A 57,671-nucleotide genomic window follows, 5' to 3' on the forward strand; every position below is an offset into this window, starting at 1 on the left:
CCTGTGGACGAACGAAGCCGTCCCCAGGTTTTCCACACTCTGTCCACAGCTTCGTCCACAGGTTTTCCCCAGGTTCTCCACAAGGATCGGTGGTTCAGTCATCGGATGACCCACCGCCGTGTCCACAGGGACAGGGGTGGTTACCCACAGGCTCGGCGCACTTTTCCACAGGTTGTCCACAGGGTTGTCCACAGATTTGACCCTCCTCCTGTGGATAACTTGGGCGAGAGGACGCCAAAATTTTTTTCTGAGCCCCTCCACAGACCACCCGAACACCGACAAAGGGTCTGTGCACAGGTTTGTCCACAGGGGGGCTCGCCGTTCTGTGCGCCGAACACCGGCACGAGCACCTCCGACCAGGTGTGGGAAGGGCAACAGCGGTCGCGGAACACCCGGGAAACAGGGAGAACAGGGCGTGCCGGGCACGAACCGCCCCGGACGTCGGCAGAGGCGGCGAACCCCTCCAGAGGCGGGTGTTCGTACACACAAGCCTGTGGATAACTCGGCCGGAGGTGTGGCGGAGCCCTGTGGATAACGTGTGCCGTCTTGTGGCTGTGCCGTCTTGTGGACGTGTCGACACGTAGCCGTGTCCACGGGCCGGCACACCGCCGCGGAGCGCGGGCCGCACGCCGCGGGGCGGCCCCCGTCCCGGAGGCCGCCCCGCGGCTCGTGCACAGTCCGTGGATCAGGTCAGCGAGGGCTGGTCCTTGATCCGGCTGGTGAGCTCGTGCACCTGGTTGTAGATGGACCGGCGCTCGGCCATCAGCCCGCGGACCTTGCGCTCGGCGTGCATGACCGTGGTGTGGTCGCGGCCGAACTGCTGCCCGATCTTGGGCAGGGACAGCTCGGTCAGCTCCCGGCACAGGTACATGGCGATCTGCCGGGCGGTCACCAGCACCCGGGAGCGCGAGGTCCCGCACAGGTCCTCGACCGTCAGGCCGAAGTAGGCGGCCGTCTGGGACATGATCGCCCCCGCCGTGACCTCGGGGACCTCGGTGCTGGGCACCAGGTCCCGCAGCACCTGGCTGGTCAGGTCCAGGTCCACCGACTGCCGGTTCAGGCTGGCGAAGGCGGTCACGCGGATCAGCGCGCCCTCCAGCTCCCGGATGTTGGTGGAGATCTTGCTCGCGATGAACTCCAGCACCTCGGGTGGGGCCGCCAGCCCCTCCTGCGCGGCCTTCTTGCGCAGGATGGCGATCCGGGTCTCCAGCTCGGGAGGCTGGACGTCGGTGAGCAGGCCCCACTCGAACCGGCTGCGCATCCGGTCCTCCAGCGTGGTCAGCTGCTTGGGCGGCCGGTCGCTGGAGATGACGATCTGCTTGTCGGAGTTGTGCAGCGTGTTGAAGGTGTGGAAGAACTCCTCCTGCGTCTGCTCCTTGTTCTCCAGGAACTGGATGTCGTCCACCAGGAGCACGTCGATGTCGCGGTACCGGCGGCGGAACCCGTCCGCCTTGCCGTCCCGGATCGAGTTGATGAACTCGTTGGTGAACTCCTCCGAACTGACGTACCGCACCCGCGACCCCTCGTAGAGGCGGTGCGTGTAGTGCCCGATGGCGTGCAGCAGGTGGGTCTTGCCCAGCCCGGAGCCGCCGTGGATGAACAGCGGGTTGTAGGCCTTGGCCGGAGCCTCGGCGGCCGCCACGGACGCCGCGTGCGCGAAGCGGTTGCTGGAGCCGATGACGAAGGTGTCGAAGGTGTACTTCGGGTTCAGGCGCGCGTGCTCGCCCGGCGGGACCTCCTGCGAGCGCCCCGGGGGAGAGGGGAGGGGCCTCGGCGGGGCCTCGTCCTCCACGGGGGCCTCCACCGCCTCCGGAGCGGGCGGGGCCTCCTCGGCCGCCTCCGGCCCCGGGGCGGGCGCGGGGGCCTCCTCCCGAGGGGTCTCCCAGCGGTTGGGCCGGTCCCACTCCGGGTCCGTCCAGGCCTGCTGCTGCCACCGCCCGGGCTCCCGCGGCCGCTCCAGGGCCGAGGGCTGCTCCCACAGGGGGGGCGCGGTGGGCGTCTCCTGGGGGGAGGCGAAGGTCTGCTGGACCCAGGGCGCGGGCGCGTCGCGGACCGTGTGCGGCTCCTCGTCGGTGGGCGAGGGGGCCGCCGGGGGCGTGGGGCCCAGCAGGTCGGCCTGGTCCGGCGCCGACGGCGGGGCCGAGGGCCACGGGGCGGACGGCTCGGCGGGCGGGCGCGCGTGCTGTCCCCGGGAGCCGGGCACGGCCCGCTGGGCGTCCGCGGGCGCTGCCGGGAGAGCCCGCGGCTCGGTCGGCCCCGGTCCCGTCAGCCCCGGGGCGGTGCCCGGCACGACGGGGGAGAAGGCGGGGGCGGTGTGCCCCTCCACGCTCCGCGGCCCCTGCGGCCCCGGGGAGGCCGGGGGAGCAGGGGTGGGCGGCGGGGTCGGCACCGCGGTGGGGTCGACCGTCACCGCGACCCGGATCTCCCGGCCCAGGTGGGCGGAGAGCGCCTTGCTGATCGCCGGGTACAGGCGCGTCTCCAGCACCTTCTTGGTGAACTCGTTGGGCGCCGCGATGAGCGCGGTGTCCTCGATCAGGCCCAGCGGGCGGGTCTGCGGCAGCCATGCGCGCTGGTGCGCGGGAAGGGAGTCGTTGTCGATCCCGTCCAGGACGCTGGACCAGACCATTGCGAGGTTGACCTGCGCGTCAGCCAAGACGACCTGCCATGGGTGCTGTCCCTTCGGTACGGGTCTGTGCGGTGCGAAGCGGGGGGCAGGAGGGGGTGTGGTGGCCACGGCGGAGCCCGTGGCGTGTTGGTCGGATGGGCGCTCGCGGGGACCTGGGGTCGCAGGGAGCGACTTCCCATTGTCCTCCTCCCGCGGCGGTGCCGGGTCGGACCCGGGGGCGAAATCGGCTTCTTTGGGCGGGTATGTGCCTGTGGATAACTTCACTGCCCACAGAGCGGCGCGTCCATGGCCGCATCCCCGGTATCCACAGCTTCAGGACGTTGTCCACAGGTTTTCCACAGGCTTGTCCACAGGATGGCAGATCTGCGCGCGCGGCGCAGAGTTATCCACAATGTGCAGCTCAGAAGGTGTGAAAGAAGGCTGTTCCTGGTGGTGGGAGAGGACTGTCCGGCACAACGGGTGAGTTATCCACAGGCTGAGGTTATCCACAGGAGTCGGGGGGTGTGGAAGTCTCACACGCCTGTGGACAACGAGTTGTCCACAGGAGACCCACCCAGGGGGCGGGCCGAGAGGCGGGCGGGGAGCGCCCGGGCGGGGAGCGAGGCGAGGGGGTGCGAGCAGGTCGGACGCGAACCCGCCGCCCGCGTCCGCGCGGGGCAGGGCGGGTCACCCGTGGCGGGAGCGGCGGCACACCCCCCCACGCCAGCCACCGCCCGCACACGCGCGGGACAGGGGGTAGGGAGAGCCCCCGGGAGGACGTGGGAGAGGTTCCGAGGGGGCGTGCGGCCCCGCCGTCCACAGGCCCGATTTGACCCCGGCCGGACCAGGTCGTATCTTCTTTATGCTTATGCCGATGATCTGCCTGCGCCCGTGTCAGCACGGAGGCGCGGCCGCGGCTCATGCACCCGTAGGCCCCGCATATCCTGGGGGTCTGTCGTAGTACTTATCCTGACACGCCCCTGGAGCCAGTAGTGAGCAAGCGTACGTACCAGCCGAACAACCGGCGTCGCGCGAAGGTCCACGGCTTCCGGCTGCGCATGCGTACGCGCGCCGGTCGCGCCATCATCGCCTCGCGCCGTCGTAAGGGGCGCGCGGCGCTGACCGTGAGCCACTAGGCCACGCCCAGCACCAAGCCCTTCGGGACCGTCCGGCCTTCTCGCCGGCCGGTCCCTTTGTCGTGGGAGAAGTACCGAAGCACGAAGGAAGCCGATGCTCTCGCCGAGGAACCGGATGCGCCACAGCGCCGAGTTCGGCTCCGTCATGCGTTCGGGACGGCGCGCGTCCAGGGACTGCCTGGGCGCCGTCTACCTCCCTCCGCCCTCCGGTGCCGCGGACGCCGCCCCCCCGCGGGTCGGATTCGTGGTCAGCAAGGCGGTCGGGGGAGCGGTGGTGCGCAAGCGCGTGCAGCGCAGACTGCGCCACCTGATGCGGTCTCGGTTGGCTGTTCTGCCAAACGGTAGCCTGCTTGTAGTGCGCGCCCGACCCGCCGCCGCCACCGCGCGGCACGAGGACCTGGCCGCCCAACTCGACAGCGCGATCGCCGCGGCGATGCGCCCCCGCGGGACGTCGTCGCGCCGCCGGTCCGGCCGTGGCCGACCTCGGTCCCCGGAGGCGGATCCCGCGGTGCGTGAGACAGCAGGGAACCGACGCCCGGACGAGGGCGGAGAGCGGTGGGGCCGATGACCGAGCACAGACCGACGGTGTTCGCGCGCGTGTTGATCCTGCCCATCCGGGGTTACCAGCGCTTCATCAGCCCGCTCTTCCCCCCGGTCTGCCGTTTCTATCCCTCGTGCAGCGCGTACGCCGTCGAGGCGCTGCGCGTGCACGGAGCCCTGTACGGGTTGTGGCTGGGAACCCGGCGTATCGCCCGTTGCCACCCCTTCAACCCGGGGGGGCTTGATCCGGTTCCGCCGCCCAGGGGGCGCCGGAACGGGGAGTCCGAGGAGTCTGCGGGCGGAGCCGGCCACACCGGAACCCCTCCCGGGGACCAGTAGCTGAAGCGAATCACATAGGAGTTGGCCGGTGCTGGACTGGCTTTACAACATCGTCGGTTGGATCCTGGTCAGGATCCACGAGGGCCTGACCTTCATCGGCCTGGACACGGACAGCGGCTGGGCCTGGGGCCTGTCGATCGTCCTGCTCACCGTGCTCATGCGGCTCCTGCTGGTGCCGCTGTTCGTCAAGCAGATGAACACGCAGCGCAAGATGCAGGACATCCAGCCCAAGATCCTGAAGCTCCGCGAGCGCTACAAGCACGACAAGGAGCGCTTGCAGCGGGAGTCCATGAAGCTCTACCAGGAGAGCGGTACCAACCCGATCATGGGTTGCCTGCCGCTCCTCCTGCAGATGCCGGTCTTCTTCGCGCTCTTCAGCGTGCTGCGCAGCGTCGCCGAGGGCAACGCCCAGTACAACTTCACCCCGGAGCTGGTGGAGAGCGCGCGTGCGGCGCTCATCTTCGAGGCGCCCGTCGCGGCCCAGTTCAACAGCTCCCCCGAGGAGATCCTCGCGCTCGGTGCGACCGACCCGATCATGGCCAAGGTCATCATCGCCATCGCCTGCGTGATCATGGGTACGACGACGTTCCTCACCATGCGCCAGAGCATGAAGCGCAGCGTCTCCCAGATGCCCGACAACCCCATGATGCAGACCCAGAAGATCATGATGTACATGGCGCCCCTGTTCGGGCTCTTCGGTCTCATGATGCCCGTGGGTGTGCTGGTCTACTGGGTCACCTCCAACGTCTGGACCATGGGGCAGCAGCACTTCCTCTACCGCAAGCAGCCGGTCCCCGGCCAGGACGAGGCCAAGGCCAAGAGCGGTGCGTCCGCCAACGGTTCCGCCAAGGGCATGCTCAGCCGAAAGAAGGCGGCGGAATCCGCTCCTGAGCCGAAGGAACAGCCTAAGATCGAACGCAAGCAGCCGAAGAAGCAGTCGCGTTCCAAGCGGGCCGGTGGTGGTCCGCGCTAGGGTCCGCGGCTCCCGGCCGAGAAGGCGTTCGAGTGCGCAGGCGACACTGCCCCTGAGGCGTACGGCGGCCAGGGCGTGAGGGATGAGGAGACGGGATCGCTGTGGCAAGTAGTGAGGAAGAGAGCGGTGGCGTAGCGGTGGCTGAGGCGCCTGAGGCCGGAATCGATGTCGAGGCCCTGGAGAACGAGGGCGACATCGCGGCGGACTACATCGAGGGACTCCTCGACATCGCGGACTTCGACGGCGACATCGACATGGACGTCGAGGGCGACCGCGCGATGGTCTCCGTCGTCGGAGCCACCCTCGACGAGCTGATCGGGGAGCGGGGCGAGGTCCTGGAGGCCCTCCAGGAGCTCACCCGGTTGGCGGTGCACCGGGCCACCGGTGAGCGCAGCCGCCTGATGCTGGACATCGGCGGGTACCGCGAGGACCGTCGCAAGGTGCTCTTCCAGGTCGGGACGGACGCCGCCAACAAGGTCAAGGAGACCGGCGAGACCCAGCCGCTGGAGCCGATGACCCCGTTCGAGCGCAAGGTCGTGCACGACGCGGTGGCCGCCGCCGGTCTGCACAGCGAGTCGGAGGGTGAGGAGCCCAACCGCTACGTGGTGGTGCAGCCCGCCTCCTAGGCACGGACACCCCGGAGGGGGTGGCGATGTTTCACGTGAAACATCGCCACCCCCTCTTCCTGTGTCGGGCTCTTCCTCCTGTTCCCATGTCGGCATGTGGTTCTGTCGACCTCTCGCCATGTGTGGCCGGGCCGTCGAGGGGGAAGGCAGAATCGGGGGTCGCGGATGTTTCACGTGAAACCGCGGTGTCCTCCCGCGCGTAGGATTCAGGGTGGATCCCTTTTTCTCCGCGCTGCTGCGCGTCCCCCTTCGCCCACCGGTCCCGCCGTGTGCGCGGACGCCGTGGCGAACCGACATGGAAGTGATGATGGACGAGTTCACAGGTGGTGACCGATGACCTCGGGCACTGAGGAGCCCGGCGCCGCGCTCCCCGTCCCCCCGGCGGAGGCGGAGGCGGTCTTCGGCGCCTCCCTGCCGACGGCGCGGCGCTACGCCGAACTGCTCGCCGACGACGGGGTGCGCCGGGGGCTGATCGGTCCGCGCGAGGTTCCCCGCCTGTGGGAGCGGCACCTCATCAACTGCGCCGTCGTGGAGGAGCTGCTTCCCGAGGGTGCGGAGGTGGTGGACGTCGGCTCGGGCGCAGGACTCCCCGGCCTGGTGCTCGGCCTGCTGCGCCCCGACATCCGCATGGTGCTGCTGGAGCCGCTGCTGCGCCGGACGGTCTTCCTCAACGAGGCCGTGGAACTCCTGGAGCTGCCCAACGTGGAGGTGCGGCGCGGTCGCGCCGAGGAGGCGCACGGCAAGGTCCACACCGACTTCGTCACCGCCCGCGCGGTCGCCCCCCTGAGTCGACTCGCCGGGTGGTCCCTGCCCCTCCTGCGCGAGGGCGGCAGCCTGCTGGCGCTCAAGGGGGAGCAGGCGGAGGCCGAACTGGCGGCCGCGGAGAAAGACGTTTCGAAACTGCGGCCCAGCGTTAGCGATGTGATCAGGGTGGGGCGGGGTAAAGTCGATCCCGCTACCACGGTCGTTCGCGTCACGGTGACCGGTGGTCCGCCAGCGTCGAAGGCGCGCGGCGGCAAGAAGAAGCGCGGACGGAAGAGGTGAACTCCTTCGTGAACCCATCCGACAACCCCGGTGTTTCACGTGAAACATCCTCCTACGGAGACCTGCTCGATGTTTCACGTGAAACACCGTCCGGGGTTCCCGACACTCCGCTCGCCCGTGCGGCCCACGAGGCCATGGCGGTTCGCGGACCCGACGACATCTGGCCCCGGCCCAAGGACTGCCGGGTGATCAGTGTGGCCAACCAGAAGGGCGGCGTCGGCAAGACCACCACGACGGTCAACATCGCGGCCGCCCTGGCGATGCACGGACAGCGCGTCCTCGTGGTCGACCTCGACCCGCAGGGCAACGCGTCCACCGCCCTCAGCATGGAGCGCGACAACCAGACCCGGTCCATCTACCACTGCCTGGTGGAGGACGAGGAGATCCGCAAGCTCGCCCAGCCGGTCCCGGACATCCCCAACCTGTGGTGCGCCCCCGCGACCATCGACCTGGCGGGCGCCGAGATCGAACTGGTCTCGCTCGTCGCGCGCGAGGCCCGGCTCAAGCGGGCCTTCGCCGCCTACGACACCTCGGACCTGGACTACATCCTCATCGACTGCCCGCCCTCGCTCGGCCTGCTGACGGTCAACGCGATGGTGGCGTGCGACGAGGTCATGATCCCGATCCAGTGCGAGTACTACGCCCTGGAGGGTCTGGGGCAGCTGCTGCGCAACGTGGAGCTCGTCCAGTCCCACCTGAACCCGGGGCTGGCGGTCAGCACCATCCTGCTGACGATGTACGACGGCCGGACCCGGCTCTCCCAGCAGGTGGCCGACGAGGTGCGCTCGCACTTCAAGGACACCGTCCTGGAGACGCTGATCCCCCGGAGCGTCCGGGTGTCCGAGGCACCCAGTTACGGCCAGTCGGTGATGACCTACGACCCGGCTTCCACCGGCGCGGTGGCCTACCTGGAAGCCGCCCGGGAGATCGCCCACAGGGCCAAGGTCTGACAAGCGGAAGAGGAGTGTGGAGGTGCCGGTGAGCCAGCAGCGGCGCGGACTGGGCAAGGGACTGGGGGCACTCATCCCGCAGGGGCCGGCGGCCCCTGTTACCCCCGCCCCCGCCACAGAGGAGGAGACCCAGCCCGTCGAGCCACGGGTGGAAGCCCTGCCCGACGGGACGTACCTGGAGGAGGTCGAGCTCAGCTCGATCATCCCCAACCCCCGGCAGCCGCGGAAGTACTTCGACGACCAGGCCCTGGAGGAGCTGCGGGACTCGATCAGCGAGGTCGGCCTGCTCCAGCCCGTCGTCGTGCGCAAGCTGGAGGGTGAGGGCGGCCCCCGGTACGAACTCATCATGGGCGAGCGCCGGATGCGGGCCAGCAAGGAGGCGGGGCTCACCCGCGTCCCCGCCATCGTCCGGAGCACCGACGACGACGAGCTGCTCCGCGACGCGCTCCTGGAGAACCTGCACCGGCAGGAGCTCACCCCCCTGGAGGAGGCGGCCGCCTACAAGCAGCTGCTGGACGACTTCGGCGCCACCCACGGGGAGCTGGCCCAGCGGATCGGCCGGTCCCGCTCGCACATCACCAACACCCTGCGGCTGCTCACCCTCCCGCCGAAGGTGCAGACGCGCGTGGCCGCGGGCGTGCTCAGCGCCGGGCACGCGCGGACGCTGCTGAAGGTCGAGGACCCCGACCTCCAGGACCGGCTGGCCGCCCGGGTGGTGGAGGAGGGCATCTCGGTCCGCTCCCTGGAGGAGATGGTCGCCCTGCGGGAGGAGCCCGAGGAGGAGAAGGTCCGCCGCGCCCCCATCCGGACCGCCAACCCTCCCCAGGTCGAGGAGTGGGCGTCCCGCCTCTCCGACCGGCTGGACACCACGGTGAAGGTCAACATGGGCAAGCGCAAGGGCAGGATCGTCGTGGAGTTCGCGACGCACGAGGACCTGGAGCGCATCATCAGCCAGATGGGCTGACCCCCCCCGGCGGCGATGTTTCACGTGAAACACCGCCGCCGAGGGCCCCGGTACGGCGAAGGACCCCCGGATCCCAGGGATCTCGGGGGTCCTTCGCCGTACCGGCCGACAGAGGGACCGCGGTGCGGGTTCCGGGTTACAGGAACTCCGCGAGCTCCTTCTCCAGGAGGCGCTTGGGCTTGGCGCCGATGATCTGCTTGACGACCTCGCCGTCCTTGTAGAGGTTCATCGTCGGCAGGGAGAGCACGTTGTACGAACGCGGCGTCTCCGGGTTCTTGTCGGTGTTGATCTTGACGACCTCGATCTTGTCGCCGTACTCCTCGGCCAGCTTGTCCAGGACCGGGGCCATCTGCTTGCACGGGCCGCACCAGTCGGCCCAGAAGTCCACCAGGACGGGCTTGTCGCTGGAGAGGACCTCCTCCTTGAAGGTGGCGTCGGTGACGTGCTTGACAGCGGACATGGTTCTCCTTGGTTCGACGGATCCGGGACAGGGGGCAGAGAGGGGAGTCGGTGGCGGCGGGCCCAGGGCCCGCCTTCGGCCGGTGGCCGAGGGCCGCCTCTAGTTGCCGCGCGCGGCGAGGTAGCGCTCGGCGTCCAGGGAGGCGGAGCAGCCGGTCCCCGCGGCGGTGATCGCCTGCCGGTACTGGTGGTCGACGACGTCGCCCGCGGCGAAGACACCCTCCAGGTTCGTCCGCGTGGACGGGAAGTCCACCTTGACGTAGCCCTCCTCGTCGAGCTCGACCTGCTTGTCGAACAGCTCCACGCGCGGGTCGTGGCCGATCGCGACGAACAGCCCGGTCACGTCCAGGGTGCTGGTCTCGCCGGTCTGGGTGTCGAGCACCTTGACGCCGGAGACGCGCTCCTCGCCCAGGACCTCGGTGACCGCCGAGTTCCAGAGGAAGGTGATCTTGTCGTTGGCGTGCGCGCGCTCGGCCATGATGCGGCTGGCGCGCAGCTGGTCGCGGCGGTGGATGACGGTCACCGAGCGCGCGAACCGGGTGAGGAACAGGGCCTCCTCCATGGCGGTGTCGCCGCCGCCGACCACCGCGATGTCCTGGTCGCGGAAGAAGAAGCCGTCGCAGGTGGCGCACCAGGAGGTGCCGCGCCCGGACAGCTCCTTCTCACCGGGGACGCCCAGCTCGCGGTAGCCGGAGCCGGTGGCGAGGATGACCGTGTGGGCGAGGAAGGTCTCACCGCCCGCGACGACCTCCTTGACCGGCTTGGTCAGGTCGACGGCGGTGACGTCCTCCGGCACCAGTTCGGCGCCGAACCGCTCCGCCTGCTTGCGCATGTGGTCCATGAGGTCGGGGCCCATGACACCGTCGGGGAAGCCGGGGAAGTTCTCGACCTCGGTGGTGTTCATCAGCGCGCCGCCGGCGGTGATGGAACCCTCGAACACCAGGGGTCGCAGTTCGGCACGGGCGGCGTACACGGCGGCGGTGTACCCCGCCGGTCCGGAACCGATGATGATGACATTGCGGACGTCACTCACGCTCGTTGGCCCTTCACACAGTCGCTGCCCTGGCCACGCCGTGTGACCTCAGGGGAAGATGGTTAGCACAACCGATGGTAGGCGCAGGGCATTCCCTTCGGAACATCGCCCCAGGTTACGGGGGCGGGGTATGCACCACGGGGCCCGTCGCGCGCCTCCCGGGCCCCCGGCGGAGGAGCCCGCCGACGGCCGGACGGCGTCCGCGCGGCTGCCCGGGACCCCCGGCAGCCGCGGGAGCGGTAGGGGTTCCCAGCGGCGCGACCCCGGGTGCGGCCCGGAAGCCCTCAGGATCCCCGCTGGCGGACGTCCAGGGCCCAGCGCACCCCCAGGGCGATCACTCCCGCCACGAGCCCCCACAGGGCGTTCAGGGCCAAGGCCGCGACGAAGCCGAACGGGCCGGTGAGCGGCCCCCGGAGTTCGCCCGGCATGACCGGGGACAGGACCGCGCTCACCACGATCGAGAACACGGCGTGGGCCAGCCCCGTGCACACCAGCGTGAGCAGCGGTCGCGGAACACGGGTGACCACCACGGCGGCCACCCAGGCGACGGTGACGAGGACGGCCGTCGCCGCCCAGAGGAGGAGGGGCCGGTCCAGCGCCCCGGCGGCGCCGGTGACGTCGACCAGGGGGCGCAGCAGGGCGAGCGCCCCGAGGCCCAGCACCAGCGACCACGCGATCCCGGAGAGCGGGCCGTCGGCGGCGGCGCTGTCGGCGGAGGGCGGCTGCTGGCGGTCCACGGCTACCTCACGGACTCGGGACACGGGCGAACACCCGGGACGGAGAAGAGGTGTCCGACACTAGGGACCCGAACCCCGGACGCGCGTCCGCGCACGGTTCCGGGCGGCTACGCGCCGCGTCCCCGGCGGCCTACGTCCGGACGCGTAGCGGCGCGGTCCTCCGGTCCCGCGCCGATCCGGGGCCGGGTCCGTAGAATCGCCGCATGCCCAGTGACCGCCGGGGCGTCGTGGTCGACGCGCTCTTCGGGTTCGCCGTCTTCGCCGTGGTGGCGATCGCGGTCGCCTCCGACGTCAGCGACACGGGGAACCTGTCGCTGGGGTACGGGGTGGCCGCGGTGCTCGGCACGCTCATGCTGGTCCGGCGCCGCTGGCCGGTCGCGGTCCTGGCGGCCACCTCGGTCCTGGTCGTCGCCAACTACGTGCTCCAGCTGCCCATCATCGGCCTGGCCGTCCCGGTGGCCGCCGCGCTGTACTCGGCGGCGGAGGCGGGCCGCACCCTGTGGTCGGTGGTCCTGGCCTCAGCGCTGGTCCTGGTCTCCACCTCCACCCGGTTGCAGGAGGGGCAGGACCCCGCCTACCTCCTGGGGTACGAGCTGCCGACCACGGTGGCGGTCATGGGCGCGGCCACGGCCCTGGGCCACGTGCAGTGGCAGCGGCGCCGGGCCGAGCACCAGCGCGTGCGGATCGAGGTCCTCGACAGGCAGGCGCGCGAGTCCGAGGCGGCCGAGCGCCTGGCGCTCGAACGCACCCGCATCGCCCGCGACCTGCACGACGCCGTGGGGCACCACCTCTCCGTGGTGTCCCTGCACGCGGCGGTGGCCGCGGAGGCCCTGGGGGACGACCCGGCGGACGTGCCCGTCGCGCGCGCCGAGCTGGACCACGTGGCGCGGGCGTCGCGGGCGGGCCTGAGCGAGCTGCGCGCCACCGTGCGCGCGCTGCGCGGGGCCGACCCGGGCGACGACCGGGTCTCCTCCCTCGCACACCTGGACGAACTGGTGGCGACGGTGCGCGCGGCCGGGGTGGACGTGGAGGTGACCGGGGTCCCCGCTCCAGGCGAGGTGCCGGGGATGGTGGACGCGACCGCCTACCGGATCGTCCAGGAGGCGCTGACGAACACGCTGCGCCACGCGCGCGCCCCCCGGGCGCGGGTGGCCTTCTCCAGGAGGGACGGGATGCTCGAGGTGACGGTGACCGACGACGGGACGGCAGCACCGGCCCAGTCCACGGGAGGCAGCGGGCTGGCGGGGATGCGCGAGCGGGTGCGCCTGGTCGGCGGGACGGTGGAGGCGGCGCCCCGCCCCTCCGGAGGGTTCGGGGTGCGCGCGCTGCTGCCGATCGGGGGAGACCGGTGATCCGGGTCCTGCTCGTGGACGACCAGCCCCTCGTGCGCACCGGGGTGCGCGCGCTGCTGGAGCGCGACGAGGGGATCGAGGTGGTGGCCGAGTCCGAGAACGGTCGCGAGGCGCTCGTGGACATCGACCGCCACCGCCCCGACGTGGTCCTGCTCGACCTCCAGATGCCCGCCATGGACGGCCTGGCGGTACTCCGCGAACTGGAGTGCCGCGGCGGCGGCCCCGCGACCGGGGTCGACAGGTCCACAGGTGCACATGTCGACACGTCGACGGCCCGCGGGGTCCGGGTGGTCGTGCTCACCACGTTCGGCGAGGACGACAACGTGTTCACGGCGCTGCGGCTGGGCGCCTCCGGATTCCTGCTCAAGGACGCCGGTCCGCGGCAGCTGCGGGACGCGGTCCGCACGGTGGCGGCGGGGGACGCGCTGCTCTCGCCGGGTGTCACCCGCAGGGTGATCGAGCGCCTCGCCGCCACCGCGGTCGCCCCCGGGAGCGCCTCCCGGCTGGACGTGCTCACCGACCGCGAGCGCGACGTGCTCGCCCTGGTCGGCCGCGGCATGTCGAACCAGGAGATCGGCGCCGAGCTGCACCTGAGCCCGGCGACCGCGCGCACCCACGTGGGCCGCGTCCTGGCCAAGCTCGGGGTCCGCGACCGGGTCGGCCTGGTGGTGGTCGCCTACGAGACGGGCCTGGTCCGCCCCGGCCGGTGAGCGCACGCCCATGGGCGGCGGGCGGGCCTCGCTCCCACCCCGTCCCGGCGACATGTCGACACACCGCCAAGGAGACAAGGCGTCAAGGAGACACGGAGCCCTGGGGAGGGGAGGGCGGGCCCCGGGGCGCTCAGGGACCCGTCACGGTCTCCTGGTCGAGCACGTTCTGCCCGGGGTCGCCGCCCCGCCCGCAGGCCGGGTCGACCACGTACACCTCGAACCGCTCGCCCCGGGGGGAGAACAGCACCCACGCGGGGGAGCCCCCGTCGCCGTAGTGGGCGTCGTCGACCAGGGTGAAGTGCCCGCCGAACTCCTCGCCGAGGAGCACCACGCACTCCTGCACGCCGGGGGGCGCCGCCTCGACGGCCAGGGGCGCGGTGTCCGCGCCTCCGCCGGGCTCACCGTCACCCCCGGGGCCGCCCACGGGGGACAGGTCGAGTGTCCGGGCGGCCTGCTCGGCCAGGGCCGCCTCGGTGTAGACGGTCTCGCTCCGTACCACCTGCGGCATGTAGGACTGCGCCGTGTCCGGGGCGTTCTCCGGGCCGTTCTCGGCCAGCGGGGCCGCGACGCCGCTCTCCCCGTTCTGGCCGCCCGGAGTGAGCACACCGTTGAACAGGGCCGCGCCGCCGCCTCCCACGACGATCGCCGCGGCCGCGGCCAGCATCATCAGCCGGGGCGCGCTGAACCTGCGCCCGGTGCGGGGGCGGCGCGTGAGAGGGGTCACCGTGGCGCCGCCGGACGCAGGGCCGACTCCGGCCGGCGACGGTTCGGGGCACGGCGCGGCGCCCGCGTCGGCGGGAGTGCCCGCCGCGCGCTCGCGCACCGCCTCCGCGACGCGCTGGTCGAGGAGGTCGGCCACGTCCCGGGGCAGGGCGGGAACCGGTGCGGCGGCCAGCGCCTCGGCCACCCCGGTGAGTTCCCCCAGGGTCGCCGCGCAGGTCGCGCAGGTGTCTATGTGGACTGCGACGGTGCGTTCCTCGTCGGGCTCCAGGAGCTCCTCGGCGAAGAAGGCGAGTGCCTCCGCGTCTGGATGGGACGTCACGATGGGTTGGCACCTCCTCTCCCAGTTGTGACGTCTCCGGCCTGTCGAGGGTTCCTCAGATGGGCCAGCGACGGGAGAAGTCTGGCGCGACCTCGCGCACACCTGCTCTTGACCGTCCCCGACGCCACGCCGAGGATCTGCGCGGCCTCCTCCACCCGGTAGCCGAGCATGTCCACGAGGGTCAGCGCCATGCGCTGGTCCAGCGGGAGCAGGTCCAGCGCGGCGTTGACGTCCAGGCGCGTCTCGGTCTGCGAGGCGTGGTCCGGCCCCCCTCCCGCGCGGCCGAGCCGGTCGTTGGACATGACGTCCAGGGTCTCGTCCTCGGTCGGGGTGGCCGGTCGCACCTTGCGGCGGCGCAACCGGTCGTGGCAGGCGTTCACCACGATCCGGTGCAGCCACGTGCTCACCTGCGCCTCGCCGCGGAAGCGGTCGGCGGCGCGGAACGCGGACAGGAACGCGTCCTGGAGGGCGTCGGAGGCCTCCTCGCGGTCGCCCATCATGCGCACGGCGACAGCCCAAAGGCGCTCGCGGTGCCGACGCACCAGGACCGCGAAGGCCTGGTCGTCGCCCTGAGCGTGCCTCGTCAACAGCTCCCGGTCAGGAAGCTCCTGGACCGCGTCCATCAGTACCCGATCACGTACCCCGCTACTCGACGCCCCGTACCTCGGCCTCGTAGACCGTCCCCCTCCACTCGCCGGACCCGGCCAGTTCGGTGAACCAGACCACGACGTAGCGGGCCTCGACCGGTTCGTCGAGGGAGACGACCTGGGAGCCGCCCTCGCCCGACCCGACGACCTCGTAACCGTCCTCGCTGTCCGAGTCGGACTCGCCGGCCAGGATCTGGAACTCGTAGCCGCTGCCGCCGAGGTTGAGGTCCACCTCGTGGACCTCGTGGACGGCGCCGAGGTCGAGCTGGAGCCCGACACCGGGCTTGATGTCGCTGAGCGGGTCCCTGTAGCCCTGGGTGTTCCACTCCGTGGTGGGGTCCCCGTCGTGGGCGCGGCCCGCCTTGTCCGAGTGCTCGTCGGTGTTGCCGTGCGGGTTGAGGCCGCGTGCCCCCTGGATCTCCAGCGGGCTCAGCTCCACCTGCCCGCCGTCGTCCGACGCCTGCTCGCCGCCGCCCTCGGGCGGGGCCTCCTCGCTCCCTCCGGAGCTGAACATCGTTCCGACCGTCCAGGCACCGACGACCACACCGGCGAACAGCACCAGGGCCGCCACGCCGATGAGGATCTTCCGGAGCGAGGGCTGCGTGCGCGCGGTCCGCTGCTCCATCCGGGAGGGGGCCGACCGCTCACGGATCTCGGAGCCGCCCCGGACGGAGGCTCCGCCCCGCGAGGCGGAGCCCGCTCGTCCGACGGAACCGTGACGGGACTCCTGGTCCTCCCGCGCGGACGCGCCGCCGCCCCGGGAGTTGCGGGCGCCGCGGCGCGGGCCGGTGCTGTCGAACTCGCCGGTGCGCCGGGACGTCCCGGGCACGGGCGGGGCCGACTCGGCCTGGGTGACGGGCAGGGGGATGAGCCGGGGCACCTCGGCCATGGCCGCGCAGAAGTCGGCCGGCGAGGTGATGGGCGGTCCGGGCACCAGCTGCCCCGCGAGCTGCGGCAGGGCGGCGCGCGTGGTGATGGTGCCCAGGGGTTCGGTGACGCCCTGGCGGATGTGGTGGGGAGGGTAGGGGCCCGCGGGTCCCTCGGGTGCGGCGGGCAGGCCGCTCTGCGGGCCGCCGGGCCAGTGCCCGGTGAGCGCCGCGTAGAGCAGGTTGCCCAGCCCCTGGGCGTCGGTGGCCGCGGGGTCGGGGTTGCCGGCGCCCAGCAGGGCGGCGTCCACGCCGATGCCGGTCACCTTGACCGCGCCGCCGCTGCTCCACATGAGCTTGCTCGGGGTCAGGCACAGGTGGTGCAGGCCTCCGGCGTGCGCGGCCGCGATCGCCTCGGCCGCCTCGGCGACCAGTCCGGCGGCGCGCTCGGGTTCCATGGGGCCCTGCGCGAGGAGGTCGGTCAGGGAGGAGCCGATGACCCACTCCTCGACCACGTAGGGGACGGGGGAGGAGTCGTCGGCGTCGAAGACCTGCGTGACGCGGGCGTCGGGGATGCGGCTCGTCGCTCGGGCGGCGCGCACGACCTCGGAGGTGCGCGGGAAGCCCTCGGCGAAGGTCCACACGGCCACGGGACGCGCGAGCGTCTCGTCGGTGGCCTTCCAGCGTGTGGCGCCGCCGGTCTCGCTCACCACTTGGTCGAGGCGGTAGCGGTTGGCCAGCTTCGCACCGGGTTCGATGAGGAAGGTGCTCATGATGGGAGTGACGGGTGCCAGTGCCGTGGTTTCGCGTGCGTCCGTGTTCCCTGGCCGTCTGCGGACCGGAGCGGTACGGGGTGCGCGCGAGGGGTCCGTCGGCCCTGCCTGCTGTCCCCAGCCTCCCTTCGGGCAGTTCGGTTGAACAATGCGGTAGCGGTAAAGCGATGCCTGTCCATGCTAGGACGCGTGAACAGCATCTTCGGAGGACAACGGATACTCGGCCACCTTCCGGTGCGTAACGGAGCGGGTCCGCCCAACATCAGCTATTCCTGGTGATCAGCGGCGTCGCAACCGGGTTTTGAGCAAATCGAGGAAGGATGTGACTTCTGTCACATTCAGGAGCTTTGCGGTCACCACGAACAGCACGGCTCCGACGACGCCTCCCGCCGCCATCGCCGCCAGACCCGGCCAGACCTCGCCCGGCAGGTCCCGGAAGAGGTAGATCATCGCCACCCCGAAGGCCGCCGAGGGGACGGCGGCCAGGTGCAGACGGAGCAGCGTGGCCGCGGTCCGGCGCCCGTCCAGGCCGTTGAGCCGCCGGTGCAGCATGGACCACATGACGACGGAGCCGACGATGTAGTACAGGCCGTACGGTACGGGAAGCCACACCACGACGTGCTGCGGTTCCACAAGGAACAGCAGGCCGATCGCCGTGGTCGCGTGGGCGATCTCGGAGGGGATCGACACCAGGGCCGGGGTCCGGGTGTCGCCCAGAGCGTAGAACACGCGCATCTGGAGTTGGAAGAGCGTGAACGGGATCAGCATCACGCAGAAGACCATGAGGATGCGCCCGATCGCGGCCGCGTCCTCCGCGCTCGTGCTGCCCTGCGCGTAGATCAGCACGCAGAACGGGATCGCGAAGACGATCATCGCGACCGAGAGCGGAGCGATCAGCACCGAGGACAGCCGGAAGCCGCGCGAGAAGTCGCTGCGCACCTGGTCCTTGCGGCCCGCGGCGACGTGCTCGCTCATCCTGGGCAGCAGCGCGGTGATCACCGAGACCGCGATGACCGCGTACGGGAGCTGGAAGAGCATCGACGCGAACTTGTACGCGGCGATGCCCGCGCCGGAGTCGAAGCCCGCCTCGGCGGACAGGGCGCCCGCGCGGGTGGCCACGTTGGTGGAGACCAGCGCCCCCACCTGCGCGACGACGATGTAGAGCATCATCCACGAGGCGGCTCCGGCCGCCTCGCCCAGGCCCGAGCCCCGCAGGTCCAGGCGCGGGCGCCAGCGGAAGCCCGCCGCGGCCAGCGCCCACACCAGGACGGCGGCCTGGACCACCTGCCCCAGGGCCGTGCCCAGCCCGAGCAGCATCAGCTGGCCGTCGGTGACGGTCTCGGGGGTGCGCCCCGGACCGGCGAGGTTCAGGAACCACACGCAGACGCCGATGATGACCACGTTGTTCAGCACCGGGGCCCACATGGGCGCGCCGAACCTGTTGCGCGCGTTGAGCATCGCGCTGGCCAGCCCGCTCGCGCCGATGAAGAAGATCTGCGTGACCAGGTACCGGGCCAGGACGACCGAGACCTCGTACTGGGCCCCGGAGAAGCCGCCCGCGTAGATGCGGATGAACCACTCCGCGACCAGCACCGACACCAGGGTGAGGGCGAACAGCACCAGCAGCATCAGGGTGACCAGGCGCTGCTCGACGCCGTTGCCCCCGTCGGCGTCCAGCTTGCGCCGCTTGACCAGGAACGGCACGAACACGCTGGCCAGCAACCCGCCGATGAGCAGGTCGTAGACCATGTACGGGACCATGCCCGCCGTCTGGTAGGCGTCGCCCAGCAGCTGGGTGCCGATCGCCGCCGCCAGGATGATGGTGCGCACGAACCCGGTGACACGGGAGACGATGGTGCCCAGCGCCATGATCGCGCTCGACCGGGCGAGGTTGCCCGGCGCCGTGTGGGAGGTACCGCCGATCTCGTCGCCGTCCTCCAGGCGGTCGGCGGTACCCACGTCACCGATGTCGCTCGGATCCCGGAGCGTGCGCAGTCCGGTCTCGGGCTCGGTGCCCGGCTCCTCGCGCTCGTAGGTGTCGAGCACGTCCTCCGGCATCACCATGGCGGTCCGCCGCCGGGGTCGGTCCCCGTCGGGCGGATCGGCGTCCCCGGGGAACGTCCGCTGAGGCAGGTCGCTGGACACCGTCGTGCTGTCCTTCACTCTCGTTCGGGCGGCTTCGGGGGCCTCGGCGGGTCAGAGCCGGGGGAGGGGGTCACGGCATCAACGACGCAGCCGGGCGCGGATCAGTTCCACGGCCCCGGTCAGCTCCGGGACGCGCAGCAGCCGCGCGCACCCCAGGAAGAGCAGCGCGCCCAGGACGCATCCGGCGGCCGGGGCACCGACGTAGGCGGCCAGACCGGGGCCCACGTAGGTGTCGAAGGCCCAGAGCACACCGAGGCCGGCCGCGATGCTCGGGACGACGGCCACGTGCAGGCGCAACAATGTGCCAATGACGTGCCTGCCGTCAAGCCCCCCGATGCGCCGGCTCAGCACGATTCCGGCGATGGTCAGCCCGGACAGGAACGAGACCATGAAGCCCGCGGCCACGCCCACGACCACCAGGTTCGGCGGAAGCACCAGGTAGGACGTCAGCGCCAGGGCGCTGTGCACGGCCAGGTTGGCGATGCCGATCATCGCGGGGGTGCGGGTGTCGCCCATGGCGAAGAACACGCGCAGCATGAGCTGGAACACGGTGAAGGGCACCAGGCCCAGCGACATGACCGCGAGGATCTGGCCGATGCTCTCCGCGTCGTCCACCGAGATGGACCCGCGCGCGAAGGCCAGGACGGACAGCGGCTCGGCGAACATCGCCACCGCGAAGGCGGTCGGCACCAGCACGAACGCGGAGACGCGCAGGGTGCGGGAGAAGTCGGCGCGGACGGCGTCCCAGTCGTGGTCGTCGGCGTGGGCGCTCATCCGGGGCAGCAGCACGGTGATGAGGGAGACCGCGATGATCGCGTACGGCAGCTGGAAGAGCTGGTACGCCAGGTTGTAGGCGCTGATGCCCGCGCCGACGTCCAGGCCCTCCCTGATGCTCGCCACGTTCGCGGCGTTGGCGATGTTGGTGGTGATCCACAGCCCGGCCTGGGTGAGCAGGGTGTAGAGCATCATCCACCCGGCGGTGCGCACGGCCTCGCCGAGCCCGGAGCCGCGCAGGTCCAGGCGGGGGCGCCAACGGTAGCCGGTGCGGGACAGGGCCACGAACAGCACCACCGCCTGGAGCGCCATACCGGCCGCGGTGCCCGCGCCCAGCAGGGTCAGCTGGCCGTCGGTGACGGTCTCGGGCGTGCGGCCCGGACCGGCCACCCACAGGAACACGCCCGCCACGCTCATGATGACGAGGTTGTTCAGCACCGGAGCCCACACGGCCGCGCCGAACCTGCCCCGGGTGTTGAGCATGGCGCTCAGCAGGCCGCTCATGCCCACGAAGAAGATCTGCGCCAGCAGGTACCGCGCGAGGTAGACCGAGGCGTCGAACTGGACCGGCGTGAACCGGGAGCCGTACAGCCAGATGAGGAACTCGGCTGCCGCGATCGCGACCGCGGTGAGCAGCAGCAGCGCCAGCAGCGTGGTGGTGAACAGGCGGTCCTCGGTGGCCTTGCCGCCGTCCGCGTCACGCTTACGCCGCTTGACCAGGAACGGGATGATGACGCTGGCCATCAGACCGCCGATGAGCAGGTCGTTGAGGATGAAGGGGATCGTGTGCGCCGTGTGGTAGGCGTCACCGAGCAGGTGGGTGCCGATGGCGGCGCCGAGCACGATGGTGCGGGCGAAGCCGGTGATCCGGGAGGCCAGGGTGCCCACGGCCATGATGGCGCTGGAGCGCATCATGCCGCCGCCGCCCGACCCGGTGTCCCCGCCCTGGTCGGAGCCGCCGCCGGAGTCCCCTCCGGACCCGCTCCCCGGGTCGGTGACGGGACCCGGCACCTCGCCCTCCTCGAAGGTGGGCGCGGGGCCGCTCCCGGAGCGGACCGCGCTCGGGAGCGGGGTTTGCGGCTGGGGGCGTCGGCGGTGCTTCCCGCCGCCGTTCGAAGAGTCGGTGACCACCGTGGATCAAGCTTCCTTTCGTCCGACTGGGGAATGTCCGGCCGCGGCGCCGTGGTCCGGCGTCCGCGGGTCGGCCACGCGGGTGCGGTCCGCGTGCGCCGACATGGAGACGTGCGGGTGTGTCGACATGGCGTCCTGTCGGTAGGGAGCCATGTCACCCTCTCCGGAGCCGCTGGGTCATGTTCCCGTGCCCTCGCGGCCCCGCTCCGCGCCGCCCGACGCCGCGGCCGGGGAGTCGGCTTCCTCGGGGCCGGAGGGGTCCTCCGGCCGTTCGGCGTCCTCGGCCTCCTCCGCCGGAGGCGCGTCCTCGTCCCCGCCCGTTTCCGCGGCCGGGGAAGCGGTCTCCGCAGGGGAGGGGTCCCCGGCCGTGCCGGAGGCGGTGTCCCGGTCCGCCGCGGAGGGGTCGCCTCCGGGCGGACCGCCCTCGGACGGGTCCTCGGAGGACGTTCCCCCGGAGTGTGGGACGTCCGCGGAGTCCGCGGTGTTCGCGCCGTCCCGGTCCGCCCCGGCGGCGGTCTCGGCGGTTCCGGCAGCGGCCTTGCGGCGGACCCACTTGCGCAGCGCGCGCGGGGCCAGGGCCGCGACGAGGATCAGCAGGCCGATACCGCTGATGGCCAGCGCCTGGGTGCCCAGGCCGGTGGCGTTCACCGGGATCTCGACGTCCTGGCTGCTGATCGGCTCACCCTCGGAGTTCTGTAGGCCCACGTTGAGGACGGTGCGGCCGTTGACCCTGGCCGACAGCGGAATGTAGACCGTGGTCCGGGTGCCCGGCTCCAGCTCGAAGGAGTGGTTGTACTCGCCGACGCTCAGGCGGTCGGAGTTCTCGGAGAAGACCGACAGGTTCACGAAGACGGTCTCCTCCTCCAGGTCGTTGGCGACCAGGATGCCGGTGGTGCCGGTCCGGCTGGCCAGGGTGACCGGCTCGCCGGGGATGACCCGCACGTCGTTCATGCGGTCCTGCACGTCCTGGGCGACCAGGGAGCGGGTGGCGCCCGCCATGGCCTCCTCCTCCCGCCAGTACACCGACTCCAGGCGCAGCAGCGCCGGGCGGAACGGGTCTCTGTCGCCGACCAGGACGCTGTTGAACAGGCGCACGTCCCGGCTCACGTCCTCGACCAGCTCCAGGTAGGTGGAGCTGAGCTCCTCCCCGCGCGCGCTGTCGGGGTAGGTCAGGGACCGGCGGGTCCGCTCGCGCTCACCGGCGTCGGGCAGCTCGACCTCGTCCAGCCTCTGCGGGGACAGCCACGGCAGGTCCTCGGAGGCGGCCAGCACGCCCCGGGCGAACTCGGCGTCGGGGTTCCAGTCCGGCTCCGGCGAGGCGACGACCACCCGGTCGCTTCCGGCGTTCTCGCCCGCGATCATCGCGGTCTCGGCGGCGAAGCGCTGGAGCGCGAGCTCGGACTGGCCCGGCTCACCGGTGGGCATGGACAGCACGTCGGTGACGCCCTCGTCGGCGACCAGCGCGAACGGCTCCTCCGAGGTCTCCTCCTCCGGCGCGGGCAGCGGGGCCTGCGCGGTGGGGGTCGTGGACAGCCAGGACGCGGCGGGCAGGGCGTCCTCGTCCAGCAGGAAGCGGGACGCGCCGTGCGAGGCGAGCAGCTGGTAGACGCCCTGGTCCATCAGGCCGTTCGGGGGCAGGGCGAAGGTCTCGTCGGCCTCCGTCTCCAGCGCCCTCAGGACCGCCTCCTGGCCGACCCTCAGAGCCGCCTCGGCGTCGGAGCCCATGTCGTGCCGCAGCAGGGCGGCCAGGTCGGCCCGGGCGTAGGGGGTGGCCACGACGTTGTCGGCGGCCAGCACGCGGCGGGCCTCGCGCAGCCACACCTGGGCCGCCTCGCTGGTCTCCGCGTCGTTGCGCACGGGTTCGGACTCGGCGGGCACGGCGAGGGGGTCCTCCACGACCGAGTGCCCGGAGGAGGCCATGCGCAGGATGTCGTCGAGCGTGCCGGGGTCCACCGCCCAGGTGACCGGCACCCCCTCGGCGCGCTCGGTGACCTCCTCGGCGGACCCGTCCTCGCCCTCCGCGTTCTCCGTCTCCGCGTTCTCCGCGCCCTCGCCGGTGGCCTCCTCCGTGGGGAGGGCCTCCGCGGTCTCCTCCGCGGTGGCGGTGCCCTCGGAGGGCTCCTCGGACTCCTCGTTCAGACCCAGCAGCTCGACCAGGTCCTCCTCCCCGGCCTCGAAGGACACCGGTGCCTGCGCCCCCGCGGCCAGCAGGCGGCCCAGGCGGCCGTCGGCGGTGACCGACGAGTGCAGGTCGTCGTTGAGGAAGGTGTTCTCGTCCGCGCGCTGGGGAGGCGCCATCAGCGGCCACACCCAGGCGATGTCGACGGAGGGGACGTCGTCCCCCCCGCCCGTGTAGGGGAGGAAGGTGTACTGGGAGCCGATGACCTGGCCGTCCCCGTCCACGGCCTCGACGACCAGCGGGTACACGCCGTAGGAGTCCAGGCCCAGGTCCTCGACCGGCGCGCTCAGGGAGTACGCGGCGCTGGCCTCGGGGGCCAGCGCCGCGGTGACCTCCTCGTCGGGCCCCGACGCGTTGGGCTGCCAGCCCTCTCCCGAGGCGAACTCGTCCAGTTCGCCGCGGTCGCTGAAGGGGTGCCGCGAGTAGCTGAGCCGCACGCTGACGTCACTCAGGTCCTCGGAGGTGGTGTTGGTCACCTCGCCGGTGACCCGCAGGGTGCTGTCCTCGTCGGCCGCGTCCGGTGTGACGCGCTCGACGACGAGCGGATCGGCCGCCCCTTCGGGCTCCGCGTTCGCGGACGTGGCCGGTATCGGAAGCAGCGCGGTGGTGAAGGCCATGACCACCGTCGCGGAGGCAAATCGACGCAACGCTTGACCGGTTTCCTGACTCGGGTCCAGGTGGCCGTCCCGCCGGTGACGCGGTGCGGGGGGACGGTCGGAAGTACCCGCACGGCGCACACGGCGTACGCGGGTCGGGTGGACGCGGGGCAACCGGGGCGTCCTACCACTTCCCTCGAAGATACCGCCTTCCCCGTGCGTGGAGTCGGGTCGCGGCCGACGCGCGGCGTGTAGGGGGAACCGGGTCCCCCACCGAACGGCGGCGGTCCGCCGAGACGGCCGCCGATCCGTGTACGGCCCGGTACCGGGGGGTGGAGACGATTCGCGGTTTGCTTCGGGCGCCGCCTAGTCTCGTGGTGTGCCGAACACAGAGTTTTCGCGGGAGAGCGACGCCGCCCAGCAGCCGGACGCCGGGGACGCACCGGGTCCGGGTGCGCTGACCGGTGCGCAGCGTGCGGCGATCACGGCGTTGGCGGACTCCTTCCCGACCGTCTCGGAGGAACTCGGCGACCGCTTCGCCGCGCACGGCCACCAGCTCGCCCTCGTCGGCGGGCCGGTGCGCGACGCGCTCCTCGGCAGGCCCGCCAACGACGTGGACCTGACCACCGACGCGGTGCCCCAGCGCATCCTGGAACTCGTGGACGGCTGGGCCGACTCCGTGTGGACCGTCGGCATCGACTTCGGCACCGTGGGCCTGCGCAAGAAGGGTCTCCAGCTGGAGATCACCACCTACCGCAGCGAGTCCTACTCACCCAAGTCCCGCAAGCCCGAGGTGGCCTACGGCACCGACATCCACGACGACCTGCTGCGCCGCGACTTCACCGTCAACGCCATGGCGGTACGCCTGCCCGGCCTGGAGTTCGTCGACCCGTTCGGCGGCCTGTCCGACCTGCGGGACAAGGTGCTGCGCACCCCCGGAAGGCCCGAGGACTCCTTCAGCGACGACCCGCTGCGCATCATGCGCGCGGTCCGCTTCGCCGCCCAGCTCGGCTTCACCCTGGCGCCCGAGGTGGCCGATGCCGCCCGGGGCATGGCCGACCGGCTCTCCATCGTCTCCGCCGAGCGCGTCCGCGACGAGCTGACCAAGCTCATGCTCAGCCCCGACCCGCACCGCGGCGTCGAGCTCATGGTGGAGCTGGGCATCGCCCAGTACGTGCTGCCGGAGATCCCCAAGCTGCGCCTGGAGATCGACGAGCACCACCGGCACAAGGACGTCTACGAGCACTCCCTCACCGTCCTGGACCAGGCGATCGAGCTGGAGGAGAAGCGGGGCCACGAGCCCGACCTGGTGCTGCGCCTGGCGGCGCTGCTGCACGACGTCGGCAAGCCCAAGACGCGCGCCTTCGAGTCCGGGGGACGGGTGACCTTCCACCACCACGAGGTGGTGGGCGCCTCGATGAGCCGCAAGAGGCTCACCGCGCTGCGCTTCCCCAAGGACGTGGTGTCCGACGTCAGCACCCTGGTCGAACTGCACCTGAGGTTCCACGGCTACGGCAGGGGCGAGTGGACCGACTCCGCGGTCCGCCGGTACGCCCGCGACGCCGGTGCGCAGCTGGAGCGGCTGCACATCCTCACCCGCGCCGACTGCACCACCCGCAACCGCCGCAAGGCGGCGGCGCTGGCGCGCTCCTACGACGACATCGAGCGGCGCATCGAGCTGCTCGCCGAGCAGGAGGAGCTGGACCGCATCCGCCCGGACCTGGACGGCAACGAGATCCAGGAGATCCTGGGGGTCGGGCCGGGGCCCGTGGTCGGCCGCGCGTACCGCTTCCTGCTGGAACTGCGCCTGGAGAACGGCCCGATGGGCAGGGAGGCCGCGACCGAGGAGCTGCGCGCCTGGGCGGCCGAGCACCTGTGAGGGTCAGCGGCCCGGCTTGACCGCGGTGACCGCCATGGCCATGCCGAACACGCGCAGCGGGGTGCCCTCCAGGGTGTCGGACAGGGTCTGCAACGCCGTGGTGCGGCGGTCGAACGGCGGCATCAGGTAGTCGATGGCGCGCACGCGCAGCCCGGCGTCCCGCAGCAGGCGCCCCATCTGCTGGGTGGTGAACGCGCGCGCGTCCGACATGCGTGCGTGCAGGGGTCCGATCCAGGGCAGGAAGGGCGCGGTCAGCGCCGAGCGACGCCGACCGCCCCAGAGCACGCCGTGGGTCTCGAGGGGGAACCAGCGGTTGGGCGCGGTCAGGGAGAGCGCACCGCCCGGCTTGAGGACGCGGCGGACCTCGTTGAGGGCGCCCTCCAGGTCATCGGCGTGCTCGACCACCTCGAACGCGGTCACACGGTCGAAGGTGTTGGCGTCGAAGGCCAGGGCGTCGGCGGACATCTTGTGGATGCCGATCCGGTCCTCCAGCCCGGTGCCCGCGATGCGCTCGGCGAACGCGTCGAGCCGCTCGGGTTCGAGGTCGATCGCGTCCACGCGCACGTAGCCCCCGGCCAGTTCGACCGTGTGGACACCGTCGCCGCAGCCCACGTCGAGCAGGCGGTCGCCGCGGACGGGCAGCTGCCGGGACACCGCCCCGACGCGCTTGACCACCCCCCGCGGCCCGAAGGCGCTGGAGGCGTCGCCCAGTGCGTCACCGCTGTGCATGGAGAACCATCCCCGCTGTCGACAAGTCTCCCCGTGGACACTACAACACGTGACCACATGGCAACGGGTCGACGTGTCACCAGGTCGACAAGGCGCTACGCGGTCTCGTGCTCCGCCTCGGCGGCGGTGGCGCGGCGCCCGCGCACGACCCAGGCGGCGCCCATCGCCAGGTAGGCCGCGGCCATCGCGACGACCACCGCGGGGCTGACCCCCGACGGCGGGACCAGCGCGGCGGCCAGTGCCGCGCCCAGGACGAACGTGGCGTTGAACAGCACGTCGTACACCGAGAACACCCGCCCCCGGAACGCGTCGTCGACATGTCGCTGAACCAACGTGTCGACGGTGACCTTGACCCCCTGCGAGACGAAGCCCAGCGCGAACGCGGCCACGGGGAAGAGCACGGGCGAGAAGGGCAGCCCGAACACCACCAGGACCACGGACGCCGCCGCCAGCTGCAGGGCGATCCACGTCCCCGGCGCCATCCGCGCGGTCGCCCACGGGGTGGCCACCGCGCCCACGAGGAACCCCGCCCCCGACAGGCCCATCGCCACCGAGAAACCGGCCAGCCCGGCCACGCCGCCGCCGGTGAAGGTGTTGTTGTACAGCAGCAGCGTCAGCAGCGTGGAGACCCCGAACAGCACCCGGTGGCCGCCGATCGTGAGCAGCGCGTCGCGGGCCTCCGGGCGCGCCCAGAGGTGGCGCACACCCGAGACCATGCCCCGCACCACGTTGCGCACGGCCGCCGAGACCTCGTCCGGCTCCCGCTCCAGGTGCGGGCCCAGCTCGTCGTGGCCCAGGGTGAGGGAGACCAGCGCCGCCCCGGCGAAGCCGAGCGCGGCCACGAACAGGATGAGCCCGGTGCCCAGGGCGTCCTCGCCGCCAAGCAGCCCGATCGCGGCGCCCGCCCCCGCGCCCAGGAAGCTCGCCGCGGTACCGCTGGTCGGCGTGACCGCGTTGGCCATCATCAGCTTGTCCCGGGCCACCACGTAGGGCAGCCCGGCGGACAGTCCGGACAGGAAGAAGCGGTTGACGCTCAGCACCAGGAGCGCGGCGAGGAGGAAGGCCGGGCTCTCGCCCTCCGACACCAGGAACGCGCTCGCCACCGCGAGCGCCGCCTTGGCCAGGGAGGACAGCAGCAGGATCTGGCGCCGGGGCCACCTGTCGATCAGCACCCCGGCGAACGGGGCCACCACCGAGAACGGCAGGAGCAGCACGGCGAAGGCGGCGGCGACGGCACCGGCGCTGGTGTGCTGCTCGGGGGTGAAGAAGACGAAGCCCGCCAGCCCGGCCTGGTAGACCCCGTCGGAGAACTGCGCCACCAGCCGGGTGCCGAACAGGCGGCGGAACCGGGGCCCCCGCAGGACCACGCGCAGATCACCGAAGAAGGACACGGCACCAAGGGTAGGCCGTGCCCGGGGCCGGGGCGGCCCCGGGGAGGAACCGGTCCCGGCCGGGTGCCGGGACCGCTCGCCTGAACGCCCTACTCGTCAGCGCTGCCGTGCTGGCCGGAAACACCGGGCTGGTCAGAGATGAACTGCTCGACCTTGTCGTGGGCCTCGGCGTCGCTGTACTGCTCGGGCGGGGACTTCATGAAGTAGGAGGACGGACCCAGGATCGGGCCGCCGATGCCGCGGTCCTTGGCGATCTTGGCGGCGCGGACCGCGTCGATGATGATGCCCGCGGAGTTGGGGGAGTCCCAGACCTCCAGCTTGTACTCCAGGTTCAGCGGCACGTCGCCGAACGCGCGCCCCTCCAGGCGGATGTAGGCCCACTTGCGGTCGTCCAGCCACGGCACGTGGTCCGACGGGCCGATGTGCACCGAGCCGGCCTTCAGTTCGTGGGGGATCTGCGAGGTGACGGACTGGGTCTTGGAGATCTTCTTGGACTCCAGACGGTCGCGCTCCAACATGTTCTTGAAGTCCATGTTGCCGCCGAAGTTGAGCTGGTACGTGCGGTCCACGATCACACCGCGGTCCTCGAACAGCTTGGACAGCACCCGGTGGGTGATGGTCGCGCCGATCTGCGACTTGATGTCGTCGCCTATGATCGGCACACCGGCTCTGGTGAACTTCTCGGCCCACTCGGGGTCGGAGGCGATGAACACCGGCAGGGCGTTGACGAAGGCGACGCCCGCGTCGATCGCGCACTGGGCGTAGAACTTGCCGGCCTCCTCCGAACCCACCGGGAGGTAGGACACGAGCACGTCGGCCTTGCTGGCCTTGAGGGCCGCGACCACGTCCACCGCGTCCTCGGGGGACTCCTGGATGATCTCGCGGTAGTACTTGCCGAGCCCGTCGTAGGTCGGTCCGCGCATGACGGTGACGCCGGTCGGCGGCACGTCGCAGATCTTGACGGTGTTGTTCTCGCTGGCCGTGATGGCGTCGGCCAGGTCGTGACCGACCTTCTTGGCGTCCACGTCGAAGGCTGCGACGAACTCGATGTCGCGCACGTGGTACGGGCCGAACTGCACGTGCATCAGGCCTGGTACCCGGGACTCGGGGTTGGCGTCCTTGTAGTAGTGCACGCCCTGGACGAGCGACGCCGCACAGTTGCCGACGCCCACGACGGCTACACGTACCGAACCCATTGGTCCTTGCTCCTTCTTGTTCGCGAACATGGATTCCACGGCGCACGACGACGGGACCGCGCCGACGGCGGCTCCGGGTCCCGTCGTCCCGCGTTCGTTTCCCGTATGTGGTCAGCAGCGCACACGGCGTTTCTGTTCCCACCCACCGTCCCGCACCGCCCTCGGCGTGCGGTGTCCGGTGCGCGGAGCCCCCCGTGCCCTCTCCGCCGTCCTCTGCGGACGGCCCGGGCGCGGTTCGCGTCCCGCGACGAGAACCGCAGGGGGAACATGCATGTCTGGCTGTTTTGTTCAGTTCTGACTCTATCTCCGCCCACCCGCGGGCCCGCATGCCGGACCTGTGACACGTGTCTGACACGCGTCCGCGTGCGCGCGTCGGCCGCCCTCCGTGAACCCCCGGAATCCTGCGGGGAAAATCTCACACACCCATCCCTACCAGCGTCGACACCGAACACCTCTCGGGCGGGTTGTCGCCCGGCCGGCTCGTCGGCCTTCGGTTTGCCTGCCCTGAACTGGCACAACGGGCGTTTCCCGGCGAAACATGACCAGGTGTCCCAGGACGCGCGATAACCTCGCGCGTGGGTTGTGCTATACCGTTCGATCGCTCTAACGTGACCTGTGATTTGCGTGCGTAGCCGGTAGAGCCCCCGGACCCAGCCCCTGCCGCGGCGGCGTTTCCGTAGGCACCGAGCACCGAGGGCTGTCGCTCCCGCAGGCCAACGACCAGGAGGAAGAAGCGGCTTACGTCTTCGCGACCTGTGTGAAAACCCCCGCCCGCCTTCAGGCGTCCTTTATGAAGCCTTGAACGACAGGCACAGCGTTGGACACGGCCACGCCGGCCCGGTCCACGCCAGTCATCGCGAGAAGCAGGTCGCGGATCACCGATCCCCCAGGGGGACCGTCCCCCCGTTTCCACCAAGGAATCGTCAGGCCGACCGGCCGTGAGAGGCAATCGAGGACCACGTGAGTACCGAACGACGACGGAACGCCGATGGCGGCCGTCGCCGGGCCGACGGCCCGGCCGACGGCTCGCGCGGCGGCGGCGGACGGCGCCGGGCCGACGGCCCGCCCCGGGACGAACCCTCCGGAGGCCGCCGCCGCCCGGACGCCGGTGACGGCTTCTGGGGAGACGACGCCGGGCCCGAGCGCCCGCGCCGCCGACGCCCCCCGGAGCAGGAGGCCCGTTCCGAGGGCCGCCGCCGTTCCGAGGGCGAGCGCCCCCGGCGCCCCGAGGGACAACGACGCGCCCCCGCGGACGGCGACCGCCCCCGCCGCCGTTCCGAGGGCGAGCGCCCCCGGCGCCCCCAGGACGGCGAGCGCTCCGGCCGCCGTTCCGAGGGCGAGCGCCCGCGCCGCCCCGAGGGACAGCGCCGCCGCCCGGACGAGGACCCCCGCGGCCGCCGCAGGGCGGCCGGTTCCGGACCGCGCGACCCCCGAGACCCCCGCGACCGCGGCCGTGACCGCGAGAACGCCGTCCGCTCCGAGGGGCGGCGCGCCCCTGGCCGCGGCTCCCGCGCCGCCGCCGGAGGTGGAGGCCGGGGAGGCCGGGGAGGCGGTCGGCGCCGCGGCCGCGACGAGGAGCCGGACGACCGCCCCTGGTTCAAACGCTTCCTGTCCAAGGCGTGGAAACCCGCCCTGGCCGTCTTCGGCCTGATGATCATCGGCGGCGTGGCGACCTTCGCGATCCTCTACGCCACCGCCCCCAACGTGAACGAGTTGGAGGCCAAGGCGGACACCGAGCTGTCCGCCACCCAGATCATGTGGGCCCCCGAGGGCGACGCCGAACCCGAGGTCGCGGTCACCACGGGCGAGGTCAGGCGGGTCGAGGTCCAGAGCGAGGACATCCCGCAGACGGTCATCAACGGCGTGCTCGCCGCCGAGCAGCGCACCTTCTACACCGACCCCGGCATCAGCGTCTCCGGTATCGGGCGCGCGCTCCTCTCCGGCGGCGAGGCGGGCGGCGGTTCCACCATCACCCAGCAGATGGCCCGGAACTACTACAGCGACCTGGAGATCGACAACCAGTACATCCGCAAGATCCGGGAGATCTTCATCTCCATCAAGCTCAACCAGCAGATGGAGAAGGAGAAGATCCTCTCGACCTACCTCAACACCATCTACTTCGGCCGCAACGCCATGGGCATCCAGATGGCCGCCCAGTCCTACTTCGGCAAGGACCTGGACGAGCTGACCGACGCCGAGGGCGCCTTCCTGGGCATCATCATCCAGATGCCCAGCAACTTCCAGGGCGAGATGGGCGACTGGACCAGGACCTACCTCACCGAGGAGCGCTGGCCCTACGTGCAGGACCAGCTGGCGCTCATGCACGAGGACGACCCCGACCTCGGCCTGCCCCGGGCGGAGGCCGAGGCCCTGGAGATCCCCGAACTCATCCCCTACGGCACCGAGGAGGGCGAGGAGGAGCAGGAGTACGACCCCAAGTTCGACTACGTCCGCCAGGCGGTCGTCCAGGAGATCGAGGAGCGCTACTCCGAGCAGGGGATCACCGCCCAGGACATCGCCACCCAGGGCTTCGTCGTGCAGACCTCGCTGGACCCCGCGCTCATGGACGCCGCGCGCAGCTCCTTCGACGTCCTGCCGAACACCCCCGAGGACACGATGATGGGCCTGACCGCGGTCGACCCCGCCACGGGGCAGATCGTCGCCTTCCACGGGGGCGACAACGTGGTCGAGGACGTCAACAACTCGCTGATCCACCGGACGCAGGCGGGTTCGTCCTACAAGCCCTACGTGCTCGCCACCGCGCTCACGAACGGCATCAGCCTCAACAGCACGTTCGACGGCGACTCCCCCCAGGAGTTCCCGGGGCTGCAGAGCGAGGTCATCAACGCGGGCGGCACCAGCCACGGACCGGTCGACCTCGTCTACTCCACCGCCCATTCGGTCAACACCCCGTTCGTGGAGCTGGCGTCGAGGCTGGGCCCGGCCACGGTGGACGAGCTCGCGGTCCGGGCCGGTGTGGCCGAGGAGCAGACCACGACCTCGGCCCAGGGGCCGCTCATCGCGCTGGGCACCCACCAGGTGAGCGCGCTGGACCAGGCCGAGGGCTACTCCACCTTCGCAGCCGGGGGCGTGCACCGCCCGGCGCACATGGTCACCGAGCTGCGCACCGCCGACGGTCAGGTCGTCCCGCCCGACGACGCCGACCTGCTGGAGGACGGCGAGCAGGTGGTCACCTCGGAGGTCGCGGCCGACGTCACCTACGCCATGACCCAGGTCGTCGAGCCCGGCGGCGGCGGTGACAAGGCCGCGCTGCCCGACGGGCGCCCCGTCGCGGGCAAGACCGGTACCTCCAGCGACGCGGTCTCCGCGTGGTTCGTGGGCTACACGCCGCAGCTGGTCGCCGCGGTGGGCCTGAGCCGTGCGGACGCCAGCCAGCCCCTGGAGTTCGACGGCCAGACCGCGGGCGAGATCTTCGGTGGCACCACCTCGGCCAACGTGTGGCGCGAGTTCATGATCACGGCCATGGAGGGCGTCGAACCGGCGCAGTTCCCGCCGCCCGCCTACGTCGGCACGGAACAGAGCTTCGTGCCCACGCCGTCCCCGAGCGCGGAGGAGAGCGACGAGCCCACCGACGAGCCCTCTCCCGAGGAGTCCCCGAGCGAGAGCCCGCCGGAGTGCGACCCGGCCATGCCCGACTCCCCGCAGTGCCAGGACCAGCAGACCGAGGAGCCCTGCGAACCCGGAATGGGCCGGGACTGCCCGGAGAGCCCGGGCCCGGGAGGCCCGGACGAATGCGGTGGCTTCCCCCGGCCCGGGTGTGAGGACACCGAGCCGAGCGGCGACGCCACGGACCCGGAGCAGGAAGGCGGCGACCAGGGCGGCTGGCCCTTCCGGGCGAACGAGGCCGGGAGCGACGCCAACAGGATGATCATCCTCGGCCGGAACGACTGACCCGGTTCCGGATGGGTGAGGGGGCCGGTGCGCGTGGAGCGCACCGGCCCCCTCCACGTGCACCCGGGCCCGTCCACAGACCGCACCGGGAGGTGCGCGGCTGCTGGTAATCTTGGTTCCCGTATGGCTCAGAGTCCGCGCGACGCCCGCCCCCGCGGCGCGGAACCCGTCCCGGACTCCTGCCCTCCTGCTATGGAGATTCCATGGCCGCGACAGTCCAGAGGAGGAACGTACGCCTATGCGTCGTTACGAACTCATGATCATCCTCGACCCCAACCTCGACGAGCGCACCGTCGCCCCGTCGCTGGAGAACTTCCTGGGTGTCGTCCGCAACGACGGCGGCTCGGTGGAGAAGGTCGACATCTGGGGCAAGCGCCGTCTCGCCTACGACATCGACAAGAACGCCGAGGGCATCTACGCGGTGATCGACCTCACCGCCGAGCCCGCCACGGTCAAGGAGCTGGACCGCCAGCTCGGTATCGCCGAGGCCGTGCTCCGCACCAAGGTGCTCCGCCCCGAGGTCCACTAGGCGGCACCCCGCCGCCGCCCCCCGCCCCGACTTCCGCCCGGCCCTGATCGTTATGTCAGTGGTGGCGCGGATGATCGGGGGAACAGGCGAAACCGCCTGATCCGACTACCTCGAACCGGAGCCCATCCATGGCAGGCGAAACCCAGATCACGCTCGTCGGCAACCTGGTCGACGACCCTGAACTGCGCTTCACTCCCAGTGGAGCCGCGGTCGCCAACTTCCGTGTGGCCTCGACGCCCCGCACCTTCGACCGCGCGTCGGGGGAGTGGAAGGACGGCGAGTCCATGTTCCTCACCTGCACCGTCTGGCGGCAGTACGCGGAGAACGTGGCCGAGAGCCTTCAGCGCGGCATGCGCGTCATCGTGCAGGGCCGACTGAAGCAGCGCTCGTACGAGACCCGCGAGGGTGAGAAGCGGACCGTCTTCGAGATCGACGTCGACGAGGTCGGCCCGGCCCTGCGCAGCGCCACCGCCAAGGTGACCAAGTCGCAGCGCCAGGGTGGCGGCGGCGGCTTCGGTGGCGGCGGTGGCGGCGGTTTCGGCGGCGGCCAGCCCCAGCAGGGCGGCGGCTACGGGAACCAGGGCGGCGGCTTCGGCGGGTCGCAGGGCGGCGGAGGCCGCAGCGGTCCCCCGGCCGACGACCCGTGGGCGACCAACGGCGGCGGTGGCGGCGGCGGTTTCGGTGGCGGAAGCGGGGGCTTCTCCGACGAGCCCCCGTTCTAGCCGCGGCAGTACCCCGTCCGGCGCCCCGAGGCGCCAGACCCCTTTCCACATCAGACCATCCCCGGGAGGACCCCGGGGCTCTTGCGAAGGAGCACCACGATGGCTAAGCCGGCAGCGCGCAAGCCCAAGAAGAAGGTTTGCCTCTTCTGCCAGGAGAAGCAGTCCTACATCGACTACAAGGACACCACGCTTCTCCGCAAGTTCATCTCCGAGCGCGGCAAGATCCGCGCCCGCCGCGTCACGGGTAACTGCACCCAGCACCAGCGCGACGTCGCGACCGCGATCAAGAACGCGCGCGAGGTGGCCCTGCTGCCCTACACCAGCACCGCCCGCTAACGGCGATATCCGAGGGAGGTTTTTGTCGTGAAGCTGATTTTGACCCACGAGGTCAACGGTCTCGGAGCCCCCGGCGATGTCGTCGAGGTGAAGAACGGCTACGGTCGCAACTACCTGCTGCCCCGTGGGTTCGCCATCCGGTGGACGCGCGGCGGGCAGAAGCAGATCGACCTGATCCAGCGCGCGCGCTCCGCGCGTGACATCCGCACGCTGGACGAGGCCCAGCAGGTCGCGGGCCGCGTCAACGCGCTCACCGTGCGCCTCAAGCAGCGCGCCGGCGAGGGTGGCCGCCTGTTCGGCTCGGTCACGCCCGCGGACATCGCCGACGCCGTCAAGGCGACCGGTGGTCCCGAGCTGGACAAGCGCCGGATCGAGATCAAGAACCCGATCAAGGCCGTCGGAAGCCACAAGGTCCAGGTCCGCCTGCACCCCGAGGTCTCCGCGACGATCAAGCTGGACGTCGTCGGTTCCTGACCGACGCCGTGCACTGTCGGGCCCCGTCTCCCCCAGGGAGGCGGGGCCCCGCTGTTTCCGCGCCTCCGGACCCCCGTCGCGAGTCCGGCGTCATCGGAGACGGCCCGCGATCTCGCGGAGGTCTCCTGACACGCCTGGCCAACAGACAACCCTTTGATTACTCTTTGTAATCTATCGTGTTCTCTGTGTTGGTGTCGTACGTTGCACCACCCAGCACGGAGAGGACGTAGAGCCATGACCGTGGAAAGAAGAGACGAGCCGGGCCGACACACACGCGTGGACCGCAGGACCGTTCTGCGGGGAACCGCCCTCGCCGCCGGGGGAGTGCTCCTCGGCGGGATCACGGGGGTCCCCGTCGCGGACCGGGCCTCCGCGGCCACACGACCCAAGGTGTACACGCGCGCCGACTGGGGGGCGCGCGCCCCGAAGAACAAGATCGAGGTCGTGGGCCGCGGACCCACGCACATCGTCGTGCACCACACCGCCACGGCGAACGCGTCCGACACCTCGACCTCGCACGCCGCGTCGCTGTCGCGCTCCATCCAGCGGTACCACATGGACACCAACGGGTGGAGCGACATGGGGCAGCAGTTCACCATCAGCCGCGGCGGGCACATCATGGAGGGACGCGACCAGAGCCTCCGTGCCGTCAGCGCGGGGCACCACGTGCTCGGCGCGCACACCGCCAACCACAACGAGCACGCGATCGGCATCGAGAACGAGGGCACCTACACCTCGGCGGTCCCGCCCGCGGTCCTGCTGGCGTCCTTGGCGGACACCTGCGCCTGGCTGTGCCTGGCCTACCGGCTGGACCCCGACGAGGCCATCGTCGGCCACCGCGACTTCAACACGACGGGCTGTCCCGGCGACAAGCTCTACTCGGCGCTTCCCCAGCTCCGCTCCGACGTCAGGCGGATGATGCGGAAGCAGCTCGCCCACCCGGGCGGGGCGGCGGTCGCGGCACCGGAGCCCGACGAGCTGCCCACCTACCCCGACGTGCCGAGGGGCGAGCAGGTGGCGCCCTACCGCCACGGACCCGCCGTCGGTGAGCGCGACACGTTCACGTGACCCTGCCGGTTCACCGAGGGGCACAGGCGCCGGGCCCGCCACGGCCACGCCGTGGCGGGCCCCTGGTCAGGGCCGGTACGCGCCGGTGACCAGCCAGGCCGTACTGCGGGCCCGGAACCCGAGGGTGACCGCGCGCGCGAGGATCCACACCCCGAAGGCGGTCCACAGGCTCACCAGGGCCCACACGGGACCGTCCGCCAGCCGCGGCAGGACCAGGGCGAACGGCAGGAAGACCAGCATCGTCCACAGGGACGCCCATGCCAGGTAGCGCTGGTCCCCGGCGCCCATCAGCACGCCGTCCAGCACCATGGTCACCCCGCTCAGCGGCTGCAACAGCGCGACCACCACCAGCGAGGCCGTGATCAGGACGCGCACCTCGGGGTCGGAGGTGAACGGTACCCACGCCCACGGCAGCACCAGGAACACCACCGCCGTGAAGACCAGGCCCAGTCCCACGCCCCACTCCACCATGCGCCGCGTGGCGTCCCGGGTGCCCTGGACGTCCCCCGCGCCCAGGTAGCGGCCCACGATGGACTGCCCGGCGATGGCGATCGCGTCCATGGCGAACACCAGCAGCGCCCAGATGTTGTGGCTCACCTGGTACGCGGCGATCGACGCGTCGCCCAGCCGGGCCGCCACCGCCGTGGTCACCAGAGCCACCACGCGCATCGACACGCTGCGCAGGAACAGGGCGAACCCCGCCGAGGCCGAGGCGCGCAGGCCCGCCGTCGTGGGCATGAGCGACACGTCCTCGCGCCGGGCGGCGCGCGCGATCATCACCACGTACCAGAACGCGCCCCCGCCCTGGGCGAGCACCGTGGACCAGGCCGAACCCGCGACTCCCCAGTCCAGGACCAGCACGGACACCGCGCACAGGACCGCGTTGGCGACGTAGGAGCAGACCGCCACCACCAGCGGGGTCCGGGCGTCCTGGAGGCCGCGCAGTACGCCGGTACCCGCCATGACGATGAGGAGGAACGGCGTGCTGAGCAGGCTGACGCGCAGGTAGGTCAGGGCGTAGGGCGCCACGTCGGGCGAGGCGCCCAGCGCCTCCACCAGCACCGGGCCGAGCGGCCAGCCGATCGCGACGGCCGCGAGGCCCAGCAGGACCGCGAGCCACAGCCCGTCCACTCCGTCCCGTACGCCCCCGCGGACGTCGCCCGCGCCGAACCTGCGCGAGACCGCCGCGGTGGTGCCGTAGGCGAGGAAGACGCAGACGGCCACGAGCGTGAGCAGCGCCTGCCCGGCCACGCCCAGGCCGCCCAGCGCCTCGGTGCCCAGGGTGCCGACGATCGCCGAGTCGGTGAGCAGGAACAGGGGCTCACTGATGAGCGCGAAGAATGTCGGGACCGCCAGGGCGAGGATCTCGCGGTCGTGGCGGTGCCGGAAAGGGGCGGCCGAAAGCAGTTGTGGCATGACCAGCACACAGTATCGGACACGCGTTCTACGCGGGTGTGGAGTTGTCCACACCCCGGCCGAAGCCTGTGGATAACTTGTGGAAACACGCCCTGTGAGGCATCTTGCACCCCCTGACTGCATCCTGTGTTTTTGCAGGTCAAAAGCTATATACAGAGGTCGCGGCAAAGTTATCCACAGGTGATGTGCACAACCTCGGTTCGGGATGTCCTGCGGGGCACCGGACATGGTGGTAAGGGACGTGTCCACAACCTCCGGCCGAGGCGCCTCCGGCGTCCGCCATGGGGCATCCTGGAAGGGTCGGCCCGTTCCCGGGTCGACGGAAGTGCCGTCCCGGGGGAGCGTTCGTGAGTGTCGCTGAGCAGCCACCTGAAGAAGGCGGATACGAGCGCACCCCGCCCCACGACATCCAGGCCGAGCAGAGCGTGCTCGGCGGCATGCTGTTGTCCAAGGACGCCATCACCCAGGTCGTGGAGATCATCCGCTCCGCGGACTTCTACCGCCCCGCGCACCAGATCATCTACGAGAGCATCGTCGACCTCTTCTCCCGCGGCGAGCCCGTGGACACGATCTCGGTCAACGCCGAGCTCACCAAGCGCGGCGAGGCCACCCGGGTCGGCGGCGCCCTCTACCTGCACACCCTCACCGAGGCCATCCCGACCGCCGCCAACGCGGGCTACTACGCCAAGATCGTCTCCGACCGTGCGGTTCTGCGCCGCCTGGTCGAGGTGGGTACCCGCATCGCCCAGATCGGCTACGCCGGCGACGGCGAGGTGGACGACCTGGTCGACCACGCCCAGGCCGAGATCTACAAGGTCGCGGAGAAGCGCACCGGCGAGGACTACGTCGCGCTGGCCGACATCATGCCGGGCGCCCTGGACGAGATCGAGGCGATCGGTGCCCACGACGGGACCATGACCGGCGTGCCCACCGGCTTCGCCGACTTCGACGCCCTCACCAACGGCCTCCACCCCGGCCAGATGGTCATCATCGCCGCCCGCCCCGCCGTGGGTAAGGCGCTGGCCCTGGACACCCCCCTCCCGACACCCGACGGATGGACCACCATGGGAGAGGTGGAGGTCGGCGCCGAGCTGATCGCCGCCGACGGGACCCCCACCCAGGTGGTTGCCGCCACCGAGGTGATGACCGGGCGTCCCTGCTTCGAGGTCGTGTTCGACGACGGCACCACCGTGGTCGCCGACGGAGAGCACCAGTGGCTGACCCACACGCGAGCCTCGCGACGCGCGGCCCAGGAGGCCGGGGCCGGGGGCACCGTTCCCCGCGTGCTGCCCGGGGTGCGGACCACCAGGGAGATCGCCCGGACCCTGCGCACGGAGACCGCCGACCGCGGGCTGAACCACTCGGTGGTCAACGCGGAGGCGCTCGGGCTGCCCGAACGCGACCTGCCCCTGCCGCCCTACTTCCTCGGCGCCTGGCTCGGTGACGGCGCCTCCACCGCCGCCCGGGTCACCAGCACGGACCCCGAGGTCCTGCTCAACATCGAGGCCGAGGGACTCGTGACCAAGCCGGTCGACTCCACCGGCATGACCTACGGTGTCTTCCTGCCGGAGGAGGACACCGCGCCCGCGGCTCGCGCGTGCGTGGTGTGCGGAACGGAGTTCGTGCCCTCCCTACCTCACGTGCGCAGTTGCGGGCAGCCGTGCGGGGGCAAGGCGCGCTTCGTCTCCGATCCTGTGCCGCACACCTCCTGCGCCGACTGCGGGCGTCCCTGCTTCGGACAACGCCGGTGCCGCGAGTGCGTCGGCAGCCACGGCAGTGTCCAGGCGCGGTTGCGCACCCTCGGGGTTCTGGGCGACAAGCACATCCCCCAGGAGTACCTGCGCTCCTCGTCCGACCAGCGGCGCGCCCTCCTCGCCGGTCTGCTGGACACGGACGGCACGGTGAACGCCACCGGCTCCGTGCAGTTCGCGGTCACCAGCCAGCGCCTGGCGAACGACTTCCGGGAGCTGGCGCACAGCCTGGGGTACCGCACTGGGATGTCGACCAACCGGGTCGACGGCCGGTCTGAGAAGTCCTCCACCTGCTACACGGTCACCTTCGGCTCCACGAACGAGGTCTTCCGGATCGAACGCAAGAGGCGTGCGCACCGGGAACGCGGCGCCGACCGCGGTTACACGCGGATCGGTTCCCGGTTCGTCACCGAGGTGCGGCCGGTGGGGAGCGTTCCGGTCCGCTGCGTGCAGGTGGACCATCCGGACCACCTGTTCCTGGCCACCCGGTCGATGGTCCCCACCCACAACTCGACGCTGGCCCTGGACTTCGCGCGCGCGGCGTCCATCAAGCACGACATGACCGCGGTCTTCTTCAGCCTGGAGATGGGGCGCAACGAGATCGTCATGCGCCTGCTGTCGGCGGAGGCCCGTGTGCCCCTGCACACCATGCGCTCGGGGCTGATGACCGACGAGGACTGGACCCGCCTGGCCAGGCGCATGGGCGAGGTGGCCAACGCGCCCCTGTTCATCGACGACTCCCCGAACATGTCGATGATGGAGATCCGGGCCAAGTGCCGACGGCTCAAGCAGCAGCACGACCTCAAGCTGGTCATCGTCGACTACCTCCAGCTGATGAGCTCGCCCGGCCGGGTGGAGAGCCGCCAGCAGGAGGTCTCGGAGATGTCCCGGTCCCTCAAGCTCCTGGCCAAGGAGCTGGAGGTCCCGGTGGTGGCGCTCTCCCAGCTCAACCGAGGTCCCGAGCAGCGCACCGACAAACGCCCACAAGTGTCTGATCTTCGTGAATCGGGCAGCATCGAGCAGGACGCGGACATGGTCATCCTGCTCTACCGCGAGGACGTGCACGACAAGGAGTCGCCGCGCGCGGGCGAGGCGGACATCATCGTGGCCAAGCACCGCAACGGCCCCACGGCGGACGTGACCGTGGCCTTCCAGGGCCACTACAGCCGGTTCGTCGACATGGCGCCCGGATAGGCCGCCGCGTCGACGTCAGTGCCGGAGGGTGCGGGGGCTCGTGGCCAGGCGCGCGGCGACCGAGTCCAGGGCGGGCGCGCCCAGGTCGAGTTCGGCCTCCAGCGCGGAGCGGAACAGATCGTGCCATCCGGGCACCGGGCGCGCGTTCTCCAGCAGCATTCCGGCGTGGTCGCGCAGCAGGTCGGCCACGCGCGGGTCGCCTCCGGGCAGGGGCGCGCGGGCGTCCTCGGCCCGGAAGGCGACGGTGTTGGCACCGGCGCCGAACTCCAGGCGGTCGGTGCCGAAGGCCCGGCGCAGCGGTCCGGTGGACGGCGGCGCGGGGTGGCTGAACCTGACGAGGGAGGGCACGACCTCCCTGCGGGTGGCCTCCCGGGCCCTGCGCAGGTAGTAGGCGAGGACGTATTCGTGGACGGCGGCGGAGGCGCGGGAGTCCTCGACGCTGGTGCGGTAGCCCACCTCCACGGAGCTTCCGAGGTCGCGGACCTCGTAGCGTTCCTCGGAGGCGGTGACGACCCGGTGGTAGGGCGTGCTCCGGACGAGGGCGTCGGCCAGGGTGGCGCCGTTGACGAGCAGGTAGTCCCAGGCGGGCATCGTGCCAAGGGGAGCGGAGTCGGCGACGCGCAGCCCGGCGGTGCCCTCGGGCAGGGTGTGGGCGAGCAGCGTCCACAGGCGGCCCAGCCCGGCCAGGGGGAGGCGGACGCGGTCGTCGACGGGGTACTCCGTGCCGGGTATCCTCGCCACGAGTTCTCCGGGTACCCCGGAGGTCAGCGCGGTGTCGCGCACGAGCTTCACCAGGTGTGCCGAGGCCGTCCCGTCGAGCATGGGGACAGCCTACGCGGAGGCCCCGCCGGGCCACGAGAATGGTGGTCGGGGCCCGCCGCGCAGCGGGCCCCGGATATCGGCTAGTCGTAATAGCGTTTTATGGACAAGCCGATTTGTCGACAAAGCGCTACGTCCCCTTCACGCGGTGTCGCTGACCACGATCCCCTCCCGTAGTTCCAGGCGTCGGCCGGTGAAGCGCTGCCGGGTCCTGCGGTCGTGGGTGACGACCACCAGCGTGCCCTCGTAGCGCGTCAGCGCCTCCTCCAGGTCCTCCACGAGACCGGGGGAGAGGTGGTTGGTCGGCTCGTCCAGCAGCAGCAGGTCGTGGGCCCCCGACGTCAGACGGGCGACCTCGATCCTCCGGCGCTGGCCCACCGACAGGGACGCCACCGGCTGGTCCAGCTCCCCGGGTCGGAACAGCCCGAGCGAGGCGAGCTCGTCGCGGTGGTCCTCGGGGAACCCGGGCCGCCCCGCGGCGTAGGCGCCGAGCACGGTCTGTCCCGCGGCGAAGGAGCCATCCTCCTGGCGCAGGTAACCGATCCGGCCGGGGACCGAAACCCGCCCCTCGTCGGGGACCGCGTCCCCGGACAGGATCCGGAGCAGGGTGGTCTTGCCCGCCCCGTTCGGCCCGGTGACCAGCACGCGCTCACCCGGGGCCAGGTCCAGACAGGGCACCTCCAGGCGGTGGTCCACCCGGACCCCCTCCAGTGATGCGGTCGGAGCGCTCTCCCGGGCAGTGCTCTCCCCGGCAGGGGTCCCGGTGAACCCGGCGGTCATCCGCAGCGGTACCGGCGGCGGCGCCACCGGGTTGTCGGTCAGCCTCTCCACCCTCTCCTTGGCGTTGCGGACGCGGCCCATGGAACCGTGCGCGGCCCCCCGCATCTTGAACGCCCCGTGGCCGAACGCGGCCTTCTCCATCTTGCGCGGGATGGCTTGCAGGGCCGCGATACTGTTCTCGGCCAGCCTGCGCTGCCTGGCCAGGTCGGCCTTCCACTCCTCGTACTCGCGGATCCACCGGGCCCTGGCCGAGGCCTTGGCGGCCAGGAACCCGTCGTAGCCGTTGCCGTACCGGTTGATCCGGCGCAGGTCGTGGTCGACCTCCAGGACGGTGTCGGTCACGTTGGCCAGGAACGCGCGGTCGTGGGTGACGGCCACGACCGTGCCCCGGTGGCGGCGGAGCCGCTCCTCCAACCAGGCGACCGCGCGGTCGTCCAGGTCGTTGGTGGGCTCGTCCAGCAGGAGCAGCTCGGGCGAGGCCGCCAGCATCGCGGCCAGGGCCAGGCGCGAGCGCTCCCCTCCGGAGAGGGTGCTCAGCGGGCGGCGCCGGTCCAGGCCGGGAAGGCCCAGCCCGTGCAGCCCGGCGTCGACGCGCGCGTCGGCGTCGTAGCCGCCGCGCGCCTCGAACCGTGCGAGCAGGTCGCCGTAGGCGTCCAGCTCCCCGGGGGTGGCGGAGCCGAGCGTGCTCTCCGCCGCACGCAGGCGCGCCTCCATGTCGCGCAGGACGGCCAGGGCGGAGTCGATCGCGTCGCCGACGGTGCCGGTGGAGACCCCCACCGCCTCCAGGGTCTGCGGCAGGTAGCCCACTCCTCCCGGAGCCCGGACCGTGAGTTCGCCGTTGGAGGGTTCCTCCTCCCCGGCGAGCAGGCGCAGCAGCGTGCTCTTGCCCGAGCCGTTGTCGCCGATGATCCCGACGCGCTCGCCGGGACTGATGGTGAGGGTGACACGGTCGAGCACGGTGTGGTCGCCGTAGCGGTGGGTGATGTCGTTGAGGGTGAGCTGGGACTGTGCTCGTACTCGGGCGGTGAGCATGCGCGCCTCCTGATCTGCGGTGTGGCTGGGGAAGGAGCCGCGGATCGACGGTGGGGCGCTGGCGTTCCGGGTTTCGGACAGGACGCGGCGGTGGCGCGTGTCCGGGGAGGGGAACGGTGAGGCCTTCCGTGGTCGACCGCGGTACGGCGACGCCGGGGAGCGTGGGTGATACCGCCGCGCAGCACGGGGCGCTGGCGGTGGTGGCTCGGGCGTCGGACGCGGGACTACAGGAAGATCAGCCTCATGGGGAAGACGATACGTCTCGTTTCTTAAGGCGTCAAGCGGGCTCCCGTGAGACGGACATCACTGGATGCCGGGTGGCGGAAGCCCTGTAAGGGCTAGCCGCATCACTCTTTATGGTCAAGCCGATTTGTCGACAAAGAGGCATGGCGACCGGAGGGCGCCGCGGTGAGGCGCGGTGCGGAGGTTCCGCACACGACGAGGGGCCGCCCCGCGGGGCGGCCCCTCCGCTCACTTCGGTTCGTCTGTGCGCCCGTGCGCCGGGCCCGTCCGGACGGACGGGCCCGGTCGGCCCCTGGGGCCGACGGCGAAGGCCTCCCCTGCCCGGAGAACCGGGCAGGGGAGGCCTTCGCGGCAGCCGCTGACTAGAGCCAGCGGACCTCGGGGCGGCTCCGACCGTTCTCGTCGGTGACCAGCACCCAGTGCATGATCGGGTGTCCCGACGTCGTCGCGTCGGCGTCCTCGCGGGGCTGTGGGACGTTGACCGGCTCGGTCGCAAGACCGGAGAGGCGGCTGGTCCCAGCCGAGAAGCGGATGCGCCGACGGGTCGTCGAGAACCGAGTGGGGTGGGGTGCACGGTCCGTCCTGCGCGCCATGGGACCCTCCTCGTTTCCGTTTCAGATGTCCCAAGTTAACCCTACGTTCACCTTCGAGTCAATTCGGCGGGCTGCGAGGCTTGGTCCATCGGGGGTTTCGACCTCCGTGTGGGGCCTGTTCGTAGAACTGCCCAGGTCGGAACGTTCTATGCGTGATGTGGTGGGTGCCGTACGTGGCGATCCGCTGACCTGCGTCGGGGGAAGAGGTGTGTCACTTCGGGGCAAGATGAACGGAAGGTGAACGAAGCGCGAAGGAGGGTGCTCGACCCGGGGCGCGCCGTGGTCCCGCGCGGTGGCCCGCCCGCCGCGGGCTCGGCACCGTGCTCGCCCCATCCGCCGGAAGGACGCCCGGCCGTGTACGACGGCCACGGCTCACCGGGACCCTCCCCCCCACCTGCCCGGAACACGGCAGGAGCACCCGCCGTCCCGGCGGGTGCTCCGTGGTCCTACGGTTTCGGGGTGCGGCGCTCACTCCTTGAAGATGAGCCCCACGACCTCCAGGTAGAGCTGCTCCGGGTAGGGGATGAAGTCGATCCGGCTCAGGGCCTGGTCCTGACCGGCCGACTCCATCACGAAGGTTCCGTAGCCGAGGAAGCGGCCCAGCAGGGTCCGCTCGAACCTCATGTCGGTGACCTTGCCCAGCGGCATCATGTTCACCTGCCGGATGATCAGGCCGGTGGTCAGCAGGAGCCGTGCGGAGGTGATGACGAAGTAGTCCACCGACCACTCCGCGACCCGCCACACGAACCACACCAACACCAGCAGCCACACCCACCAGATGATCGCCAGCGTCGCGGCGCTGGCGGCGATGGAGGTGTTGCTGAGGATCCCGGCGAGGATCAACGCGCCGAGGACCGCCCCGACCGGACCGATCAGCACCGCGGGGTGCCGACGGATGGTCACCACGTCCTGCTCGTGCGGCAGGAGATAGCGGTTGACCGACGCAGGAGCGCTGTTACTCGACGCTACGAGCCGCATGCCACCCGACCGTTCCGGTTACAGGAGCGCGTTGACGAAACGGGACATCGACTCCGCGCCCCCCATCAGACCGCCCAGAGCACTCTCGATGACCCCGGCAGCGCTTTCTGGCTGTGTGAACAGATAGAACGCCACGAAAGCGATGAGCGCGTAGCCGCCCCATTTTTTCAACTTCGCCACGACTGACTCCTCTTGGAATCCACCTGACCCACCAACCCAGCAGTGATTGTCGCACTGACCATCATGCCCGTAAAGCCTGGGGCGCACCCTCGGCGTGGCGGTATGTCGGACCTTCCTCGCATGCGGGCTGTGTCCGGTTCCGGTGGTGTTGTTAACCCAGTGATTGGTGGTCCGGAATGTGGTTCAGGTCCATCGAGGACTATGACATTAAGGACATCGCTGGATATAAGAGGGTAATTCATCGCCCCCTGTGCAGGTCACCCGAGTACGGACAGGCCGAAAATCCCGGACGGGCCTGCTCGGAACCGCTAGGCCTGTTCGGCGAAGGCCAGCGCGAGCACCTGGAGGTGCTGTCGGGCGATCCGTTCCACGAGGTCGGGGGTGGCCTTGCCGGTCACGTCCTCGGCGCCGTGCCGCGCCGCGTCCACGCACCGGGTGATGGTGGAGGTGTGGTGCACCTCGGAGAACTCGTCGGCCAACCGGCTCCGCACCGGTTCGAAGCGAGAGTCGCGGGCGGTCGAGGTGGAGGGGTTCTCGTTCATCTCACTCCTTGGGGGCTACGGGGGTCGCTCTGCGTGTTCTTTCGGGGTCTTTCGGTAGCCGCTGGAGGGTGGACGAAGCGTCGCGCCGGAGGAGGCACGGGCGCGCGGTGTCAGCGGGCTGATGAGAGAGGGCGGGGGTGAGGGGTGTTTCGGTCCGGCTGGTCTCCGCTTACGGGCGGGCGGGAACCATCATCGCTCCTCTCTGTTACATTCCCGTCTCGAAATGAATTCGGCTAATGCGAAGCCGTGTCGGCGCTTGCGCCGACTCGCCGTGCCCACCTGGGCGGACGAGGCGGTCGGCAGCAGGCATGCCCGATTTTCGGACGTTCATTCCTTCGGTTGCAAAAAGAACCGAAAAAGCGCCCAACCGTGATCCGGCGGGCGCTGGGGACGGGGACGGCGGGTCTCAGGCGCAGCCGTAGAGGCGGTCGCCCGCGTCGCCCAGGCCCGGAAGGATGAAGCCCTGCTCGTTCAGCCGCTCGTCCACCGCTGCCGTCACCACGCGCAGGGTCGCGCCGTGGTCGGGGTCCAGGTCCTCGGTGAGCCTGTGCTCCACCGCGGTCAGGCCCTCGGGGGCGGCGAGCAGGCAGATCGCGGTGATGTGGTCGGCGCCCCGCTCCACCAGGAGCTTGAGCGCGGCGGCGAGGGTGCCGCCGGTGGCCAGCATCGGGTCCAGCACGTAGCACTGGCGGCCGGACAGGTCCTGCGGCAGCCGGTCGGCGTAGGTGGCGGGCTGGAGGGTGTCCTCGTCGCGGGCCATCCCCAGGAAGCCGACCTCGGCGGTGGGCAGCAGACGGGTCATCCCGTCGAGCATGCCCAGGCCCGCGCGCAGGATCGGCACCACGAGCGGGGTGGGACGTGTCAGCTGCGTTCCGGTGGTCTCCACGAGCGGGGTCCGGATGGTGACGTCCGTCACTCGGACGTCCCGGGTCGCCTCGTAGGCGAGCAGGGTCACCAACTCGTCGGTCAGGCGCCGGAAGGTCGGGGAGTCGGTCCCCACGTCGCGCAGGGTGGTCAGTTTGTGCGCGACCAGGGGGTGGTCGACGACCAGGGTTTCCAAAGCGTTCTCCGGTTGAGCTGGGACAACAAGACGGTGGCTGGGGAGGAGGCCTGCCCGAGTCTAACCGCGCGCGTCCACCGGACCGGAGGCGCCGCGGGCCGCGCGGCACCCGCTCCGGACCGGCGCGGCCGGGCGACCGGGGCCGTTCGGGGGGCGCGGGTGCGGTGGAGGGGCAGCGGGGATCCGGTTCTCATGAGAGCGTGGTCCGGAATGACGCGGACCAAGGGGGGCGGTGGCACCGGAGTGATCGTTACCATGTCACTCGCACGGGCGATCCGGGATTCCTTCGTCCGCACCGATACACCGGCCGGGTTGGGGTGACGATGACAGTGCTCGATCATGGTGACGACGACTCGGGCGACTTCGCGGCCATCGCGTACAGGGAAGAGGAGTACTGGGACGTCGACCTGCTCCCCGTGACCCTGACGCACGACCTCAAGGGGCTGATCCATGCCCTGCGCCAGCAGCCGAGCATCAGCGGCTCCCTCGGGCTGGTCTCGGTCGGCGACGACTTCTTCGTCATCGTGCGGGTCTACGGTGAGGACGTCTCCCTCTTCCTCTCCGACGTGACCGCCTCCGTGGACTGGCAGGTGGCCCGGGACGTCCTGGACTACCTGGACATCGACCAGCCGGACGACGACGACCTCGACCAGGTGCTGCCCGCGGGCGACCTGTCCATCGTGGCCGACCTCGGCCTGGACGAGATGGAGCTGGGCGCCCTGGCGGGAGATCTGGACCTGTATCCCGACGAGGTGCTGGCCAGCGTGTCCGAACGACTGGGATTCGCCCAGTCCTTCCAGCGTGTACTGGACGGTATGGGGTAAGGACCTGCTGGAGAAGAGCATCCGGGCGGACAGGAGAGCACGCGGTGTCGACCTTCGCAGCGGTCTTCGCTCCCAACGGGAGGACGTGGCGGGGAACCGAGGTCGAACTCGGGGACGTGGACGTCATCGACGACGTCACCGAACTGATGCTCGACTTCGCGACCGACCGGGGGAGCGGGGTCTCGATCCTGCTCGTGGAGGCCGACGACGAGTGGTTCGCCATCGTGCGCGCCGATGACGACGGCGGGGAGCCGCGCGTGTACCTCTCCGACGCGCGGGTGGTGCACGACCACCCGCTGGCCTCGATACTCTCCGAGGCCGGGGGACTGGGCGCGCCGCCGCCCTCCGAGAGCGCCGGGGCCCGGCCCGACCCGCGGCCCGACGGCGACGGCGACCTGCTCACCGACCTGGGCCTGACCGAGGAGGAGCTGCGCTCCCTGTCGGTCGGCGGCGGGGTCCTGCCCAGCGACGTCCTCGCCGTGGTGGCCGAGCGCGCGGGCTTCGCCGAGATCCTCGACGGTATGAGGCTGTGATCGGACGGGACGTCCTCGACGCCGCGCTGCGCTCGGCGATCGCCGAGGGCGAGGCCGCTCTGGAGACGGGCGACGTGCCGGTGGGCGCGGTCGTGCTGGACGCGGACGGCGCCGTCCTGGGAACCGGGCGCAACGAGCGCGAGGCCACCGGGGACCCCACCGCCCACGCCGAGGTGCTGGCGCTGCGGGCCGCCGCACGCGCGCGCGGCGAGTGGCGGCTGGGCGGCTGCACCCTGGTGGTCACCCTCGAACCCTGCACGATGTGCGCGGGCGCGACGGTGCTCTCCCGCGTGGACCGGCTGGTCTACGGCGCGCGGGACACCAAGGCGGGCGCGGTCGGGTCGGTGTGGGACGCGGTCCGCGACCCCCGCCTCAACCACCGCCCGGAGGTCGTCCCGCCGGACCTGGTTCCGCGGGAGCTCGCGGACAGGTGTTCCGATCTCCTGAGCCGGTTTTTCGCACGGCGCCGTATCCGGTAGAGTGGCTCGCGGTGGAGTCGCCTAGTGGCCGATGGCGCCCGCCTCGAAAGCGGGTAAGGGGCAACCCTTCGAGGGTTCAAATCCCTCCTCCACCGCACGAGGTCCACGTTCGCCCAGGTGAACGCGGGACCGGTAGAGGTAGCGAGGGCCGGTTGGTCCGAGCCGACGCACGGTGTGCGCGGCGCGGAGCAACCGGCCTTTCGCGTTCCCGGGGCCCGGCCCCGCCAGCCGGAGCGCGGTCCGGCAGCCGGGGGCGGCCCCGGAACGACATGTCGGCCTGTCGACAGGTCGTCCCGTCGACAGACCGACAAGCCGATAGACCGGCAGGGCGCCATGGCGCCCTGCCGGTGCGGCTACTCCCCGGCGGGAGCCGGGCCGGTGCTGCCCCGGGACACGAAGTGCGCCGCCGGTGACCACCGCTCCGCGACGGGCGTTCCGTCGGCGCACTCCAGGGCCGACTCCGCGACCGCGACCCCGTACCGGTACACGTCCACGCTCATGGTGGTGAGCGCGGGCGTGGCCAGGCGGCACATGGTCGAGTCGTCCCAGGCCACCAGGCTCAGCTGCTCGGGGACCCGCACGCCCAGGCCGCGGGCGGCGTCCAGTCCGGCCACCGCCATCACGTCGTTGTCGTACAGGACCGCCGTCGGGGGGTCCTCCCTCTCGAGCAGCCCGCCGGTGAGCCGGGCGCCCGCCTCGTAGGAGTAGTCGCCCTCCAGGACCACCGGGTCGGGCACCCCGGCCGCCCGGCAGCCCTCCACGAGGGCCTCCGTGCGGGCACGTGTGTGCAGCAGCTCCACTGGCCCGGTCACCCGGGCGACGCGCCGGTGGCCCAGCTCCAGCAGGCGTTCCAGCGCCGTCCGGACCGGGGACACGTGGTCGGTCAGGACGGTGGGCGTGGCGGGGTCCGGGACGGGGCTGCCCGCGACCACGGCGGGCAGGCCCAGCTCGCGCAGCGCGGCGGGGCGCTCGTCCCCCTCGGTCGGGTTGACCACCACGACCGCGTCCACCAGCCGCCGCTCCGCCCACCGGCGGTAGGCGGCCAGCTCGGCCTCCCGGTCGGTCACCAGGTGCAGCAGGACCGACATGTCGCGCTCGGCCATCCGCTCCTCGATCCCGGCGATGAACTCCATGAAGAAGGGCTCAGCGCTCAGCAGGCGGCGCGGCCTGGCCAGGACCAGCCCGACCGCGCCTCCGGTCCCGGACCCGTCCATCACACCCGCCGCGCGTGCAGGGAGTTGGCCGAGCGCAGGACGGGGGCGGCGGTCAGCGCCGCCGGGTCCACCTTCGCGTCCGTGCGCACCAGGAAGCTGTGCGTCTCCCCGGCCAGCAGGTCCACGAGCATGTCGTCCACCTCGGCGTCGGGGGCCAGCCGGTCAGCCATCAGGGAGACGTCCCTGGCGAAGGACGAGGCGCGCACCTCCACCCGGTAGCCGCCCTCCACGGGCGCGGCGGTGGCGGTCAGCGCGTCGGGGTCGTAGGACAGGTGGACGTCCTCGCGGAAGGGCCGCACGAGGCGGGCGTCGCGGGTCGTGGCCACGAGCACCTCCTCCTTCGTGTTCCCGGCCGCGAGCAGCTCACGCGCCAGGTCGAACTCCGCCGCGGACCGGGGCGGCACGGCCAGCTCGATCCTAGCGGTGTGCAGCACCTCGCCCCCGAAGGTCCGGCGCTCCGCGCTGACCGGCTCCGACCATGCCTCGTCGGTGTCGTTGACGGCCACCAGCACGAGCCGCCCGTCCCGGGGCTGGACGGTGAGCAGGCGCGGCGCGTAGGCGCGGCGCAGCCCGTACCAGAGCGGCTTGGGGCGCTCCTCGCCGTCCACGGCGGCCCAGGAGGTGACCGGCCAGCAGTCGTTGATCTGCCAGACCAGGGCGCCCGCGGTGCGCGGCCACCAGGACCGGTAGTGCTCGATGCCGAACGCCACCGCGCGGGCCTGGTTGAGCTGGGTGGCCCAGTGCCAGTCCTCGAAGTTCCTCGGCGTGGGCAGGTGGGCCGACAGGCCCCGGGCGAGCTTGCCGTTGCCGTCCTCGGCCTTCTGGTGCAGCAGGAAGGCGGGCGAGGTGGGCGTGAGCGGCTCGTCGTGCACCCAGTCGGTGAGGGTGGCCCAGGTGGGCGGCCCCTGGAAGCCGAACTCGGAGCAGAACCGGGGCACGTGGTCCTGGTAGGCCCGGTAGTCGGTCTGGTTCCACACGGTCCACTCGTGGCGGGTGCCGTGCGCCTCGTCGTTGGGGTGGACCTCCTTCGGGGTGAACCCCGGGGTGTAGGGGCTGCCGTCGGCGTAGAAGCGAGTGGGGTCGAGCTCGGCCACGACGCGGGGGAAGAGGTCGGTGTAGTAGCCGTAACCCCAGGTCCGGTCCCCGAGCCGCTCCTGCCAGCCCCAGTCCATGAAGCCCCAGAGGTTCTCGTTGCCTCCGTTCCACAGGGCCAGCGAGGCGTGCGAGGTCAGGCGCGCGACGTTCTCCCGGGCCTCGGCCTCGAACTCACTCCACAGCGGCTCCTCCTCGGCGTAGGCGGCGCAGGCCAGGAGGAAGTCCTGCCACACGAGGACGCCGCGCTCGTCGCAGACGTCGTAGAAGTCCTCGCTCTCGTAGATGCCGCCGCCCCACACGCGCAGCATGTTCATGTGCGCGCTGACGGTCTGGTCCACGCGCCGGGCCAGGCGCTCGCGCGTGATCCGGGTGAGGAAGTGGTCGTCGGGGATCCAGTTGGCGCCCTTGACGAAGATCGGCTTGCCGTTGACCACGACGGTGAAGGGGGTGCCGTGCTCGTCGGGCGCGGTGTCCACGGTGATGGTGCGGAACCCCACGCGGCGGTTCTCGGAGCCCAGCGGCTCGGTCTCCCCGTCCGCGGTCAGGGCGACGGACAGGTCGTACAGGGGCTGGTCGCCGTGGCCGACCGGCCACCACAGGCGGGCGTCGGGCACCTCGACCACGACGACTCCGGCGTCCGCGCCGGGCGCCACGGTGGCGGTGGCCCGCACACCGGCGACCTCGGCGGCCAGGACCAGGCCGGAGGCGGGAGCACTCCCGGACCACTCGACGTCGGCGTGCACCTCCACCCGGCCGGTGCCGTCCTCGCCGACGGTGACCAGCGGGCGCACCTGGGACAGGCGTGCGGTCCGCCACCGCTCCAGGCGCACGGGCTTCCAGATCCCGGCGGTCTGGAGGTCGGGCCCCCAGTCCCAGCCGAAGGAGCAGGCCATCTTGCGGACCATGTTGTACGGGTGGGTGTTGGTGTGCGGCCGCTCGCCGAGTTCCTCGCGGACCTCCTCGGCGTACTCCAGGGCGGACCGGAAGGAGACCACGAGCTCGTTGGCCCCGGCGCGCAGCGCGTCGCGCACGTCGAAGCGGTACCCGCGGTGCATGTTGGCGGTGGTGCCGAGCACGGTGCCGTTGAGCTCCACGGTGGCCACCGTGTCCAGGCCGTCGAAGGCCAGGTCGACGCGCTCGTCGGGGGCGGGCGCGTCGGCCTCGAAGGTGAGGGAGTAGCGCCAGCCGGCGCGGTGCATCCAGGCCAGTTCGGTCTCGTTGGTGTCCAGGTAGGGCTCGGGGATCAGCCCGGCGGCCAGCAGGTCCAGGTGGGTGCTCCCCGGGACCTGGGCGGGGACGGTGCGGCCCGCGACGTTCTCCGGGACGGGCCCGCTCGTGGCGGACAGCCGCCAGCCGTCGTGAAGGGTGTGACGGATCATCTGTGCCTCTCGGGGCTTCGGGGTCGGGGACCGCTCGGTGCGTGTCCGGGGAGCACGCTCCGTGGGGTGTCGCGGTCGTCGTCGGGTGCCGGCCCCTCTTGCGCGAACCGGCCACCTCGGGGATTCTTACTTTTCCGAACAAAGTAAGTCAACCCTGTTCCCCGACCACGAAGGACGTGGCGACCGTGGCATCGCACCGCCCCCTCTCCGGCGGCTCCGACCTCCCCCACCTGCGCGCCGCCGGGGTGAGCCTCCTGCTGGACCTGACCGGCGAGACCCTGCCCCGGGTTCTGCACTGGGGCTCCGACCTGGGCGACCTCTCCCGCGAGGAGCTGGACGACCTGCGCCTGGCGCTGAGCCCCCAGCCCATCGGGTTCTCCGTGGACGGGCCGGTGGAGGTGGCCGTGCTCCCCGAGCAGTCCGCCGGCTGGCTCGGCACCCCAGGCCTCGTCGGCAACCGGGGCGGCGCCGACTTCTCCACCGCGTTCCGCGTGCGCGAGTCCGCGGTGGAGCACGGCTCCCCGGCGGGCGGACGCCTGACCGTCCGCGCCGAGGACGCCCGGGCCGGGCTCGGTCTGGACCTCGTGGTCGAGCTCACGCCCTCGGGCCTGGTCCGCCAGCGCGCCACCGTCACCAACGGGGACGCCGCCCCCTTCGCCGTGGACGCCGTCAACCTCGTCCTCCCCGTTCCGGCCGAGGCGGTCGAGCTGCTCGACTTCGGCGGCCGCCACATGCGCGAGCGCAGCCCGCAGCGGACCGCCTTCACCCAGGGCCTGCGGGTGCGCGAGAACCGCACCGGGCGCACCGGCTACGACGCGGCCCACCTGCTGGCCGCGGGGACGCACGGCTTCGGCAACCGCTCCGGCGAGGTGTGGGCCGTGCACACGGCCTGGTCGGGCAACCACCGCACCTTCGCCGAGCGCACCTACCACGCGGTGTCCCTGCTGGGCTCGGGCGAGCTGCTGCTCTCCGGCGAGGTCGTGCTGGCCGAGGGGGAGTCCTACACCACCCCGTGGCAGTACGGCTCGCACGGGCACGGGCTGGACGAGGTCTCCGCCCGCTTCCACCGGTACCTGCGCTCGCGCCCGCGCCACCCCTCCACCCCGCGTCCGGTGGTCGTCAACACCTGGGAGGCCGTGTACTTCGACCACGACCTCGACCGGCTGCGCGAGCTGGCCGACTCCGCCGCCCGCGTGGGCGCCGAGCGGTTCGTACTCGACGACGGCTGGTTCGGCTCGCGCCGCGACGACCGGCGCGGCCTCGGCGACTGGTACGTCTCCGACGAGGTGTGGCCGGACGGCCTGGGCCCGCTCACCGACCACGTCACCGGGCTGGGCATGCAGTTCGGACTGTGGGTGGAACCGGAGATGGTCAACGAGGACTCCGACCTGGCCCGCGCGCACCCGGACTGGATCATGGCCGCGGGCGACCGGCTGCCCCGCCCGGCGCGCTCCCAGCAGGTGCTCGACCTGGCCCGCCCGGAGGCCTTCGCGTACGTCCTGGAGCGCCTGGACGACCTGCTGTCCGCCTATCCGATCACCTACCTCAAGTGGGACCACAACCGGGACCTGGTCGACGCCGGGCACCGGCCGACCGGGCGGGCCGGGGTCCACGGCCAGACCCTGGCGGTGTACCGGCTGATGGACGAGCTGCGCCGCCGCCACCCGGGGGTGGAGATCGAGTCCTGCTCGTCCGGCGGCGGGCGGGTGGACCTGGGCGTGCTGGAGCGCACCGACCGCGTGTGGGTCTCCGACTGCATCGACGCCCTGGAACGGCAGGACATCCAGCGGTGGACCAACGCGCTCGTCCCGCTGGAGCTGATGGGCACCCACGTGGGGGCGGGCACCGCGCACACCACCGACCGCCGCCACACCGTCGACTTCCGGGCCGGGACCGCCCTGTTCGGGCACTTCGGGATCGAGTGGGACCTCACCCGCGCCGACCCCGCCGACCTGGCGCGCCTGCGGGAGTGGGTGGAGCTGTACAAGGAGCTGCGCGGACTGCTGCACACGGGGACCGCCGTGCACGGCGACCATCCGGACCCGGCGGTCCGGGTGCACGGGGTGGTCGCCGAGGACCGGTCCGAGGCGCTCTACGCGATCGTCGCCACGGGCACCTCGGAGCTGTACCCGACCGGGCCCGTCCGGCTGCCGGGACTGCACCCCGAGGCGGTCTACCGGATCCGTCCGCAGGCGCCCGGGGACGTGCCCGACGGCAACGCCCACCGGTGGGGGGTGCCGCTGCCCTGGTGGACCCCCGAGGGCGTCCGTGTCAGGGGCGGGGCGCTGGCGGGGGCGGGCCTCCAGGCGCCGGTGCTCTTCCCGGAACGGCTGGTCCTGGTGCGCGCGACCCGGGAGTGACCGGGTTGCCGTACCCGCGAGCGAGCGCGACACTTGGCCCACGCCTGCCCGCCGGACGCGGAGGGGCGGTCACCGCGTGTGGGCGCGACGCCGTCGGCGTGATCGTCCCCGGCGGTCGTGGCCCCGGGCGGTCCTCGCCCGGGCGCGGCGCCTCGGGGGCGTGTGGGGGACAGCGCGGAACCGCGGCCGGAGACCGGCCGCCGAGGTGGTGGAGGTGGCATTGGGCGGGCCGTCACGGGCGATTCCGCACACGACGAGCAGGGCGGCGGTCCTCGACGTCATCCGCGCCGCGGGCACGATCAGCCGCGTGGGGCTGGTCGAGGCCACCGGGTTCACCGGTGCCACCATCTCCACCGTCGTCCGCAGGCTCATCGACGACGGCCTGGTCCTGGAGACCGGGCGCGCCGAGTCCACCGGCGGCAAGCCGCGCGTCCTGCTCCGGCTCAACCGGGAGTCGCGCTACGCCGTGGGCGTCCACATCGACCCGGTCGGCATCACCTACGCCCTCATCGACCTCACCGGCGCCGTGGTCTCCCGGATGACCCGCGCCGGGGTGAACCGGGACGAGGACCCCGCCGAGACCACCTCCAGGATGTCCCGGCAGGTGGACGCCCTGGTGGAGGGCGCCGGAGTGGAACGCGAGCGGGTGCTCGGCGTCGGGCTGGTCGCCCCGACCGGCGGGCTCCACCGGCATCCCTCCCTGTGGCGCTGGGCCGACTACCCCGTGGCCGGGGAGCTGGAGGGCGCGGTCGGCCTGCCCGTGGTCCCCGGCAACGACGCGACCGCCGCCGCCCTCGGCGAGTACTGGTCCGGCGTGGTCGGCGGGTCGTCCATCTTCGCCGCCGTGTACATGGGCACCGGAGTCGGCGCCGGGGTTCTGGTCAACGGCATCCCCTACCACGGGGCCAGCGGCAACGCCGGGGAGATCGGGCACGTGTGCCTGGACGCGGACGGGCCGCTGTGCTGGTGCGGCGGACGCGGTTGCGCCGAGGTGGTCGCCGGTCCGGCCGCCGTCGTGGCGGCCGCCCGGGCCGACGAGGCCCTCGCCCGCACCGCCGACCTCACGCGGGAGGGCGGCCGGGCCTGGCCGTCGGTGGCCGCCGAGTTCACCGCCGTGGTCCGCGCGGCCCGCCGGGGGCAGCCCACCGCCCGCGCCCTGCTGGACCGCTCCGCTCGCCACCTGGCCGTGGCGGTCCGCACGCTGGCCAACCTGATGGACCTGGACCTGCTGGTGCTGACCGGTTCGAGCCTGGCCGTGGCGGGGTCGGTCTACCTGCCCGTCATCCAGGAGGAGCTGGACCGGGCCTTCTTCGCCCGCGCCGCGCACCCGGTCGAGGTGCGCATGTCCACGTCGGCCGCGACCGCGCCCGCCATCGGCGCGGCGGCCATGGTCCTGCAGACCCAGCTGGTTCCGCTGCGCCCCGGACTGCGTCTGCCCGAGAACCTGTCGGAGGCCGGGGCGGACTGGGACTGAGGACCCCGCGGGGCGTCCCGCGGGTCCGTCCGGGGGAGTCCGGTGCCGATCGGGACGACGCGGTCAGGAGCCCGGATCCCGCGGGAACGCCGTCCGGGGCCGGGGCCGGGGCGCGCTCGGGCCGACGCGGTCAGGCGCCCGGGGAGCCCTCCCCGGCACCCTCCAGCTCCTCGACGGCGCGGGTCAGCCACGACACCCATCCGGCCTCCACGTCGATGCCGCCGAGCAGCACCAGGCGCTGGACCCGCTCCCGTTCGGTGGCGGGCCCGTCCGGGTAGTCGCGCCGCTCGAACCCGCGGTACTCCTCCAACCGCATCAGGTGCAGGTCACGGTGGCGGCGCAGTTCCGGCACCAGGCCGCGCACGCCCACCACCCCGGCGGCGCGCAGCCGCAGCGGCAGCGGGTCGCGGGAGGCCCTGGGATCCTCGCGCACGTCCACCCAGCGCTCCAGCTCCTCCCGTCCCGCGGGCAGCACCTCGTACTCCTTGCGCCGTCCGCGGGTCGGCGCGTCCGCCTCCAGCGCCCGGATCAGCGCCGCCCGCTCCAGCTTGCCCAGCTCCCGGTAGATCTGCTGGTGGGTGGCCGACCAGAAGTACCCGATCGAGCGGTCGAAGCGCCGGGCCAGCTCCAGGCCGGACGAGGGCTTCTCCAACAGGGCGGTCAGGATGGCGTGGGGCAGGGACATGGGCGCATTCTAGGCAGCGCCGAGGGAGCCGCGTTCCCTCACGCGGCGGACTCGGGGAGGCGGACCATCACCCTGCCCTCCACGACCGACGCCTCCAGGACCTGCGGCGGGGCGGTCGCGGGTCCGTGGACCACCGTCCCGTCGTCCAGGCGGAACTCGCTGCCGTGCCAGGGACAGCGCACGCACCCGTCCACCCGCTCGCCCTCGGCCAGGGGCGCGCCCATGTGGGGGCACGTGCCCAGCATCGCGGTCACGGAGCCGCCCGTCCGCGCCACCAGGACCGGGACGCCCGCCACGTCGCCCCCGCCGAGCCCGCCGTCGTCGAACCCGTCCAGCGGACCGAGGTCGTGCCAGCCCTCGGGCAGCAGGTCGACCAGGTGGTCGGCGCTGTTGGCGCCCGCCGACCGGTAGTAGGCCATGTGTCCGCCCAGGGAACCGCTCAGGCCGACCACGCCCACGCCGACCAGGGCCAGGAACCTCCCCCAGCCCTGGCGGCCGCGGGCCCGGGCCAGCGAGGAGGCACCGAACAGCAGGGTGCCGACGCCGTTGGTCGCCGCGTGCACCACGCCCACGCGCTGCTGGCGCTCGTGCTGCTGCGACCAGTCCGCCAGGCCGCTCACCACCGCGGGCAGGGTCGTGACCAGCCCGGCGTTGACCAGCGCGTGCGCGCTGCGGCGGTGGTCTCCGGGCAACGAGTCCAGCAGGACGGCCGCCATCCACGTGCCGATGGGCAGCTGCACCAGGATCGGATGGACGGGATGCCCGAGCTGCACCCCGTGCAGCATGTCGCGGACGGTGCCGGACGGGATCCGTTCGGCCAGGCTCTTCATGCTGGAGACCGCCGGGTCGAGCTGCTCGTCGCGTTCGATCCTGCGGATGCGTTCACCGATTCTCATGGTGGTGCGGCTACCCGGGGTACGCGCGTGTCACTCACGGGGCACGGAGTAGCGCGAATCCTTGAACCCGGCTTTCCCCGTCCGGCCCGGCCCCCACGCCTCCCCGCTCCGCCCGGCCTTCCGCGTGGCGGCGACCGGGCAGACCGGGGCAGGGGTCACAGCGCGGCGGCCAGGCGGGTGCCCTGGTCGATCGCCCGCTTGGCGTCGAGTTCGGCCGCCTCGTCGGCGCCGCCGATCAGGTGGACCGCGCGGCCCGCGGCGGTCAGCTCGTCGGCGAGGTCCCGGCG

The 57,671-nt window shown here is 71.8% G+C and carries 49 protein-coding genes and 1 tRNA gene (1 of these 50 only partly in view); 24 read left to right on the forward strand and 26 right to left on the reverse strand.

Annotated elements, in window-relative coordinates; genetic code table 11:
• Nucleotides 1-685: 685 nt before the first annotated feature.
• Nucleotides 686-2,626 carry a chromosomal replication initiator protein DnaA gene (dnaA, locus tag FYW99_RS05380; protein ID WP_394350334.1) on the reverse strand — a complete coding sequence of 647 codons (1,941 nt, stop codon included), beginning with the start codon at nucleotides 2,624-2,626 and terminating at the stop codon, nucleotides 686-688.
• Nucleotides 2,627-3,597: 971 nt separating this feature from the next.
• Between dnaA and rpmH the strand changes: the two genes are divergently transcribed.
• From rpmH to FYW99_RS05425, 8 genes are all read left to right on the forward strand, one after another.
• On the forward strand, nucleotides 3,598-3,741 hold the full coding sequence (gene rpmH, locus FYW99_RS05390; protein WP_013155858.1) for a 50S ribosomal protein L34: 144 nt from the start codon (nucleotides 3,598-3,600) through the stop codon (nucleotides 3,739-3,741).
• Nucleotides 3,742-3,835: 94 nt separating this feature from the next.
• Complete coding sequence (gene rnpA, locus FYW99_RS05395; RefSeq protein WP_150250869.1) at nucleotides 3,836-4,309, forward strand: ribonuclease P protein component; 474 nt, start codon at nucleotides 3,836-3,838, stop codon at nucleotides 4,307-4,309.
• Entirely contained in the window at nucleotides 4,306-4,620 is a 315-nt protein-coding gene (gene yidD / locus FYW99_RS05400; RefSeq protein WP_026114436.1) for a membrane protein insertion efficiency factor YidD, read from the forward strand. The genes rnpA and yidD overlap by 4 nt, the downstream gene beginning before the upstream one ends.
• A gap of 28 nt (nucleotides 4,621-4,648) precedes the next feature.
• A complete protein-coding gene (yidC, locus tag FYW99_RS05405; protein WP_150250870.1) occupies nucleotides 4,649-5,593 on the forward strand; it encodes a membrane protein insertase YidC in 945 nt (314 codons plus the stop codon).
• A gap of 137 nt (nucleotides 5,594-5,730) precedes the next feature.
• Nucleotides 5,731-6,219, forward strand: a complete 489-nt coding sequence (locus FYW99_RS05410; protein ID WP_017562922.1) for a Jag family protein — start codon at nucleotides 5,731-5,733, stop codon at nucleotides 6,217-6,219.
• 333 nt (nucleotides 6,220-6,552) lie between these two features.
• Complete coding sequence (rsmG, locus tag FYW99_RS05415) at nucleotides 6,553-7,263, forward strand: 16S rRNA (guanine(527)-N(7))-methyltransferase RsmG (RefSeq protein ID WP_150250872.1); 711 nt, start codon at nucleotides 6,553-6,555, stop codon at nucleotides 7,261-7,263.
• Between the two features lie 134 nt (nucleotides 7,264-7,397).
• On the forward strand, nucleotides 7,398-8,213 hold the full coding sequence (locus FYW99_RS05420) for a ParA family protein (RefSeq protein ID WP_017562920.1): 816 nt from the start codon (nucleotides 7,398-7,400) through the stop codon (nucleotides 8,211-8,213).
• Between the two features lie 28 nt (nucleotides 8,214-8,241).
• On the forward strand, nucleotides 8,242-9,177 hold the full coding sequence (locus FYW99_RS05425; RefSeq protein ID WP_190394562.1) for a ParB/RepB/Spo0J family partition protein: 936 nt from the start codon (nucleotides 8,242-8,244) through the stop codon (nucleotides 9,175-9,177).
• Between the two features lie 136 nt (nucleotides 9,178-9,313).
• Here FYW99_RS05425 and trxA read toward each other — a convergent pair whose 3' ends face one another.
• The 3 genes from trxA to FYW99_RS05440 all read right to left on the reverse strand — a co-directional run bounded on the left by trxA (nucleotide 9,314) and on the right by FYW99_RS05440 (nucleotide 11,430).
• Nucleotides 9,314-9,637, reverse strand: a complete 324-nt coding sequence (trxA, locus tag FYW99_RS05430) for a thioredoxin (protein WP_061080799.1) — start codon at nucleotides 9,635-9,637, stop codon at nucleotides 9,314-9,316.
• Nucleotides 9,638-9,736: 99 nt separating this feature from the next.
• Nucleotides 9,737-10,669 (reverse strand): thioredoxin-disulfide reductase, encoded by a 933-nt coding sequence (trxB, locus tag FYW99_RS05435; protein ID WP_061080800.1) that lies wholly within the window; start codon nucleotides 10,667-10,669, stop codon nucleotides 9,737-9,739.
• A gap of 284 nt (nucleotides 10,670-10,953) precedes the next feature.
• On the reverse strand, nucleotides 10,954-11,430 hold the full coding sequence (locus FYW99_RS05440; RefSeq protein ID WP_317846957.1) for a hypothetical protein: 477 nt from the start codon (nucleotides 11,428-11,430) through the stop codon (nucleotides 10,954-10,956).
• A 179-nt stretch (nucleotides 11,431-11,609) separates the two neighbouring features.
• Here FYW99_RS05440 and FYW99_RS05445 point away from each other — a divergent pair, with 179 nt between their 5' ends.
• Nucleotides 11,610-12,758 carry a sensor histidine kinase gene (locus FYW99_RS05445; RefSeq protein ID WP_150250876.1) on the forward strand — a complete coding sequence of 383 codons (1,149 nt, stop codon included), beginning with the start codon at nucleotides 11,610-11,612 and terminating at the stop codon, nucleotides 12,756-12,758.
• Nucleotides 12,755-13,468 carry a response regulator gene (locus FYW99_RS05450; RefSeq protein ID WP_150250878.1) on the forward strand — a complete coding sequence of 238 codons (714 nt, stop codon included), beginning with the start codon at nucleotides 12,755-12,757 and terminating at the stop codon, nucleotides 13,466-13,468. The genes FYW99_RS05445 and FYW99_RS05450 overlap by 4 nt, the downstream gene beginning before the upstream one ends.
• A gap of 130 nt (nucleotides 13,469-13,598) precedes the next feature.
• Here FYW99_RS05450 and FYW99_RS05455 read toward each other — a convergent pair whose 3' ends face one another.
• The 6 genes from FYW99_RS05455 to FYW99_RS05480 form a co-directional block, all read right to left on the reverse strand.
• A complete protein-coding gene (locus FYW99_RS05455) occupies nucleotides 13,599-14,510 on the reverse strand; it encodes a hypothetical protein (RefSeq protein ID WP_150250880.1) in 912 nt (303 codons plus the stop codon).
• Nucleotides 14,507-15,133, reverse strand: coding sequence for an RNA polymerase sigma factor SigM (sigM, locus tag FYW99_RS05460; protein ID WP_150250882.1), 627 nt, complete (start codon nucleotides 15,131-15,133; stop codon nucleotides 14,507-14,509). Before sigM ends, FYW99_RS05455 begins: the two co-directional genes overlap by 4 nt.
• 22 nt (nucleotides 15,134-15,155) lie before the next feature.
• Nucleotides 15,156-16,796, reverse strand: a complete 1,641-nt coding sequence (locus FYW99_RS05465; RefSeq protein WP_150250883.1) for a protein kinase family protein — start codon at nucleotides 16,794-16,796, stop codon at nucleotides 15,156-15,158.
• 279 nt (nucleotides 16,797-17,075) lie between these two features.
• A complete protein-coding gene (murJ, locus tag FYW99_RS05470) occupies nucleotides 17,076-18,860 on the reverse strand; it encodes a murein biosynthesis integral membrane protein MurJ (RefSeq protein WP_150251184.1) in 1,785 nt (594 codons plus the stop codon).
• 159 nt (nucleotides 18,861-19,019) lie between these two features.
• Nucleotides 19,020-20,846: a murein biosynthesis integral membrane protein MurJ gene (gene murJ, locus FYW99_RS05475; RefSeq protein ID WP_150250885.1), complete on the reverse strand. Its 1,827-nt coding sequence runs from the start codon at nucleotides 20,844-20,846 to the stop codon at nucleotides 19,020-19,022.
• Between the two features lie 177 nt (nucleotides 20,847-21,023).
• Nucleotides 21,024-23,672, reverse strand: coding sequence for a DUF6049 family protein (locus tag FYW99_RS05480; RefSeq protein WP_394350331.1), 2,649 nt, complete (start codon nucleotides 23,670-23,672; stop codon nucleotides 21,024-21,026).
• Nucleotides 23,673-24,000: 328 nt separating this feature from the next.
• On the opposite strand from FYW99_RS05480, the gene FYW99_RS05485 reads away from it, so the two are divergent.
• Entirely contained in the window at nucleotides 24,001-25,500 is a 1,500-nt protein-coding gene (locus FYW99_RS05485; RefSeq protein WP_150250887.1) for a CCA tRNA nucleotidyltransferase, read from the forward strand.
• A 3-nt stretch (nucleotides 25,501-25,503) separates the two neighbouring features.
• On the opposite strand, the gene FYW99_RS05490 is transcribed toward FYW99_RS05485, so the two are convergent.
• From FYW99_RS05490 to FYW99_RS05500, 3 genes are all read right to left on the reverse strand, one after another.
• Nucleotides 25,504-26,229 (reverse strand): class I SAM-dependent methyltransferase, encoded by a 726-nt coding sequence (locus tag FYW99_RS05490; RefSeq protein WP_150250889.1) that lies wholly within the window; start codon nucleotides 26,227-26,229, stop codon nucleotides 25,504-25,506.
• Nucleotides 26,230-26,324: 95 nt separating this feature from the next.
• Nucleotides 26,325-27,620 (reverse strand): MFS transporter, encoded by a 1,296-nt coding sequence (locus FYW99_RS05495; protein WP_150250891.1) that lies wholly within the window; start codon nucleotides 27,618-27,620, stop codon nucleotides 26,325-26,327.
• 89 nt (nucleotides 27,621-27,709) lie between these two features.
• Entirely contained in the window at nucleotides 27,710-28,816 is a 1,107-nt protein-coding gene (locus FYW99_RS05500) for an inositol-3-phosphate synthase (protein ID WP_150250893.1), read from the reverse strand.
• 960 nt (nucleotides 28,817-29,776) lie between these two features.
• Between FYW99_RS05500 and FYW99_RS05505 the strand changes: the two genes are divergently transcribed.
• The 6 genes from FYW99_RS05505 to FYW99_RS05530 all read left to right on the forward strand — a co-directional run bounded on the left by FYW99_RS05505 (nucleotide 29,777) and on the right by FYW99_RS05530 (nucleotide 35,857).
• A complete protein-coding gene (locus FYW99_RS05505; protein WP_150250895.1) occupies nucleotides 29,777-32,728 on the forward strand; it encodes a transglycosylase domain-containing protein in 2,952 nt (983 codons plus the stop codon).
• A gap of 238 nt (nucleotides 32,729-32,966) precedes the next feature.
• Nucleotides 32,967-33,257: a 30S ribosomal protein S6 gene (gene rpsF / locus FYW99_RS05510; RefSeq protein ID WP_013155834.1), complete on the forward strand. Its 291-nt coding sequence runs from the start codon at nucleotides 32,967-32,969 to the stop codon at nucleotides 33,255-33,257.
• Between the two features lie 128 nt (nucleotides 33,258-33,385).
• Nucleotides 33,386-33,979, forward strand: a complete 594-nt coding sequence (locus FYW99_RS05515) for a single-stranded DNA-binding protein (protein ID WP_061080813.1) — start codon at nucleotides 33,386-33,388, stop codon at nucleotides 33,977-33,979.
• Between the two features lie 99 nt (nucleotides 33,980-34,078).
• Nucleotides 34,079-34,315 carry a 30S ribosomal protein S18 gene (gene rpsR / locus FYW99_RS05520; protein ID WP_013155832.1) on the forward strand — a complete coding sequence of 79 codons (237 nt, stop codon included), beginning with the start codon at nucleotides 34,079-34,081 and terminating at the stop codon, nucleotides 34,313-34,315.
• Between the two features lie 27 nt (nucleotides 34,316-34,342).
• Entirely contained in the window at nucleotides 34,343-34,789 is a 447-nt protein-coding gene (gene rplI / locus FYW99_RS05525; RefSeq protein ID WP_013155831.1) for a 50S ribosomal protein L9, read from the forward strand.
• 234 nt (nucleotides 34,790-35,023) lie between these two features.
• Nucleotides 35,024-35,857, forward strand: coding sequence for a peptidoglycan recognition protein family protein (locus FYW99_RS05530; protein ID WP_190394564.1), 834 nt, complete (start codon nucleotides 35,024-35,026; stop codon nucleotides 35,855-35,857).
• 66 nt (nucleotides 35,858-35,923) lie between these two features.
• On the opposite strand, the gene FYW99_RS05535 is transcribed toward FYW99_RS05530, so the two are convergent.
• Nucleotides 35,924-37,273 carry an MATE family efflux transporter gene (locus FYW99_RS05535; protein ID WP_150250897.1) on the reverse strand — a complete coding sequence of 450 codons (1,350 nt, stop codon included), beginning with the start codon at nucleotides 37,271-37,273 and terminating at the stop codon, nucleotides 35,924-35,926.
• Between the two features lie 347 nt (nucleotides 37,274-37,620).
• Here FYW99_RS05535 and dnaB point away from each other — a divergent pair, with 347 nt between their 5' ends.
• Entirely contained in the window at nucleotides 37,621-40,218 is a 2,598-nt protein-coding gene (dnaB, locus tag FYW99_RS05540) for a replicative DNA helicase (protein WP_150250898.1), read from the forward strand.
• A gap of 15 nt (nucleotides 40,219-40,233) precedes the next feature.
• Here the strand turns inward: dnaB and FYW99_RS05545 are convergent, their stop codons facing one another.
• The 7 genes from FYW99_RS05545 to upp all read right to left on the reverse strand — a co-directional run bounded on the left by FYW99_RS05545 (nucleotide 40,234) and on the right by upp (nucleotide 46,445).
• Nucleotides 40,234-41,040: an AraC family transcriptional regulator ligand-binding domain-containing protein gene (locus FYW99_RS05545; RefSeq protein ID WP_223838765.1), complete on the reverse strand. Its 807-nt coding sequence runs from the start codon at nucleotides 41,038-41,040 to the stop codon at nucleotides 40,234-40,236.
• Nucleotides 41,041-41,178: 138 nt separating this feature from the next.
• The gene (locus FYW99_RS05550) at nucleotides 41,179-42,849 is read right to left on the reverse strand and encodes a TlrC/CarA/OleB/SrmB family ABC-F type ribosomal protection protein (RefSeq protein WP_150250899.1); all 1,671 of its coding nucleotides are present in this window, start codon (nucleotides 42,847-42,849) and stop codon (nucleotides 41,179-41,181) included.
• A gap of 605 nt (nucleotides 42,850-43,454) precedes the next feature.
• On the reverse strand, nucleotides 43,455-43,685 hold the full coding sequence (locus tag FYW99_RS05555; protein ID WP_150250900.1) for a hypothetical protein: 231 nt from the start codon (nucleotides 43,683-43,685) through the stop codon (nucleotides 43,455-43,457).
• 468 nt (nucleotides 43,686-44,153) lie between these two features.
• Nucleotides 44,154-44,663, reverse strand: a complete 510-nt coding sequence (locus FYW99_RS05560; RefSeq protein WP_150250901.1) for a PH domain-containing protein — start codon at nucleotides 44,661-44,663, stop codon at nucleotides 44,154-44,156.
• A gap of 18 nt (nucleotides 44,664-44,681) precedes the next feature.
• Nucleotides 44,682-44,843, reverse strand: a complete 162-nt coding sequence (locus tag FYW99_RS31675; RefSeq protein WP_013155824.1) for a hypothetical protein — start codon at nucleotides 44,841-44,843, stop codon at nucleotides 44,682-44,684.
• Between the two features lie 308 nt (nucleotides 44,844-45,151).
• Complete coding sequence (locus tag FYW99_RS05565) at nucleotides 45,152-45,385, reverse strand: hypothetical protein (RefSeq protein WP_150250902.1); 234 nt, start codon at nucleotides 45,383-45,385, stop codon at nucleotides 45,152-45,154.
• 406 nt (nucleotides 45,386-45,791) lie between these two features.
• Nucleotides 45,792-46,445 (reverse strand): uracil phosphoribosyltransferase, encoded by a 654-nt coding sequence (upp, locus tag FYW99_RS05570; protein ID WP_017562890.1) that lies wholly within the window; start codon nucleotides 46,443-46,445, stop codon nucleotides 45,792-45,794.
• 323 nt (nucleotides 46,446-46,768) lie between these two features.
• Here upp and FYW99_RS05575 point away from each other — a divergent pair, with 323 nt between their 5' ends.
• From FYW99_RS05575 to FYW99_RS05590, 4 genes are all read left to right on the forward strand, one after another.
• Nucleotides 46,769-47,269, forward strand: coding sequence for a tRNA adenosine deaminase-associated protein (locus tag FYW99_RS05575; protein ID WP_043705448.1), 501 nt, complete (start codon nucleotides 46,769-46,771; stop codon nucleotides 47,267-47,269).
• Nucleotides 47,270-47,313: 44 nt separating this feature from the next.
• Nucleotides 47,314-47,802, forward strand: coding sequence for a tRNA adenosine deaminase-associated protein (locus tag FYW99_RS05580; RefSeq protein WP_150250903.1), 489 nt, complete (start codon nucleotides 47,314-47,316; stop codon nucleotides 47,800-47,802).
• A complete protein-coding gene (locus FYW99_RS05585) occupies nucleotides 47,799-48,281 on the forward strand; it encodes a nucleoside deaminase (RefSeq protein ID WP_150250904.1) in 483 nt (160 codons plus the stop codon). Before FYW99_RS05580 ends, FYW99_RS05585 begins: the two co-directional genes overlap by 4 nt.
• 10 nt (nucleotides 48,282-48,291) lie before the next feature.
• Nucleotides 48,292-48,376: transfer RNA gene (locus FYW99_RS05590), tRNA-Ser, on the forward strand.
• Nucleotides 48,377-48,634: 258 nt separating this feature from the next.
• Here the strand turns inward: FYW99_RS05590 and FYW99_RS05595 are convergent.
• Together FYW99_RS05595 and FYW99_RS05600 are read right to left on the reverse strand one after the other, a co-directional pair.
• A complete protein-coding gene (locus FYW99_RS05595; protein WP_150250905.1) occupies nucleotides 48,635-49,495 on the reverse strand; it encodes a LacI family DNA-binding transcriptional regulator in 861 nt (286 codons plus the stop codon).
• Nucleotides 49,495-51,969 carry a glycoside hydrolase family 2 protein gene (locus FYW99_RS05600; RefSeq protein WP_150250906.1) on the reverse strand — a complete coding sequence of 825 codons (2,475 nt, stop codon included), beginning with the start codon at nucleotides 51,967-51,969 and terminating at the stop codon, nucleotides 49,495-49,497. Before FYW99_RS05600 ends, FYW99_RS05595 begins: the two co-directional genes overlap by 1 nt.
• 176 nt (nucleotides 51,970-52,145) lie before the next feature.
• On the opposite strand from FYW99_RS05600, the gene FYW99_RS05605 reads away from it, so the two are divergent.
• Entirely contained in the window at nucleotides 52,146-54,329 is a 2,184-nt protein-coding gene (locus FYW99_RS05605; protein WP_150250907.1) for an alpha-galactosidase, read from the forward strand.
• Nucleotides 54,330-54,543: 214 nt separating this feature from the next.
• On the forward strand, nucleotides 54,544-55,803 hold the full coding sequence (locus FYW99_RS05610; protein WP_223838767.1) for an ROK family transcriptional regulator: 1,260 nt from the start codon (nucleotides 54,544-54,546) through the stop codon (nucleotides 55,801-55,803).
• A 130-nt stretch (nucleotides 55,804-55,933) separates the two neighbouring features.
• Here FYW99_RS05610 and FYW99_RS05615 read toward each other — a convergent pair whose 3' ends face one another.
• The 3 genes from FYW99_RS05615 to FYW99_RS05625 all read right to left on the reverse strand — a co-directional run.
• Nucleotides 55,934-56,488, reverse strand: coding sequence for a PadR family transcriptional regulator (locus FYW99_RS05615; RefSeq protein WP_150250908.1), 555 nt, complete (start codon nucleotides 56,486-56,488; stop codon nucleotides 55,934-55,936).
• A 38-nt stretch (nucleotides 56,489-56,526) separates the two neighbouring features.
• Nucleotides 56,527-57,384: a Rieske (2Fe-2S) protein gene (locus FYW99_RS05620; protein WP_150250909.1), complete on the reverse strand. Its 858-nt coding sequence runs from the start codon at nucleotides 57,382-57,384 to the stop codon at nucleotides 56,527-56,529.
• Between the two features lie 155 nt (nucleotides 57,385-57,539).
• On the reverse strand, nucleotides 57,540-57,671 hold the final stretch of the coding sequence (locus FYW99_RS05625) for an NADPH-dependent 2,4-dienoyl-CoA reductase (RefSeq protein ID WP_150250910.1). 1,878 nt of this gene lie beyond the right edge of the window; only the last 132 of its 2,010 coding nucleotides appear in the window; the start codon falls outside the window, past its right edge; its stop codon occupies nucleotides 57,540-57,542.

The organism is Nocardiopsis deserti (assembly GCF_008638355.1).
Classification (GTDB): Bacteria; Actinomycetota; Actinomycetes; order Streptosporangiales; family Streptosporangiaceae; genus Nocardiopsis; species Nocardiopsis alborubida.

What these genes read in the sequence shown, in the direction of transcription:
- dnaA (WP_394350334.1), bottom strand. Translation starts at nt 2,626, where the DNA reads ATGGTCTGGTCCAGCGTCCTGGACGGGATCGACAACGACTCCCTTCCC.
- rnpA (WP_150250869.1), top strand. Translation starts at nt 3,836, where the DNA reads ATGCTCTCGCCGAGGAACCGGATGCGCCACAGCGCCGAGTTCGGCTCC.
- yidD (WP_026114436.1), top strand. Translation starts at nt 4,306, where the DNA reads ATGACCGAGCACAGACCGACGGTGTTCGCGCGCGTGTTGATCCTGCCC.
- rsmG (WP_150250872.1), top strand. Translation starts at nt 6,553, where the DNA reads ATGACCTCGGGCACTGAGGAGCCCGGCGCCGCGCTCCCCGTCCCCCCG.
- FYW99_RS05420 (WP_017562920.1), top strand. Translation starts at nt 7,398, where the DNA reads ATGGCGGTTCGCGGACCCGACGACATCTGGCCCCGGCCCAAGGACTGC.
- trxA (WP_061080799.1), bottom strand. Translation starts at nt 9,637, where the DNA reads ATGTCCGCTGTCAAGCACGTCACCGACGCCACCTTCAAGGAGGAGGTC.
- FYW99_RS05445 (WP_150250876.1), top strand. Translation starts at nt 11,610, where the DNA reads ATGCCCAGTGACCGCCGGGGCGTCGTGGTCGACGCGCTCTTCGGGTTC.
- sigM (WP_150250882.1), bottom strand. Translation starts at nt 15,133, where the DNA reads ATGGACGCGGTCCAGGAGCTTCCTGACCGGGAGCTGTTGACGAGGCAC.
- FYW99_RS05465 (WP_150250883.1), bottom strand. Translation starts at nt 16,796, where the DNA reads ATGAGCACCTTCCTCATCGAACCCGGTGCGAAGCTGGCCAACCGCTAC.
- murJ (WP_150251184.1), bottom strand. Translation starts at nt 18,860, where the DNA reads ATGGTGATGCCGGAGGACGTGCTCGACACCTACGAGCGCGAGGAGCCG.
- FYW99_RS05490 (WP_150250889.1), bottom strand. Translation starts at nt 26,229, where the DNA reads ATGCACAGCGGTGACGCACTGGGCGACGCCTCCAGCGCCTTCGGGCCG.
- FYW99_RS05500 (WP_150250893.1), bottom strand. Translation starts at nt 28,816, where the DNA reads ATGGGTTCGGTACGTGTAGCCGTCGTGGGCGTCGGCAACTGTGCGGCG.
- rpsF (WP_013155834.1), top strand. Translation starts at nt 32,967, where the DNA reads ATGCGTCGTTACGAACTCATGATCATCCTCGACCCCAACCTCGACGAG.
- FYW99_RS05515 (WP_061080813.1), top strand. Translation starts at nt 33,386, where the DNA reads ATGGCAGGCGAAACCCAGATCACGCTCGTCGGCAACCTGGTCGACGAC.
- rpsR (WP_013155832.1), top strand. Translation starts at nt 34,079, where the DNA reads ATGGCTAAGCCGGCAGCGCGCAAGCCCAAGAAGAAGGTTTGCCTCTTC.
- FYW99_RS05530 (WP_190394564.1), top strand. Translation starts at nt 35,024, where the DNA reads ATGACCGTGGAAAGAAGAGACGAGCCGGGCCGACACACACGCGTGGAC.
- FYW99_RS05535 (WP_150250897.1), bottom strand. Translation starts at nt 37,273, where the DNA reads ATGCCACAACTGCTTTCGGCCGCCCCTTTCCGGCACCGCCACGACCGC.
- FYW99_RS05545 (WP_223838765.1), bottom strand. Translation starts at nt 41,040, where the DNA reads ATGCTCGACGGGACGGCCTCGGCACACCTGGTGAAGCTCGTGCGCGAC.
- FYW99_RS05550 (WP_150250899.1), bottom strand. Translation starts at nt 42,849, where the DNA reads ATGCTCACCGCCCGAGTACGAGCACAGTCCCAGCTCACCCTCAACGAC.
- FYW99_RS05555 (WP_150250900.1), bottom strand. Translation starts at nt 43,685, where the DNA reads ATGGCGCGCAGGACGGACCGTGCACCCCACCCCACTCGGTTCTCGACG.
- FYW99_RS05560 (WP_150250901.1), bottom strand. Translation starts at nt 44,663, where the DNA reads ATGCGGCTCGTAGCGTCGAGTAACAGCGCTCCTGCGTCGGTCAACCGC.
- FYW99_RS05565 (WP_150250902.1), bottom strand. Translation starts at nt 45,385, where the DNA reads ATGAACGAGAACCCCTCCACCTCGACCGCCCGCGACTCTCGCTTCGAA.
- FYW99_RS05575 (WP_043705448.1), top strand. Translation starts at nt 46,769, where the DNA reads ATGACAGTGCTCGATCATGGTGACGACGACTCGGGCGACTTCGCGGCC.
- FYW99_RS05595 (WP_150250905.1), bottom strand. Translation starts at nt 49,495, where the DNA reads ATGGACGGGTCCGGGACCGGAGGCGCGGTCGGGCTGGTCCTGGCCAGG.
- FYW99_RS05600 (WP_150250906.1), bottom strand. Translation starts at nt 51,969, where the DNA reads ATGATCCGTCACACCCTTCACGACGGCTGGCGGCTGTCCGCCACGAGC.
- FYW99_RS05615 (WP_150250908.1), bottom strand. Translation starts at nt 56,488, where the DNA reads ATGTCCCTGCCCCACGCCATCCTGACCGCCCTGTTGGAGAAGCCCTCG.
- FYW99_RS05620 (WP_150250909.1), bottom strand. Translation starts at nt 57,384, where the DNA reads ATGAGAATCGGTGAACGCATCCGCAGGATCGAACGCGACGAGCAGCTC.